Annotated in this window: 48 protein-coding genes and 1 riboswitch (2 of these 49 running past the window's edge); of the genes, 18 read left to right on the top strand and 30 right to left on the bottom strand. The window is 69.5% G+C overall.

Annotated elements, in window-relative coordinates:
- From cobW to D3H34_RS09665, 5 genes are all read right to left on the bottom strand, one after another.
- Positions 1–418 carry the beginning of a cobalamin biosynthesis protein CobW gene (gene cobW, locus D3H34_RS09685; RefSeq protein ID WP_119553236.1) on the bottom strand. The gene continues 647 nt to the left of window position 1, outside the view, so 418 of the gene's 1065 nt are visible here — the first part of the coding sequence; its start codon is at positions 416–418; its stop codon lies beyond the left edge, outside the window.
- Between the two features lie 123 nt (positions 419–541).
- On the bottom strand, positions 542–1219 hold the full coding sequence (locus tag D3H34_RS09680; protein WP_119553235.1) for an energy-coupling factor ABC transporter permease: 678 nt from the start codon (positions 1217–1219) through the stop codon (positions 542–544).
- Between the two features lie 73 nt (positions 1220–1292).
- On the bottom strand, positions 1293–2831 hold the full coding sequence (locus tag D3H34_RS09675; RefSeq protein ID WP_119553234.1) for a PepSY domain-containing protein: 1539 nt from the start codon (positions 2829–2831) through the stop codon (positions 1293–1295).
- Between the two features lie 7 nt (positions 2832–2838).
- On the bottom strand, positions 2839–5037 hold the full coding sequence (locus D3H34_RS09670) for a TonB-dependent receptor (RefSeq protein ID WP_119553233.1): 2199 nt from the start codon (positions 5035–5037) through the stop codon (positions 2839–2841).
- 140 nt (positions 5038–5177) lie between these two features.
- Positions 5178–5465: riboswitch (cobalamin riboswitch) on the bottom strand.
- Positions 5466–5546: 81 nt separating this feature from the next.
- Entirely contained in the window at positions 5547–5768 is a 222-nt protein-coding gene (locus tag D3H34_RS09665; RefSeq protein ID WP_119553232.1) for a hypothetical protein, read from the bottom strand.
- 153 nt (positions 5769–5921) lie between these two features.
- On the opposite strand from D3H34_RS09665, the gene D3H34_RS09660 reads away from it, so the two are divergent.
- Complete coding sequence (locus D3H34_RS09660) at positions 5922–6329, top strand: hypothetical protein (RefSeq protein ID WP_119553231.1); 408 nt, start codon at positions 5922–5924, stop codon at positions 6327–6329.
- Here D3H34_RS09660 and D3H34_RS09655 read toward each other — a convergent pair.
- Together D3H34_RS09655 and D3H34_RS09650 are read right to left on the bottom strand one after the other, a co-directional pair.
- Positions 6326–7192, bottom strand: a complete 867-nt coding sequence (locus D3H34_RS09655) for an EI24 domain-containing protein (RefSeq protein ID WP_119553230.1) — start codon at positions 7190–7192, stop codon at positions 6326–6328. The genes D3H34_RS09660 and D3H34_RS09655 overlap by 4 nt on opposite strands.
- A gap of 122 nt (positions 7193–7314) precedes the next feature.
- Positions 7315–9018: a cation:proton antiporter domain-containing protein gene (locus tag D3H34_RS09650; RefSeq protein WP_119553229.1), complete on the bottom strand. Its 1704-nt coding sequence runs from the start codon at positions 9016–9018 to the stop codon at positions 7315–7317.
- Between the two features lie 203 nt (positions 9019–9221).
- On the opposite strand from D3H34_RS09650, the gene katG reads away from it, so the two are divergent.
- Entirely contained in the window at positions 9222–11480 is a 2259-nt protein-coding gene (gene katG, locus D3H34_RS09645) for a catalase/peroxidase HPI (protein WP_119553228.1), read from the top strand.
- Between the two features lie 319 nt (positions 11481–11799).
- Here the strand turns inward: katG and phbB are convergent, their stop codons facing one another.
- A complete protein-coding gene (phbB, locus tag D3H34_RS09640) occupies positions 11800–12537 on the bottom strand; it encodes an acetoacetyl-CoA reductase (protein ID WP_119553227.1) in 738 nt (245 codons plus the stop codon).
- A gap of 219 nt (positions 12538–12756) precedes the next feature.
- Here phbB and D3H34_RS09635 point away from each other — a divergent pair, with 219 nt between their 5' ends.
- From D3H34_RS09635 to D3H34_RS09625, 3 genes are all read left to right on the top strand, one after another.
- Entirely contained in the window at positions 12757–13404 is a 648-nt protein-coding gene (locus tag D3H34_RS09635) for a DJ-1/PfpI family protein (protein WP_119553226.1), read from the top strand.
- Between the two features lie 61 nt (positions 13405–13465).
- Entirely contained in the window at positions 13466–14008 is a 543-nt protein-coding gene (locus D3H34_RS09630) for a CinA family protein (protein WP_119553225.1), read from the top strand.
- Positions 14005–14427, top strand: a complete 423-nt coding sequence (locus tag D3H34_RS09625; RefSeq protein ID WP_119553224.1) for a GNAT family N-acetyltransferase — start codon at positions 14005–14007, stop codon at positions 14425–14427. The genes D3H34_RS09630 and D3H34_RS09625 overlap by 4 nt, the downstream gene beginning before the upstream one ends.
- Positions 14428–14475: 48 nt before the next feature.
- On the opposite strand, the gene D3H34_RS09620 is transcribed toward D3H34_RS09625, so the two are convergent.
- From D3H34_RS09620 to D3H34_RS09600, 5 genes are read right to left on the bottom strand one after another with little or no spacing between them, the layout of a single operon-like run.
- Entirely contained in the window at positions 14476–15486 is a 1011-nt protein-coding gene (locus D3H34_RS09620; RefSeq protein WP_119553223.1) for a tripartite tricarboxylate transporter substrate binding protein BugD, read from the bottom strand.
- 30 nt (positions 15487–15516) lie between these two features.
- The gene (locus D3H34_RS09615) at positions 15517–16407 is read right to left on the bottom strand and encodes an HpcH/HpaI aldolase/citrate lyase family protein (protein WP_119553222.1); all 891 of its coding nucleotides are present in this window, start codon (positions 16405–16407) and stop codon (positions 15517–15519) included.
- Positions 16404–17585: a CaiB/BaiF CoA transferase family protein gene (locus D3H34_RS09610; protein WP_119553221.1), complete on the bottom strand. Its 1182-nt coding sequence runs from the start codon at positions 17583–17585 to the stop codon at positions 16404–16406. Before D3H34_RS09610 ends, D3H34_RS09615 begins: the two co-directional genes overlap by 4 nt.
- A gap of 20 nt (positions 17586–17605) precedes the next feature.
- On the bottom strand, positions 17606–18496 hold the full coding sequence (locus D3H34_RS09605) for an HTD2 family dehydratase (RefSeq protein WP_119553220.1): 891 nt from the start codon (positions 18494–18496) through the stop codon (positions 17606–17608).
- A gap of 34 nt (positions 18497–18530) precedes the next feature.
- A complete protein-coding gene (locus tag D3H34_RS09600) occupies positions 18531–19538 on the bottom strand; it encodes a Bug family tripartite tricarboxylate transporter substrate binding protein (protein ID WP_434057683.1) in 1008 nt (335 codons plus the stop codon).
- A gap of 92 nt (positions 19539–19630) precedes the next feature.
- Here D3H34_RS09600 and D3H34_RS09595 point away from each other — a divergent pair, with 92 nt between their 5' ends.
- The 3 genes from D3H34_RS09595 (at position 19631) to D3H34_RS09590 (ending at position 21291) form a co-directional block, all read left to right on the top strand.
- Entirely contained in the window at positions 19631–20554 is a 924-nt protein-coding gene (locus D3H34_RS09595) for a LysR family transcriptional regulator (protein ID WP_119553219.1), read from the top strand.
- 301 nt (positions 20555–20855) lie between these two features.
- Positions 20856–21104 (top strand): hypothetical protein, encoded by a 249-nt coding sequence (locus D3H34_RS33915; protein ID WP_147400416.1) that lies wholly within the window; start codon positions 20856–20858, stop codon positions 21102–21104.
- Between the two features lies 1 nt (position 21105).
- Positions 21106–21291: a hypothetical protein gene (locus D3H34_RS09590; protein WP_119553218.1), complete on the top strand. Its 186-nt coding sequence runs from the start codon at positions 21106–21108 to the stop codon at positions 21289–21291.
- A gap of 39 nt (positions 21292–21330) precedes the next feature.
- Here D3H34_RS09590 and D3H34_RS09585 read toward each other — a convergent pair whose 3' ends face one another.
- The 3 genes from D3H34_RS09585 to phaC form a co-directional block, all read right to left on the bottom strand.
- Complete coding sequence (locus D3H34_RS09585) at positions 21331–22350, bottom strand: ABC transporter substrate-binding protein (protein WP_119553217.1); 1020 nt, start codon at positions 22348–22350, stop codon at positions 21331–21333.
- Positions 22351–22550: 200 nt separating this feature from the next.
- Positions 22551–23729, bottom strand: a complete 1179-nt coding sequence (locus D3H34_RS09580) for an acetyl-CoA C-acetyltransferase (protein WP_062480264.1) — start codon at positions 23727–23729, stop codon at positions 22551–22553.
- Positions 23730–23790: 61 nt separating this feature from the next.
- A complete protein-coding gene (phaC, locus tag D3H34_RS09575) occupies positions 23791–25560 on the bottom strand; it encodes a class I poly(R)-hydroxyalkanoic acid synthase (RefSeq protein ID WP_119553281.1) in 1770 nt (589 codons plus the stop codon).
- Between the two features lie 126 nt (positions 25561–25686).
- Between phaC and D3H34_RS09570 the strand changes: the two genes are divergently transcribed.
- Positions 25687–26004: a hypothetical protein gene (locus D3H34_RS09570; protein ID WP_119553216.1), complete on the top strand. Its 318-nt coding sequence runs from the start codon at positions 25687–25689 to the stop codon at positions 26002–26004.
- Here the strand turns inward: D3H34_RS09570 and pgeF are convergent.
- The 3 genes from pgeF to D3H34_RS09555 are packed head-to-tail and all read right to left on the bottom strand — an operon-like array spanning position 25936 to position 28288.
- Entirely contained in the window at positions 25936–26694 is a 759-nt protein-coding gene (gene pgeF / locus D3H34_RS09565; protein ID WP_119553215.1) for a peptidoglycan editing factor PgeF, read from the bottom strand. The genes D3H34_RS09570 and pgeF overlap by 69 nt on opposite strands.
- A gap of 14 nt (positions 26695–26708) precedes the next feature.
- Positions 26709–27347, bottom strand: coding sequence for a maleylacetoacetate isomerase (gene maiA / locus D3H34_RS09560; protein WP_119553214.1), 639 nt, complete (start codon positions 27345–27347; stop codon positions 26709–26711).
- A gap of 23 nt (positions 27348–27370) precedes the next feature.
- Positions 27371–28288 (bottom strand): tetratricopeptide repeat protein, encoded by a 918-nt coding sequence (locus tag D3H34_RS09555; protein ID WP_119553213.1) that lies wholly within the window; start codon positions 28286–28288, stop codon positions 27371–27373.
- A gap of 166 nt (positions 28289–28454) precedes the next feature.
- Here D3H34_RS09555 and D3H34_RS09550 point away from each other — a divergent pair, with 166 nt between their 5' ends.
- From D3H34_RS09550 to D3H34_RS09535, 4 genes are all read left to right on the top strand, one after another.
- Positions 28455–29156, top strand: a complete 702-nt coding sequence (locus tag D3H34_RS09550) for a fumarylacetoacetate hydrolase family protein (protein ID WP_119553212.1) — start codon at positions 28455–28457, stop codon at positions 29154–29156.
- A 19-nt stretch (positions 29157–29175) separates the two neighbouring features.
- Positions 29176–29727: an NUDIX hydrolase gene (locus D3H34_RS09545; protein ID WP_119553211.1), complete on the top strand. Its 552-nt coding sequence runs from the start codon at positions 29176–29178 to the stop codon at positions 29725–29727.
- A gap of 149 nt (positions 29728–29876) precedes the next feature.
- Complete coding sequence (locus D3H34_RS09540; RefSeq protein ID WP_119553210.1) at positions 29877–30365, top strand: CreA family protein; 489 nt, start codon at positions 29877–29879, stop codon at positions 30363–30365.
- 110 nt (positions 30366–30475) lie between these two features.
- Positions 30476–30994, top strand: coding sequence for a murein hydrolase activator EnvC family protein (locus tag D3H34_RS09535; protein ID WP_119553209.1), 519 nt, complete (start codon positions 30476–30478; stop codon positions 30992–30994).
- A gap of 24 nt (positions 30995–31018) precedes the next feature.
- Here D3H34_RS09535 and D3H34_RS09530 read toward each other — a convergent pair whose 3' ends face one another.
- The 9 genes from D3H34_RS09530 to D3H34_RS09490 all read right to left on the bottom strand — a co-directional run bounded on the left by D3H34_RS09530 (position 31019) and on the right by D3H34_RS09490 (position 50701).
- Positions 31019–32644, bottom strand: coding sequence for a phospholipase D family protein (locus D3H34_RS09530; RefSeq protein WP_119553208.1), 1626 nt, complete (start codon positions 32642–32644; stop codon positions 31019–31021).
- 158 nt (positions 32645–32802) lie between these two features.
- Entirely contained in the window at positions 32803–33033 is a 231-nt protein-coding gene (locus tag D3H34_RS09525) for a hypothetical protein (protein ID WP_119553207.1), read from the bottom strand.
- A 74-nt stretch (positions 33034–33107) separates the two neighbouring features.
- Entirely contained in the window at positions 33108–34412 is a 1305-nt protein-coding gene (locus D3H34_RS09520; protein WP_286185578.1) for a trypsin-like peptidase domain-containing protein, read from the bottom strand.
- A gap of 52 nt (positions 34413–34464) precedes the next feature.
- Complete coding sequence (locus D3H34_RS09515; protein WP_119553205.1) at positions 34465–34929, bottom strand: hypothetical protein; 465 nt, start codon at positions 34927–34929, stop codon at positions 34465–34467.
- A gap of 31 nt (positions 34930–34960) precedes the next feature.
- The gene (locus tag D3H34_RS09510; RefSeq protein WP_167481162.1) at positions 34961–35692 is read right to left on the bottom strand and encodes a S1 family peptidase; all 732 of its coding nucleotides are present in this window, start codon (positions 35690–35692) and stop codon (positions 34961–34963) included.
- Between the two features lie 100 nt (positions 35693–35792).
- Entirely contained in the window at positions 35793–48311 is a 12519-nt protein-coding gene (locus D3H34_RS09505) for a filamentous hemagglutinin family protein (RefSeq protein ID WP_119553203.1), read from the bottom strand.
- 140 nt (positions 48312–48451) lie between these two features.
- On the bottom strand, positions 48452–49468 hold the full coding sequence (locus tag D3H34_RS09500) for a FecR family protein (RefSeq protein WP_119553202.1): 1017 nt from the start codon (positions 49466–49468) through the stop codon (positions 48452–48454).
- On the bottom strand, positions 49465–50019 hold the full coding sequence (locus D3H34_RS09495) for an RNA polymerase sigma factor (RefSeq protein ID WP_119553201.1): 555 nt from the start codon (positions 50017–50019) through the stop codon (positions 49465–49467). The genes D3H34_RS09500 and D3H34_RS09495 overlap by 4 nt, the downstream gene beginning before the upstream one ends.
- A 7-nt stretch (positions 50020–50026) precedes the next feature.
- The gene (locus D3H34_RS09490; protein ID WP_167481161.1) at positions 50027–50701 is read right to left on the bottom strand and encodes an STN domain-containing protein; all 675 of its coding nucleotides are present in this window, start codon (positions 50699–50701) and stop codon (positions 50027–50029) included.
- A 190-nt stretch (positions 50702–50891) separates the two neighbouring features.
- Here D3H34_RS09490 and alkB point away from each other — a divergent pair, with 190 nt between their 5' ends.
- The 5 genes from alkB (at position 50892) to D3H34_RS09465 (ending at position 56025) form a co-directional block, all read left to right on the top strand.
- Positions 50892–51548, top strand: a complete 657-nt coding sequence (gene alkB, locus D3H34_RS09485; RefSeq protein ID WP_119553199.1) for a DNA oxidative demethylase AlkB — start codon at positions 50892–50894, stop codon at positions 51546–51548.
- 9 nt (positions 51549–51557) lie between these two features.
- On the top strand, positions 51558–53372 hold the full coding sequence (locus D3H34_RS09480; protein ID WP_119553198.1) for an ABC transporter ATP-binding protein: 1815 nt from the start codon (positions 51558–51560) through the stop codon (positions 53370–53372).
- 172 nt (positions 53373–53544) lie between these two features.
- On the top strand, positions 53545–55239 hold the full coding sequence (locus D3H34_RS09475; RefSeq protein WP_119553197.1) for an alpha/beta hydrolase: 1695 nt from the start codon (positions 53545–53547) through the stop codon (positions 55237–55239).
- A 30-nt stretch (positions 55240–55269) separates the two neighbouring features.
- Positions 55270–55605, top strand: a complete 336-nt coding sequence (locus tag D3H34_RS09470; RefSeq protein WP_119553280.1) for a YnfA family protein — start codon at positions 55270–55272, stop codon at positions 55603–55605.
- Between the two features lie 42 nt (positions 55606–55647).
- Positions 55648–56025 (top strand): YkvA family protein, encoded by a 378-nt coding sequence (locus D3H34_RS09465; protein ID WP_119553279.1) that lies wholly within the window; start codon positions 55648–55650, stop codon positions 56023–56025.
- A gap of 7 nt (positions 56026–56032) precedes the next feature.
- Here the strand turns inward: D3H34_RS09465 and D3H34_RS09460 are convergent, their stop codons facing one another.
- Positions 56033–56707: a DUF2894 domain-containing protein gene (locus D3H34_RS09460; protein WP_286185577.1), complete on the bottom strand. Its 675-nt coding sequence runs from the start codon at positions 56705–56707 to the stop codon at positions 56033–56035.
- Positions 56700–57193 carry the 3' portion of an OmpA family protein gene (locus D3H34_RS09455; RefSeq protein WP_119553196.1) on the bottom strand. It continues 169 nt past the right edge of the window, so 494 of the gene's 663 nt are visible here — the last part of the coding sequence; its start codon lies beyond the right edge, outside the window — the gene reads right to left on this strand; the stop codon is at positions 56700–56702. The genes D3H34_RS09460 and D3H34_RS09455 overlap by 8 nt, the downstream gene beginning before the upstream one ends.

The following is a 57193-nucleotide window of genomic DNA, read 5'->3' as shown; positions in this document are numbered from 1 at the left end:
CCACCGTGACAACCGAATCGACGGTGAAGATGTTCGCGATGTCCGGCCACTGAAAGGCCTGCACCAGCGGCTTGGGCAATGCGAGGCCCGAGGTCTCGATGAGCACGGCGTCGAGCTGGTCGCGCCGCTCGGCCAGTTGCAGCATCACGGGCAGGAACTCTTCCTGCACCGTGCAGCAGACGCAGCCGTTTGCGAGTTCGTAGAGCGCGCCTTCGCGCTCGTTGCCCTCGTCGTCGCAGCCGATGCCGCAACCGCGCAGGATGTCGCCGTCGATGCCGAGTTCGCCGAACTCGTTGACCACCACCGCGATGCGGCGGCCCTCGGCATTGCCGAGGATGTGGCGCAGCAGCGTGGTCTTGCCGCTGCCGAGGAAGCCCGTGACGATGGTGACGGGAATCTTGGCGTTGCTTTGTGTCATGGAATGGATGCTTTCAGGCGCCGACGGCGCTCAGGGAATCAAGCGTCCGGCGCGTGCGTTGCGCACGCGCCGGCGAGAGGCTCGCCCTCTTCAACAGGACAGGAAGGGGGCGGCTGGCGCGAATCAGGTCGCGCTGTACAGGCGGCGCTCGACCAGGGCCGTGCCCTGCAGGCGGCGCCATGCCTTGGCGGCAGCCAGCACGCCCAGGTCGACCAGCGGCTCGACCAGCACGACGGTCATGTAGGCGGCGCCGAAGCTGGCGATCTGGCCCAGGTTTTCGAGCCCCGTACCGCGGCCGTAGAGCGCCCAGAAGCCGACCCAGACCACGATGCCGCCCTGGTAGGCCACGGACAGCTTGAAGGCCTGCTGGTAGCTGATGTCCACATAGGCCATGTTCGCGGGAATGATGCGGCGTGCCAGCGCGGCCGTGGCGAACAGCGGCACGAGCAAGGTCGTGACGTTCATGCCGTACTGCGGCAGGTCGGGCGGTGCGAAGAACAGGCTCTGAATGAGCAGGCCGCCGGCCAGGCCGATGGCCGCGGGCGCGAGCCCGAAGAGGAGCATCAGCGTGGTGCCCAGGATCAGGTGCACCTCGGACACGCCCACGGGATGGTGCGGGAACACCTCGAAGAAGCAGAACACGAGCATCACGGTGAAGACCGAACGCAGCAGGAGGCCGACGGGGCCGTCCTTCAGCAAGGTGTCGAAGGCGAGCTTGCCCGTGTAGGCCAGCGCGGCTGCCCCCGTGGCATAGCTGAGGAAGATCTTGGATCCGTCGACGAGACCGGGTTCGATGTGCATCGCGCACCTCCTGAATTGCACCGAAGTGCGAAAGTTGATTGTTGGGGGATGGACCGGCTTGCGCAAGTCCCCGTCATGAAACCCGGGAGCCTTGCAGCCCCCGCTGAACAGGCGACGGCTTCGGCTTGCGCCGCAACCGCCGCCAGCCGATCACCACGCCGCTCGCCGAAGCGACGGCGCCGATGATCGACAGGCACCACACCACGAGATCCCAGGCCGGTCGGTACTGGATGAGCCAGGGAAAGTCGAGGCTGTGCGCCGCATTGAAGAGCCAGCGTCGCAGCCGCGCATTGCGGTCGTTGCCGCCGGCCACCTGGCCGCTGGCCGGATCGATGTAGAGCCAGCTGCGCGCGGCATCGTCGAATTCGAGCCGCCACACGGGCAGCACGCGCGTGCGGTGGTGGCCGTACCAGTGGAAGTCCTCGCGCGTCTGCAGCGTAGCCTGCATGATGGCGGCGCCGGGGCGCAACCGCGCGGCGGCGTGCACGATGTCGTCGCGAGAGATCGATGCGGGCGCGCCGGTGGCCGCATCGATCACACGCCCGCGAGCCTGCGCGTCGCGCAGTTGCAGCAAGGGTTTGCCGTCGAACCATATCAGCAGTGCCTCGCGCGGCGCGGCGGTGTCCTCGCCTGCCGGCAATACAGTCGGCGGCCAAGGGAACGGCGACGCGCCAGCACCGGTGTAGCGCGCCATCGCGGCCGCATCGGCCGGTGCGCGCTGGAACCAGCCGTTGGGGTTCATCGAGAGCCAGCCGCTCACGATCCAGGTCAGCACGAAGAAGCCGCCGATCAGCCCCGCGATGTGGTGCCAGGCCATCCAGCCCGTGTACGGCGTGACCGCGCCGTTGCGAAAGCGCCGCCGCAGCCGGATGCGCAGGATGCCGATGACGATGCCCGTCACGGCCGAGACGATGCAGGCGGCCGACAACCACACGACCACGTCGTGCCACAGCGGCGGATCGGCGCGCAGCGGCGTGAAGTAGATCCAGTGCGGCACCGCGCCCAGCCAGTTCCAGAAGCGCTCGCTGCGCGTGGTGTCGCGCACCACCTCGCCGGTGCGCGAGGACACGTACAGCTCGGTGCCCGCCGCGTCGCCGACTTCGATGCGGTGCAACGGTCGCAGCGGGTTCAGCCCTTGCGGCACGGTCCACTGGTCGCGTTCCAGCGTTTCCACCCAACGCGCGCCGGGCTGTGCGGAGAAGCCGCGGGCGATGGCCTCGGCCTGCGACGCATCGACCGGCCCGAGCACACGGCCGTCACGCGCGGACACGGCATGCCGCCCACCACGCGCATCGACGATGCGCCACACGGGCAGCGGATCGGCGCCGCCCTGCATCTCCAGCGCCATGCGCCTGGGCTGCTGCGCGCGCACGGCCTGCGGCAGCGCATCGAGCGCGGCCGACGGCGTGACCGTCGCTTGCTCGAAACGCACCGGGCCGAGCCCCGCGAGCCGCTCCTCGTCCGTGAGGTTCGGATACCCCACGTACATCATGACCACGCCCGAGACGAACCACATGACGAATAGCAGGCAGCCGCCGATGCCCAGCCACCGGTGCGTCCAGTAGAGGGCGTGTCGGATGCGCGGCCAGGCGCGGCGCCATGCGAAGGTCATGACGTCCTCAGAAGGTCACGAATGCCGACAGCTCGAACGAGCGTGGCCGGCCCAGCAGCCACTGGTTGCCGCCGTTCGAGAACGAGACCGGGTACTTGCGGTCCGCGAGGTTGAAGGCGCGCAGCGCGAGCTTGAGCGACGGGTTCGCCTGCCAGCTCACGCCTGCATCGGCCACGGTGTAGGAACCGATCTGCCGCGTGTTGGCCGCATCGACCTGCCGCGCACCGACGTGGCGCACGCCGAACTCGGCCTCCCACTGCGGCTGGAAGCGCCAGTGCAGCCACAGGTTGGCCGCCACCTCGGGCACGCCGGCCGGCGTGTTGCCCGCGCGCGAGATCAGCGACTTGCCGACCGCTTCGTTGAAGTCGTCATAGCGCGCGCGCAGCCGCGCGGCGTTGGCTTCGAGGCGCAGCGTGGAAGTCAGCGCGAGGTCGAGCGTGGCCTCGATGCCTTCGGACGACTGCTTGCCGATCTGCTGCGTGATGGTCGGGTCGTTCGCGTCGCGCGAGAGCAGCTTGGTCTTCTCGATGCGGTAGGCGGCCACGCTCCAGGCACCCCGGCCTTCGGCCAGCTGGCGCTTGTAGCCCACCTCGACCTGCTTGCCGACGCTGAGCTCGAACGGCACCTGCGCGGTCGACGTGCTGATGAGCCCGGTGAGCGGATCGGCCGCGCGCGCCACCTGCGCATAGAACGACTGCGCGGCATCGGGCGCATAGACCACGCCGAGGCGGCCGGTGGCGTACTCGAAGGTCTTGTCCAGGCGCGGGGCGCGGTTCTGCGGATCGGTGCGCACGATCTTCGCGCGGTCCCAGCGCAGGCTGCCGACCACCGACCATTGCTCGTTGAAGGCCAGCTTGTCTTCCGCGAAGAACGAGTAGGCGCTGGTCTTCGTCTTGTAGCGCGGCAGGTAGGCCGAGGGCGAGGCGTAGTAGCCCGGGTTGAAGACGAAAGCATCGACCACCGAACGCCCGCCGTAGGGCGTGTCGCTCGAATGGAGGAAGTCGATGCGGTTGACGTCGAAGCCCACCAGCACCTGGTTCTTCAGGCCGAACAGCGCGTGCTTGAAGGTCGCGTCGGTGCGGTTGCCGATCTGCTCCTGGTCGTGGCCGATCTCCAGGTAGTCGCCGCGCGTCACGCGGTTCGTGGTGGCGCTGTAGGTGTAGCTTTCGCTGTTGCGCCAGTGGCGCTTGCTGTCCAGGCGGTAGAGCTGGTTGCGCACGGTGACGGCGCTGTTGGGCGTCCATTGCGCATCGAGGCGGGTCCAGCGGTCACGGTACTTGTCTTCGGCGTCGTCGAGGTTGTAGTTCTGCTCGCGGTTGAGGCTGCTCACGCGGCCGTTGATGAGCGGCACGCCGAAGTAGCGCTGCGGCGTCTGTCGGCCCTCGTCGTGCGAGAGCGTGAACTGCAGCTGCGGCGACACGTCGAGCCGCACCGCGGCGCCCACCGCCAGGCTCTCGGCTTCGCCGCGCAGCATGAAGCCGTCGGTCTTGCGGTGGCTGATGTCGAAACGGTACGAGAGCATGTCGTTGATTGCGCCGCCGCTGCCGAAGGCGACCTGGCGTGTGGCGTCGGAGCCCACGCGCACGAGCGCTTCGTTCTGGATCGGGCCGCGCGTGGGCTTCTTGGGCACCACGTTGATCGCGCCGCCGATGGCGCCTTCGCCGAACATCACCGAAGCGGCGCCGCGCAGCACTTCGATGCGGTCCGTCGACCAGGTATCGAACGGGAAGGTCACGGTGCCTGCGCCCACGTACAGGCGCGTGCCGTCGTACAGCTGCATCACCGAGCCGTGGCCGTTGAAACCACGCGCCGACAGCGACGAGCCGCCGTTGCCCGGCGCGGGCGAGCCGGTGATGCCGGTGGCGCGACTCGCGGCCTCGACCACCGACACATCGCCGCGCGCGCGGATGGTGTCGCCGGTGAGCACTTCGATGCTGGCCGGCGTTTCGAGCGGCGTGAGGCCGAGGCGGCTGCCGGTCTGCGTGGGCTCGTCCATGGCCAGCGGCGTGTGGCGGCTGGCCTCGACCTGCACGGGGGCGAGGCTGGGGCGGCCGGCGGCCGCATCGCCGGACTGGGCCAGGGCCAGTGTCGGCCCGCATGCGAGGCCGAGCCCCAACGAAATACCTGAAAGACCCGAAAGACTCGAAAGTCGTGCCCGTTGCGGGGGCTGGTCCGCGCGATCGCGCAGCGGCGATGCCTGATTCATCTGGTTTCTCCTCCGGCCTGCGTCCCCGCAGGCTCCTGACCGATCGAGGACGCCGAAGGAGAAGAGAACCGGGGCGGTGCCGTTTCGCGCCAGGAACGCGTGGGGAAAACGGCAGGCCCGGACACGCACTCCCGCAACGTCCGAAGGCGGTTGCGAAGGCCGGTATCCGGGCTCGCGGAGTGCGTCGGGGTGCAGACCAAGTGAATGCATCCCGGCGCCGAAACCCTCGCCTTCCCACGCCGAAGCGCAGTGGCTGCCCTGCAAGAAAAACGCAGGGGCGTGAGGGTGTCGAAATCCGCTGACCGTTGCGGGGGCAGCGCAGGAATGGAGGCGTCGATCAAGAGACGACGCCTCGCACCTGCTTCCCGTTTAACCCCGCAGCCAGTCCAGCGACTGGTCGTGCAGGGCACCTTCGAACCGTGGGGTGTTGGATGGCATCGGTGTGAACCAATGTTTCCAACCGGCGGGATTATAGGGAGCGCCTTGCCGCGACGCCCCTGCAGGCGGTGTCAGACGGGCTTGCCGTCGGGTCCGAAGAGCCGCCGCAGCACCGCCACGCCCGCCACCAGCGCGTTCGAATAGGTGGCGTAGGGCTCGTGCGCAGCCTCGAGCGGCGCGTACACATGGGTGATGTCGCCGGGCGCGCCGTCCACGGCCTCCATGAGCACCCAATAGAACTCCCCCTCCTCCAGTTCATGGACGGTGAGTGCGATGTCTCTGGGTAAAGGCATGACGGTAAGAGGTGAAACAGGGAATGAACCCGCCTTTGAACGGGCAAGGAGCCAGCGCGGTGGGCTGTCAGTACTAGGGGTTTTCCTACAGAGCATGTACGCCGCACGGCCTAATGTTAGGGGCGGGGAGCTGCATCAGAACAAGGAGTCAGCATGAAACATTTCACGCTTGAACCCAACATGCGCGCCAGCTTCGGTGGCGCGTTCTACCCGACCGGCTACTCCCTGGTGATGTTTCCGAGCATCGAAGACGCCAGCCGCATCGGCCACGGGCTGATCGAGAAAGGCATCGTGAGCGGCGACGAGGTCTACCTGATACCGGCCGAAACCGTCCTGGCGGAAATCGCACCGACCGTGCATGCCTCGCACAGTCCCCTGCCCTCCGCCGGCACCGACGGCGCCACGGTGCGCGCCTTCATCGAGCTGGCCCAGGAAGGCCACACGGGCCTCCTGATCCGCACCAAGGACGGCGCCATCACCGAGCGCGTGATGGAACTGGTACGTACCGTGCCGTACTCGATCGCCGAGCGCTACCGCACGCTGGTGATCGAGGACCTTTAGCCACCGGGTTGGGCGCCGGCCTGGGCACCAGCCAGGGCGTCGGCACCGACCCGACGCTCTGCTTCCACACCTCGGCAGCCGAGGTGGCAGGCGCCTGCGCCCAGCAAGGCCGGCAACAGCAGATTCACCACAGGCACCAGCGCCAGCAGCAGGATCAGTACGCCGAACGCCACCATCGCACCGCGCTGGCGGCGCACAACCCGCATGCGCTCCTCGCCATTCGCGATGCCGGCGAGCGCGGGCCCCACCAGAAAGCGGACGTTGAGGTAAGCCAGCAGCAGGAACAGCAACACGCCATTGATGACCGGCACCAGCAGGCACAGCAGCATTCCGAGGCTCGCGCCCAGCCAGGGGCCCAGTTGCTCGCGCACGCCGATCAGCCAGCCCGAGGACTCGACCTGCGACGGCTCGAGCGTCGGGTAGCGCGCCTGCACACGCTCGCGCACCTTGCCAAAGAGCACCCAGCGCAACGCCAGCCGGATGGTGGCGACGATGACGCCCGCATACCCCACCACCAACACCGCGCCCGTGAGCACCACCACATAGACCACCAGCATCGCCAATGCGGGCGCGATGCCCGCCATGCCCGTGATGCTCGCTGCACCGCCTCCTGCCATGCCGGGTATCAGACCGAGCGCCGCGCCGCCCAGAACGACGAAAGCCGACAGGATGCCGGCTGTCGTGCCAATCGGTTGGAAGTAGCGGTAGAACACCCAGCTCCACACAGCGAAGACCAGCAGGCACAGGCCTGCGGAACGCATGGCGATGCCGGGACGCAAACTGGAGCGGAAGGCCAGCGCAAGACAGACCAGGGACTCGCGCAACGCGCCGAGCAACGAATGCCATCGGGCTTTCAGAGACATGGGATGAGAAAAAAAGAAATCAGTGAAGGGTGCAGGCGAACGCCGCCCCCCCGGAAGATGGGCCTTTGGCCTGCGCAAACAGTGACAGGGGTGGTCGGCCAGCCAGTCGCTGGCGCCACCCCTCAGGCGGGCACGGCCATGGCGGCGGCGCGCTGCACCACATCCCGGGCCATGGCCTGGGCGAGTTCCTGTTCGCCCAGGAACACCTTCACATCCGTTTCGTCCGACAGCAGGCGGGCTTCCTGCTCGTTGTGGCTGCGCACCACGGTCTGGATCGTGGGGTTCAGCGTGCGGGCGGTCTCGATCATCTGGCGCACGTTCATGGCGTCAGGCGTGGCCACCACGAGCACGCGGGCGCGCGCGACGTGCGCCTGGATCAGCACCGCCGGGTCGGCCGCGTCGCCCCACACGGCCGGAATGCCCGCCTCGCGCAGCTTCTCGACCAGCTCCCGGTTCTGCTCGGCCACCACGTAGGGAATGTCGTGGGTCTCGAGTTCGGCCGCGATGCGGCGGCCCACCCGGCCGTAGCCGACCAGCACCACCTGCCGCGACAGGTACTTGGCCTCGGTGGTCATCGGCAGCTCGGCGAGCGGGTCGCTGCGCATGTCGAGCTCGCGCGCGAATTTCGAATGCGCGAGCAGCCATTTCTGCATCGGCGCAATGAGGCTGAACCACAGCGGGTTGGTGGCGATGGAGATCAGCGCGCCGGCCAGCACCAGGCTCTGCCCTTCCACCGGCAGCAGGCCGAGCGACACGCCCAGCCCGGCCAGGATGAACGAGAACTCGCCGATCTGCGCCAGGCTCGCACTCACCGTGAGCGCGGTGGCCAGCGGGTAACGGAACACCAGCACCAGCGCGCAGGCCGCAAGCGACTTGCCCAGCACGATCACGAGCACCACGGCCAGCACCTGCAACGGGCGATCCAGCAGCACCGACGGGTCGAACAGCATGCCGACCGACACGAAGAACAGCACGGCGAACGCATCGCGCAGCGGCAGCGACTCCTGCGCCGCTCGATGGCTGAACTGCGATTCGCGCATCACCATGCCGGCAAAGAAAGCGCCGAGCGCGAACGACACGCCGAACAACGCCGCCGAGGCAAAGGCGATGCTCACGGCCGCCGCCACCACGCACAGCGTGAACAGCTCGCGCGAGCCGGTGCGCGTGACCTGCCAGAGGATCCACGGGAACACGCGCCGCCCCACCACCAGCATCAGCAGCACGAAGCCGCCGACCTGCAGCAGCGTGAGGCCCAGCGTCTGCCAGACCGGCGCGCCGGTGGTGTCGGCGTTGGTGCCGCCCAACGCGCCGGCCAGCGGCGGCAGCAGCACGAGCACCAGCACCATCGCGAGGTCTTCGACCACCAGCCAGCCGACGGCGATGCGGCCGGTGAAGGAATCGAGGATGCCCAGGCTCTCGAGCGCGCGCAGCAGCACCACCGTGCTCGCCACCGACAGCGCCAGCCCGAACACCAGCGCCGCGCCCCAGCTCCAGCCCCACCACATCGCCAGGCCACCGCCGAGCAGCGTGGCGACCGCGATCTGTGCAATGGCGCCGGGCAGCGCGATCTTGCGCACCGCGAGCAAGTCGGCCAACGAAAAATGCAGGCCCACGCCGAACATCAGGAGCATCACGCCGATCTCGGCCAGCTGGGCGGCAATGCCCGCATCGGCCACGAAGCCCGGTGTGAACGGGCCGATGATCACGCCCGCCAGCAGGTAACCGACCAGCGCCGGCAATCGCAGCCGCGCCGCCAGGAAACCGAACACCAACGCCAACCCCAGGCCGGCGGCAATCGTATTGATGAGTGAGACGCTGTGGGGCATCGGTCCATTTTGCAGGAACGGGCGCCAACCTTTGAAGCCCACAGGCTTCTGCGGGCCCTCGAAACCTGTCGCGCGCCCTCGCATCTACACCCCTTCAGGCGCCACGCGAACTATCGTAGGCATAAAGCACTTCTATTCGCATCGACACCTTTCTCACTGAGAATTTGAGCGGTCCCCCCGTCCCTCACAACAGGAGCCTCCCCATGAGCAATGAGAAGACAGAAGCGAAGTGTCCGTTCAGCCAGGCCACCGGCGCCGGCACCACGAGCCGCGATTGGTGGCCCCAGCAGCTGCGCCTGGACCTGCTGCACCAGCACTCCTCCAAATCCGATCCCCTGGGCATCGGTTTCGACTACGCCAAGGCCTTCCAGAGCCTCGACCTGGCCGCGGTGAAGAAAGACCTCGCCGCACTCATGACCGATTCGCAGGACTGGTGGCCGGCCGACTTCGGCCACTACGGTCCGCTCTTCATCCGCATGGCCTGGCACAGCGCCGGCACCTACCGCATCGGCGACGGCCGAGGCGGCGCCGGTCGCGGCCAGCAGCGCTTTGCGCCGCTCAACAGCTGGCCCGACAACGTGAGCCTGGACAAGGCCCGCCGCCTGCTCTGGCCGATCAAGCAGAAGTACGGCCAGAAGATCTCCTGGGCCGACCTGCTCATCCTTACCGGCAACGTCGCGCTCGAAACCATGGGCTTCAAGACCTTCGGCTTCGCCGGCGGCCGCGCCGACGTGTGGGAACCCGACCAGGACGTGTACTGGGGCCGCGAGAAAACCTGGCTCGGCGGCGACGTGCGCTATGCACAGGGCTCGCCCGGCGTCGAGAAAGACCGCGGCGTGCTCGTGAAGGACGACGACAGCAAGGTGCCGCACACCCGCAACCTCGAGAACCCGCTGGGCGCCGTGCAGATGGGCCTGATCTACGTGAATCCCGAAGGCCCGGACGGCAACCCCGACCCGATCGCCGCAGCGCACGACATCCGCGACACCTTCGGCCGCATGGCCATGGACGACGAGGAAACCGTGGCGCTCATCGCCGGCGGCCACACCTTCGGCAAGACCCACGGCGCCGCACCGGCCTCGCACGTCGGGCCCGAAGCGGAAGCTGCGGGCCTCGAAGACCAGGGCTTCGGCTGGAAGAACAGCTTCGGCACCGGCAAGGGCGGCGACACCATCACCAGCGGCCTCGAAGTGACCTGGACCACCACACCGACGAAGTGGAGCAACAACTTCTTCGAGAACCTGTTCGGCTACGAATGGGAGCTGACCAAGAGCCCCGCCGGCGCGCACCAGTGGGTGGCCAAGGGCGGCGCCGGTGCCGGCACCATCCCCGACGCGCACGACAGTAGCAAGCGCCACGCGCCGACCATGCTCACCACCGACCTGTCGCTGCGACTGGACCCGGCCTACGAAAAGATCTCGCGCCGCTTCCTGGCCCACCCCGACCAGTTCGCCGACGCCTTCGCCCGCGCCTGGTTCAAGCTCACGCACCGCGACATGGGCCCGCGCGCCCGCTACCTCGGGCCCGAGGTGCCGGCCGAAGAGCTGGTCTGGCAAGACCCGATCCCGGCCGTCGACCACCCGCTGGTCGATGCAGCGGATGTCGCGGCGCTCACGAAGAAGGTGCTGGCCTCGGGTCTCACGCCCGCGCAGCTGGTGTCGACGGCGTGGGCCTCCGCTTCCACCTTCCGCGGCTCCGACATGCGCGGCGGTGCGAACGGCGCCCGCGTGCGGCTCGCGCCCCAGAAGGACTGGGCCGTCAACCAGCCCGCGCAACTGGCCCAGGTGCTGAAGGTGCTCGAAGGCATTCGCGGCGAGTTCAACGCGGCGCAGACCGGCGGCAAGCAGATTTCACTGGCCGACCTGATCGTGCTGGCCGGCGGCGCAGGCGTGGAACAGGCTGCGCGCAACGGCGGCCGCGAAGTGAAGGTGCCCTTCTCGCCAGGCCGCGCCGACGCCTCGCAAGAACAGACCGATGTGCCGTCGTTCGAACCGCTGGAGCCCGTGGCGGACGGCTTCCGCAACTACCTGAAGGGCCGCTACAGCGTAGCCGGCGAAGCGCTGTTGATCGACAAGGCCCAGTTGCTCACGCTCACCGCGCCCGAGATGACCGTGCTGGTCGGCGGCCTGCGCGTGCTCGACACCAACGTCGGCCAGACGCGCCACGGCGTCTTCACGAAGACGCCCGGCACGCTGAGCAACGACTACTTCGTCAACCTGCTCGACATGGGCACGGAATGGAAGGCCGTCTCGGACACCAAGGAGCAGTACGAAGGGCGCGACCGCAAGACCGGCGAACTCAAGTGGACCGGCACGCGCGTCGACCTGGTGTTCGGCTCCAACGCGCAGCTGCGCGCCATCGCCGAGGTCTACGGCAGCGCCGACAGCCAGCAGAAGTTCATCGACGATTTCGTGGCCGCCTGGACCAAGGTGATGAACCTGGACAGGTTCGATCTGGCCTGAGAAGGGGCGAACGAACCCGCCATGCCCGCTCATCCCACCCAGGCACGCCCCCTCGGCGTTGCAAATGCTCGCCATAGCCCGAGCTATGGCTGCGCTTTGCGCCTTGAGGGGACGCGCCTGCGCGGGCTGCTCGGCCACGCCGGATTCATTCACCCCTTCTGAGGCCGGCGCCTTCGGGCGCTTTCCTGCGCTTCACGGCGGTCGGGGACGTTGGCTCCCGACCGCCGTTTCGCTTGCTGCGCCAGCTTCGACCCGCGCGCCTGCCGAAATGAAAAAACCCGCCGAAGCGGGTTTCATGTTCAGTTCGTGGTCCGCATGCTCAGTGCATGTGGAGGCCACCGTTGACCGAGAAGTCGGCGCCGGTGCTGTAGCCGCCTTCGTCGGTGGCGAGCCACGCGATGATGGAGGCGATCTCGCTCGGTTCGCCCAGACGCTTGACCGGGATCGTGGCCACGATCTTGTCGAGCACTTCCTGGCGGATGGCCTTGACCATGTCGGTGCCGATGTAGCCCGGGCTCACGGTATTGACCGTGACACCCTTGTTGGCCAGCTCCTGCGCCAGCGCCATCGTGAAGCCGTGCATGCCGGCCTTGGCCGCCGAGTAGTTGGTCTGGCCCGCCTGGCCCTTGGCGCCATTCACCGAGCTGATGTTGATGATGCGGCCCCAGCCCTTTTCGACCATGTCGCCCACCACCTGCTTGGTGACGTTGAACATGCTGTTGAGGTTGGTCTCGATCACCGCGCTCCAGTCTTCCGGCGTCATCTTGAGGAACATGCGGTCCCGCGTGATGCCGGCGTTGTTGACGAGCACGTCAATCGGCCCGTGGGCCGCCTTCGCGGCGGAAAAGGCTTCGACGGTGGATTGCCAGTCGCCGACATTGCCGACCGACGCGTGGAACTCGAAGCCTTCGGCTTTCTGTTCGGCCAGCCACTTGGCGTAGTCCCGCGTGGGGCCGCAACCTGCGACCACGGTGAACCCGTCCTTGTAGAGACGCTGGCAGATGGCTGTTCCGATGCCACCCATGCCTCCGGTGACATATGCAACTTTCTTGCTCATGAGATTTCCTTGATTGAAGCTAGCAAAAAGCCTGAACGGCCGCCTTCACTCTAGCCATTTTCAGGCCACACAACTCTGAGGGAGAACACTGAGCCAAGCTTGCAACCAGCTGTCACGGACATCGCCTCGGCGGCACTCTATATGCTTGCGGCTGCGCGCCCGTGACAGACCGCCAGGCCGCTGCCGGCATACCCACCCCGCCCCACCAGGAGTTCACGCATGAATTTCGGAATCATCGTCTTCCCCGAGGTCGAGGAACTCGATTTCGTCGGTCCGTGGGAAATGCTCACCATGTGGAGCAAGCTCGCCGGCGGCCCCGCCCACTGCATGGTCGTGGCGCAGACGCGCGAGCCGGTGGTCTGCGCCAAGGGCTTGTCGGTGAATCCGCACGTGTCGTTTGCCGACTGCCCGCCGCTCGATTTCCTGCTCGTGCCCGGCGGCATGGGCACGCGGCGCGAGGTCGACAACCCCGCGATGGTGCAGTTTCTCGCCGCCCAGGCGCCCGGCTGCAAGGCGCTGCTGTCGGTGTGCACCGGCGCCTTCGTGCTGCACGCGGCCGGCCAGCTCTCGGGCCGCACCGCGACCACGCACTGGGGATCGCTCGACCGCCTGCGCGCGCTCGGCGACGTGAAGGTGGTCGAGCAACGCTTCGTGCAGGACGGCCATGTCTGGACCTCGGCCGGCGTGTCGGCAGGCACCGATCTGATGCTCGCCTTCATCGCGCATGTCGCGGGCGAGGAAGCCGCGGCCAAGGTGCAATTGCAAGCCGAGTACTACCCGGCCGACACGGTGTACGGCCACACGTCGAGCCACGAGCGCGCGCCGTCGTATGTGCGGCGACCCGGTTCGCGTGCGGGCATGGCCTGATCGCTCACTCGTTCGATCGACCGGTCGGTCATCTCTCTTTTCTTACTTCTTTCGACCTTTCATGCTCCCGCCTGATCTCACCGACCTCACCCAACTCGAACCGCTTTCCGTGCTCGCCGCACGCGTGGGCGCGACATTGCGCGAGCGGCGCCAGACGGTGGCGGTCGCCGAGTCATCGGCCGGCGGTCTGGTCTCGGCCGCCCTGCTCGCCGTGCCGGGTGCGTCGGCCTACTTCCTGGGCGGCGCGGTCATCTACTCGCGCCGCGCCGGCAAGGCCCTGCTCGGCCTCACGCCCGAGGACATGGGCGACATGCGCGGCGAGACAGAGCCCTATGCCCGCTTCATCTCCGGCCGCATCCGCGACGCGCACCGTGCGAAGTGGGGCATCTGCGAGAGCGGCGCCGCGGGTCCTTCGGGCAGCCCGTACGGCGATGCGCCCGGTCATGTCTGCATCGCAGTGACCGGCGCGGACGGCCTCGTGGTCAGCCGCACCATCGAAACCGGCGCGACCGACCGGCCATGGAACATGGATGTGTTCGCGCGGCTGTTGCTGAAGCTGTTCGAAGAAACCTTGCAGGCGTCCGGCAACGGCGGCGAAGCATGACCGACGCTGTGATCTCGACGGCCTCCGAAGAAGAGGTCCGCTCCGGCGCCCTGGGCCGCAGGTTGCGCGAGTTCAACTACGGCTTCGTCGGCGAGTACCCGGAGATGCAACCCGTTCGGCTGAACGCCAAGGATGCGCAGGGTCGCCTGATGGGCGGGCTGCGCGGCTTCGTCTTCCTCGAGTGGCTGCGCATCGACGTGCTGTTCGTCGAAGAGGAAGCACGAGGCACCGGCCTGGGTCGTCGCCTTCTCGCGGAGGCGGAGGCACGCGGCAAGGCGCTGGGCGCCGGGAACGCCGCGCTCGAAACCTTCGAATGGCAGGCGCGGGGCTTCTACCTGAAGCAAGGCTACGAAGAGTTCGCCCGCATCGACAACTACGCCCGCGGCAACTACCTCGCCTACATGAAGAAGAAGTTGTGAGCCCGGGGCATTGCAGCCCCTGACTCAGAACCCGTCACACGGCTGCTATCAATCCGCCTGCACGCCCGCGGCCTTGATCACTTTCCCCCACTTCTCGATCTCCGCTGCCAGGTGGGTGCGCAGTGCTTCGGGCGTGACCTTCTCCATCGGCACGGCTTCGGTGCTCAGTTCGGCAAAGCGCTTCTTCACGTTCTCGTCCTGCAGCGCGACGCGCAGGGCCACGTTGAGCTTCTCGATCACGGCCGGCGGCGTGCCCTTGGGCGCGTACACGCCGTGCCACACCTTCACGTCGAAGCCCTTGAGGCCCTGCTCGTCGAGCGTGGGAATGTCGGGCATGCTCGACAGCCGCTTGGGCGTGGTCACGCCGAACACCTTCACGCGCTGACCGTCCTTGATGACCGGCGCGGTCTGCGTGGTCTGGTCGCACAGCAGGTCGACCTGCCCGCCCATGAGGTCGTTGAGCGCCGGGCCCGCGCCCTTGTAGGGCACGGTCGTGAGCTGCACACCGATCTGGTGCGCGAAGAGCATGCCGCACAGCTGCGAGACCGCGCCGACACCGGCGTTGGCGAGCGACACCTTGTCCTTGTTGGCCTTCACGTAGGCCAGCAGCTCCTTGAAGTTGTTGGCCGGGAAGTCCTTGCGCGACAGCAGGGTCATCGGCACGTCCATGACCTGGCCGATGTACTCGAAGTCCTTCAGCGGGTCGTAGTTGAGCTTCTTGTACAGCGCGGGCGCAGTGGCCATGCCCATGTGGTGGATGAGGATGGTGTAGCCGTTGGGCGCCGCCTTGGCCACGCGGGTCGGTGCGATGGTGCCGCCCGCACCCACGGTGTTCTCGACCACCACGGTCTGCCCGAGCGACTTGCCCATGGGCACGGCGAGCATGCGTGCCACCACGTCGGTCGGGCCGCCGGCCGAATACGGCACGACCATCACCACGGGCTTGTCGGGCCAAGCGGCTTGCGCGGCGGCCGGCGATGCGACGGCGAGCAGGCAGGCGCCCGCCGAGGCGGCGATGAGCGCCTTCAATTTCCAGGTCTTCGTTGTCGCTGCGTTCACTTCTTTGTCTCCTTTTGGTTTGTCTGTAAATCAGTGCGTCACGGATGAACCGCCCGAACCCTGCGGTGCCGCCAGCGCGAGCCAACGCTCGGCCAGCTTCACCACGGGCCCGTCGACCATGCGGCCGTCGAGGCTCACGACACCCCCGCCGGCCGCGCGCACGGCTTCGGTGACGCGGTGCGCCCACGCCACCTCGTCGGCCGAGGGACCGAGCGCGGCCTGCACCGGCGCGACCTGCTCGGGATGGATGCACAGCTTGGCGCCGAAGCCGCCGCGCTGGGCGCGCGCGGTGTCGGCGACGAGCCGCTGCACATTGCGCCAGTCGGGCGTGACCCCGTCGATGGGCGTGGCCAGCCCGGCGCGGCGCGAAGCCAGCACGAGCGCAAGACGCACGGGCACCAGCTCGGCCTCGTCGGCGTCGCAGGCCATGCCGAGGTCGGCCTGGAAATCGAGGTGACCGAAGGCCAGCCGCAGCACCTGCGGCGCAGCCGCGATCGCATCGACGGCAGCGAGCCCTGCGGCCGATTCGATCAACGGCAGCAGCGCCGCCTTCGGCCCGACCGTGGCAGCGAGCCGGTGCAGCTCGTCAGCGTGCTCGGCCTTGGGCAGCACGATGCCGGCGATGAGGCCATCGGCGATCCACCCCGCCGCGCGCGTGCAGTCGTCGTCATGCCACGGCGTGCCGCTGGCATTCACGCGCACCAGCAAGCGCCCTCGCCCGTCGGCGGGCAACGTGGCCAGCGAGGCGCCGAGCGCGTCGCGCGCCTCGGCCTTGCGCGCGGGCGCCACGGCATCTTCGAGATCGATGATCACGCCGCCCGCGCCCGTTGCCAGTGCGCGCGCATGGCGCTCGGGGCGGTCGGCCGGCACGAAGAGAAAGGCCCGTGCAAGCGCGAGCGCGGAATTCGCAGGCCCGCTCATACGGCCCCGGCCGCGCGCAGCGTCGCGATCGCTTCGTCGCCGCGGCCCAGGCTGCGCAGGATGGCATCGGTGTGCTGGCCTACGGCGGGCACCGGGTCCATGCGGTAGTCGAATGCGCTCTGGCGACCGGCGGGCAGCAGCGCCGGGATGTCGCCGGCTGGCGAGCCCACCTGGCGCCAGCGGTCGCGCGCCTGCAGTTGCGGGTGCGCCCACAGCCCGGCCATGTCGTTCATGCGCGCGTTGGCGATCTGCGCGGTGTCGAGCCGTTCGAGCACCTGCGCCGCACTGAGCGCGCCGAAGGTCTCGACGATGAGCGCACGCAGCGCCTCGCGGTGTTCGTTGCGGCGCGCGTTGCTGTCGAAGCGCGGATCGGTCGCGAGCGCCGGCTGCAGCAGCACCTTGTCGCAGAAGGCGCGCCACTCGCGTTCGTTCTGCAAGCCCAGCATCACGGTGCCGCCGTCGCCCGCGGGGAACGGGCCGTAGGGGTAGATGGTCGCGTGCGATGCAGCGCTGCGCGGCGGCGGCGGCGCGCCGTCGTAGGCGTAGTACATCGGGTAGCTCATCCACTCGGCGAGCGATTCGAGCATCGACACGTCGATGTGCGAGCCCTTGCCGGTCTTGCCGCGCTGGAGCAGCGCCGCGAGGATGCCGGTGTAGGCGTACATGCCCGCCGCGATGTCGGCGATGGAGTTGCCCGACTTGCACGGGTCGTCGGGCGTGCCTGTCACCGAGAGAAAACCGGCCTCGCTCTGGATCAGCAGGTCGTAAGCCTTCTTGTCGCGGTACGGCCCGTCTTCGCCGTAGCCCGAGATGTCGCAGACGATGAGCGCGGGGTGTTTCTCCTGCAGCACCTGCGCGCCCAGGCCCATGCGCGCGGCAGCGCCGGGCGCGAGGTTCTGCACCAGCACGTCGGCGCCGGCCACGAGCTCCTGCAGCACGGCGAGCGCGGCGGGCTGCTTCAGGTCGAGCGTGAGGCTTTCCTTCGAGCGGTTGACCCACACGAAGTGCGAGGCCTCGCCGTTCACGCGTTCGTCGTAGGCGCGCGCAAAGTCGCCGCCGCCGGGGCGCTCGACCTTGATGACGCGCGCGCCGAGGTCGGCGAGCTGACGGGTGCAGAACGGCGCCGCAATGGCGTGCTCGAGCGAGATGACGGTGATGCCGTCCAGGGGTCGTGTCATGTGCGTCTTTCTTCCTTGCTTCAGGCGAGCACGGCCGTGGCCTGCATCGTGAGCCAGCCGTCGGCGTCTTCGCCCCACAGGCTGAATGTCTTGCCGTCGGCGCTGCCTTCGGCGGGCTTGCCGTGCACGCGGAACGGCGCGATGTCGAAGGTCGGGCGCACGGCGCGGAACTCGAAGCGCGCGAGCTGCGCATCGGCCGGCGCGTGGCGGCGCAGCAGGTCGATCAGCAGCGTCGCGATCAGCGGCCCGTGCACGATCAGACCCGGATAGCCCTCGACCTGCGTGACGTAGCGGCGGTCGTAGTGGATGCGGTGGCCGTTGAAGGTGAGCGCCGAGTAACGGAACAGCAGCACGTCGTCGGGCACGATGTCGCGGCTGAAGGTGGCGTCCTTCGGTGCCGGCGTCGGTGCGGGGGCCTGCTCGCCGGGCGTGGCGGCAGCGCGGTAGACGATGTCGTGCAGCTCGGTCAGCGCCAGGCCGCGTTCGTTGCGCACCTCGTGGCGCACCACCACGAACACCAGCTCGCCACTGCGCCCCGCCTTGTGCGTGACCGACTCGATGGTCGAGGTGCGCTCGATGCGGTCGCCCACCCGCAGCGGATTGCCCGGCACCCAGGTCAGCCGGTCGCCGGCCCACATGCGGCGCGGCAGCGGCACGGGCGGCAGGAAGCCGCCGCGCCTGGCGTGACCGTCTTCACCGATCTCCGACTGGCGGTGATGCGGCAGGAAATAGAGCCAATGCCACAGCGCCGGCACGATCGTGCCTGCAGCGGGCAGCGGATCGTCGCGGTCGAGCGTGGCGGACATGGCGCGCACCGGTGCGGCGGTGATGTCGTCGCTCAGCGTTTCGGTGCGGCCCTGCCAGGTCTGCAGGTGTGCGAGGGCGTCGGCGTCGATCAGTGGAGAAGTCATGGTGTGCGTGGCGAGAAGAAAAAGAAAGGCGGCGTTAATCGACCGCGGCGCCCGAGGCCTTGACGATGCGCGCCCACTTGGCGAGGTCGTTGTGCAGCAGCGTCGCAAACTGCTCGGGCGAGGTGGGCGCGGCGATCTCGACGCCTTGCTGGTCGAGCTTGTCGCGCAGGTCCTTGGCGTCCAGCGCCTTGCGGGTCGCGCCTTGCAGCGTGGCGAGCACATCGGCGGGCACCCCGGCCGGTGCGAACAGGCCGATCCACAGCGTGCCGTTGTAGCCCGGCACCTGCTCGGCAATGGCGGGCACGTCGGGCAGCACGGGCGAGCGCTTCTCGCCGCTCACGGCCAGCGCGCGCAGCTTGCCGGCCTTGATGTGCGCGAGCGCCGAAGGCAGGCTCGCGAACACGATCGGCAGCTGGCTGCCCAGCACATCGTTGATCGCCGGTGCCACGCCCTTGTACGGCACGTGCTGCATCGAGATGCCGCCCATGCTGTTGAGCATTTCGCCCAGCAGGTGGTTGAGCGTGCCGTTGCCGGCCGAGGCGTACTGGTAGTTCGCGCCCTTCTCGCGCGCCAGCTTGAGGAACTCGGCAAGGTTCTTCGCGGGGAACGACGGGTTCACCAGCAGCACGTTGGGCACGGCGCCGATCAGGCCGACGGGCTTGAAGTCTTTCTCGGGATCGAAACCCGGGTTCTTGTAGAGCGTGGGGTTGATGGCCTGGCTGCTGCTGATCGTCATGAGCAGCGTGTAGCCGTCCTTCGGGCCCTTGGCGACCAGCTGCGTGCCGATGTTGCCACCCGCGCCGGGACGGTTGTCGACCACCACGCTGGCGTTGTTCATCACCTCGCCGAGCTTCTGGCCGATGAGGCGACCGACGATGTCGTTGGTGCCGCCTGCGGCTTGCGGCACGACGAGGGTGACGGGGCGCGACGGATAGGTTTGGGCGGTCGCGGGGGTGGTCAGCAGTGCAGTGGCGGCAAGGCCGAAAGCGAGCAGTGCCCTGGCGCGAAACCGCAGGACGGGGGTGATGTTGTGTGTCTCCATCGCCGCATGGTCTTCTGCCCGCCCCTTGCGCGCAATCTGCGATTTCGGAACCCAGGCTTTTGAAATTCCGAAGGCTTGACTACCATCGCCCCATGCTCTTCGACCTGACCGACCTGCGCCTGTACGTGGCCACGGCCGAGCTCGGCAACCTCACGCGGGCGGCCGAGCGCCAGCACCTGTCGCTGGCCGCGGCCAGCGCGCGCATCAAGGCGCTCGAAAACCAGGCCGGCCTGCAGCTGCTGCAGCGCGAGGCCCGCGGCGTGCGCTTGCTGCCGCCGGGGGAGGCCTTCCTGCACCACGCCCGGCTGGTGCTGCACCAGGCCGACCAGTTGCGCGCCGACCTGCTCGAGTACGGCGGCGGCCTGCGCGGCCACCTGCGCGTGTTCGCCAACACCACGGCGGTGACCGATTTCCTGCCCGAGATCCTGCCCGGCTTCCTGGCAAGCAACCCGCGCATCAACGTCGACCTTCAGGAAAAACCGAATGCTCAGATCCCGCGCGGCGTGCGCGACGGGCGCGCCGACATCGGCATCGTCGCGGGCCAGATGGACACGCTGGGCCTGGACACCATCCACTTCAGCACCGACCGGCTGGTGCTTGTCACCTCGCGCCAGCACCGCTTTGCGCGGCGCCGCCGCATCTCGTTCGCCGAGACGCTCGACGAAGACGCCATCGGCATGCAGCAAGGCAGCACGCTGCAGGCCTTCTTGGGGCAGATCACCGACCACCTGGGCAAGCGCCAGAAGCTGCGCATCCAGCTCGGCAGCTTCGACGCCATGTGCCGGATGATCGGCAGCGGCGTGGGCATCGGCGTGGTGCCGGAGTCGGCCGCGCGGCGCAACCGGGACAGCATGCGGCTGGCGCTGGTCGAGCTCAGCGACCCGTGGTGCGTGCGCGAACGCTACCTGCTCGTGCGCGACCGCGCCGCCCTGCCCGTCTACGCCCAGGCGCTGGTCGACACGCTGTGCCGGCACTACGCCGACACCCGGGTCGACGCACAGGCCGAAACCGACTGACAGCCGGATTTCCGGCCAAAAACAGGCACTTGCACGCAGCTTGTGAGAAACCCGATGTCTTCCCCATTTTCTGTGCACAACTTTGGGGGTAAGTCAGGGGCAGCGTTGTAAAGCGAACGCAAGTTGTTGTTTTACAAAGTGAATAGTTAGTCTGCTTAAAAATTTTGCAGTGCACAAGTCAGGCCGCCGATGGGCCCCAAAATCGCTCGAAAACAGGAAAGTCAAGCGAAAAAACAGGGTGCTCCCTGTGCTAGGCCTCTCTTTAAAACCAACAACTTGGCGCCGGATATGAAGAAGTCCGATGCAATCCCCACTTTCTGTGGGCAACTTTGGGGGTAACTCTGCTGGAGCTTTGGAAAACCAATTTAAGTTGTTGTTTTACAAAGGGATTCCACACTTTGCTCAATTTTTGAGCGGTGAACAAAGCGTCCGGCGGCAAAAGCTGAGCGAGGCTGCAGGCGTGAAAATGAATTCAAAGGTTCTCAGCCGCGTGAATCGGCCAGCACACGGCCCGAAAGATGGCCGCAGATGGCCACTACAGTCGGCTTGAAATGCTCGAAGCCCTTAGCTCCCCGTGGTCCGTCATCGGCGCCGTCGCCGGGTTGCTGATTGCGCTGCTGGTCCATTGGCTGGCACCGGCCGACATCGACACGATGCATGCCGGCGTGTGGCTGGTGGGCATCGGCTGGCTCGCGGGCCTCGCCTGGGACCTCGTGGACTCGGACCGCGTCAAGTGATGAGGTACGCGCCTGAACCAACGAGCCGGCAGCAAGGCGCTACCGGTCGAGTCCGGTGACCGGCACGCCGGTGGGCGTGTCGCCCACCACCGGGCCGATCCACTGTTCGAAGATGCCCTTGAGCCGCTCCACCCGGCCACGGTCACCCATGAAACCGCTGAAGCCGACGGGCGACGTGTTCGCGTATTCGAGCGGATGGCGCCAACCGGCCGTCGACTCGACATCGAGGCGCGCGGGCCACTGGGGCACCTGCCGCTGGAATTCCTCGGACAGCAGGAAGCTCACATAGAGCCTCGCGGCGGCCGGATGGGGTGCCGCCTTCAGGATGGCGCCGAGCTGGTACCAGCTTTGGAAGAAGTCGTTGCGCGGCAGCAGGAAGCGCACGCTGCTCCCGGCCTCCGGCTTCAGGTAATAGAAGGACGTGAACGTGGCAGCCTTCTTGCCCGACGCCACGATTTCCAGCGGCGCCTGCGTGCCGCGCACCCACTGCGGGTTCTGGCGCAACAGCCCTTCGAGCCACGGCCAGCCGTGCATGCGGATGATCTGCTCGAACTGGAACAGCACCGCGTCGTCGTCGTGCGGATAGGTGAAGACGAGGCGGTCCTTCAGTTCGGGCTTCAGGTAGTCCGTGGCTTCGCGCGGCGCCTGGTCCTCCGGGATCTGCGCCGTGTCGACCACGTTGCTGAACCCGTAGGCCAGGACCGGGTAGTAATGGCCGTCGGGGTCGCGCAGTTCGCCGGGCAGGTGCTCGAACCCGGGCGCCTTGAACGGCGCCAGCCAGCCTTGCGCCTTCCAATGGGGAAAGTCGTGCAGCGTCTGCAGGTGCACCACGTCGACGCGCACGTCGCCCCGCAGGTGCTGCTGGTCGATGCGGGCATCGTGGTACTTGCTCAGGTCGACGGTGACGCGCAGGTCGATGTCCGGAAAGCGGCGCGAGAACGCGGTGGCGTAAATGCCGGCCTGCGACGGCGCATCGCCGCCGGCATAGACGACGAGCTTGCCGCCTTCGGCGCGGGCGTCGCTGTAGAGCGCGTCAAGGGACGCGGAGGGGATGGTCATGACAGTTCTCCTCTTCGAAGGCAGGCAACGATCGGATGGCGCGACGCAAAGCCAGCGTAGGCGCCGCCGGAGGGAGCGTCAATGACGCACCGTCACGGCCGAAGGGAAGAACAGGTGGCAGGAGGAACAGGCCAGGAACGAAAAAGGGAGCGCATGCGCTCCCTTTTCATGCCCTCGCCGAGGATGGCGAGTTGTGGCGATCAGCGCTCGATCGTCAGCGCCACGCCCATGCCGCCGCCGATGCACAGCGAGGCGATGCCCTTCTTGGCGTTCTGGCGTTGCATTTCGTGCAGCAGCGTCACCAGGATGCGGCAGCCCGATGCACCGATGGGGTGGCCGATGGCGATGGCGCCGCCGTTCACGTTGACCTTGTTCACGTCCCAGCCCATTTCGCGGTTCACGGCGCAAGCCTGTGCGGCGAAGGCTTCGTTGATCTCGAGCAGGTCGAGGTCTGCGGCCTTCCAGCCGGCGCGCTGCAGCGCCTTCTGCGACGCGGGCACGGGGCCCATGCCCATGATCGTCGGGTCGAGGCCGGCGGTGGCGTAGCTGGCGATGCGGCCCAGCGGCTTCAGGCCCAGGGCGGCGGCCTTCTTGGCCGTCATCACCATCACAGCGGCAGCGCCGTCGTTCAGGCCCGAGGCGTTGCCCGCGGTCACGCCGCCGGCCTTGTCGAAGGCGGGCCGCAGGCCGGCCAGCACTTCGGCGTTGGTCTTGCGGTTGATGAACTCGTCCTGGTTGAAGACGATGGGGTCGCCCTTCTTCTGCGGAATGCTCACGCCGACGATCTCGTCCTTGAACTTGCCGGCGTCCTGCGCGGCGGCGGCCTTGGTCTGGCTGGCCAGGGCCAGTTCGTCCTGCGAGGCGCGGTCGATGTTGTACTTCTTGGCCACGTTCTCGGCCGTGATGCCCATGTGGTACTGGTTGTAGACGTCCCACAGGCCGTCGACGATCATGGTGTCGACCAGCTTCCAGTCGCCCATGCGCTGGCCGTTGCGCGAGTTGGGCAGCACGTGCGGCGCCATGCTCATGTTTTCCTGGCCGCCGGCGATGACGATCTCGGAGTCACCCGTGGCCACGGCCTGCGCCGCCAGCATCACGGCCTTCAGGCCCGAGCCGCACACGGCGTTGATGGTGAGCGCCGGCGTTTCCTTGGTGCCGCCGCCCTTGAGCCACGCCTGGCGAGCGGGGTTCTGGCCGGCGCCGGCCGCGAGCACCTGGCCCATGATGGCCTCGCCCACCTGGTCGGCCGTGAGGTTGGCACGTGCGATCACTTCCTTGATCACGAGGGCGCCCAGCTCGGTGGCGGGAATGCCGGCCAGCGAGCCGCCGAACTTGCCGACCGCCGTGCGCGCAGCCGAAACGATGACGATGTCTTCCATGAGGTTCTCTCCGTTGAGGTGATTTGAAATCGGTTGCGATCTTGGGGAAGCTGGCGCCCGTTCAGGCCTTGGCCTTCACGTAGCGTCCCGGCGCCGGTTCGATGGCCTTGTAGGCCTTGCCGTTGCCGTAGCCCTTGGGTGCGGGGATCTGCTTGCCCGCGTGACCCTTGAGCCATTGTGCCCAGTCGGTCCACCAGCTGCCCGGCTGTTCCTGTGCGCCGGCCAGCCAGTCGGCCTGGGTCTTGGGAAACTTGCCGTCCTCGCGCAGCCAGTGGCTGCGCTTTTTCTTGGCGGGCGGGTTGATCACGCCGGCGATGTGGCCCGAGGCGCCCATCACGAAGCGCTTCTTGCCCGTGAGCAATTGCGTGGAGGCGTAGGCGCCGCCGATCGGCACGATGTGGTCTTCGCGCGAGCCGTAGATGTAGGTCGGGATGTCGATCTTGCCCAGGTCGATCTTCTGGCCGCACACCGTGAGCGCGCCGGGCTTGGCCAGCTTGTTCTCGTGGTACGTGTTGCGCAGGTACCAGGCGTAGAACGGGCCCGGCAGGTTGGTGGCGTCACTGTTCCAGTACAGCAGGTCGAAGGCCGGCGGGGTCTCGCCCTTGAGGTAGTTGCCGACCACGTAGTTCCACACGAGGTCGTTCGGACGCAGGAAGCTGAAGGTCGAGGCCAGGTCGCCGCCGGGCAGCAGGCCGCCCTTGCCCAGCTGCATCTCGCGGTACTGCACCATCTGCTCGTCCACGAAGATGTCCAGGATGCCGGTGTCGCTGAAATCGAGGAAGGTCGTGAGCAGCGTGACCGAGGCGGCCGGCTTCTCGCCACGCGCCGCGAGCACGGCCAGCGCGGTGCTCAGGATGGTGCCGCCCACGCAGAAGCCCAGCGTGTTGATCTGCTTGCTCCCGCTGATCTCCTGCACCGTGTGGATCGCCTTGATGGCGGCGTTCTCGATGTAGTCGTCCCAGGTGGCCTGGGCCAGCGACTCGTCGGGGTTGCGCCAGCTCACCACGAACACGCGATGGCCCTGCTCGTTCGCATAGCGGATGAGCGAGTTGTCGGGCTGCAGGTCGAGGATGTAGAACTTGTTGATGCACGGCGGCACCAGCAGGAACGGCCGCTCGTACACCTTGGCGGTGAGCGGCTTGTATTCGAGCAGCTGGAAGAACTCGTTCTCGAACACCACGGCGCCTTCGGTGGTGGCCACATTGCGCCCCACTTCGAAGGCGCTTTCGTCGGTCATGCTGACGTGGCCCTGCTTCATGTCGTGCAGCAGGTTCTGGATGCCCTTGGCGATGCTCTCGCCCTGCGTGTCGATGGCTTTCTTCTGCGCCTCGGCGTTGAAGGCGAGCGAGTTGCTGGGCGAAGCCGCCGCCATCCACTGCTCGACCGCGAAGCGCAGGCGCGCCTTGGTCTTGTCGTCGGCGTCGATGGCCTCGGCCATGTGCATCATGGTGCGGCCGTTCAGCAGGTACACGGCGGCCGAGAAGCCCGCCAGCGGATTGCTGCCCCAGGCCTCGGCGGCAAAGCGCTTGTCGCCCTGCGTCTGGGAGCCGAAGCCGCGGCGCCAGAGGTCGGTGGCATCTTCCAGGTACTGCTGCTGGATGGACTTGAGCTTGTCGGGATCGATGGAGAACTTCGGCAACTCGGGCATGCGGCCCGAGCCAGGGAATTGCGACATTTGCGGCAATTGCCATAGCGGCGTGCCGCCGACGTCGAAAGCGGCGGCACCCGGACCTGCAGCTTTCTGGAAAGCCTCCATGGCCTGGGTCCAGCCCTGCGTGAGGGCTTTTTGAAAGGGCGCGAACGCATCGGCCCCCGTGTCTTGTTGCTTCATCATGTCTCCTGGCTTTCGCCTGGGTCGATACGAACGGATGGCTTGCGTCTTTTGAGTATGCTGCATTCGCAAGGCACCTACAACGCCGCGCTTTCACTAATCCCTTGAAACCAAACGTCTCTGCCCGTGTTCATTCATCTGATCGTGATCGGCTGGCTCTATGTGGCCGTGATGATGGCGGTGGCCGAAGCCACCAACACCACGGGCACGGTGCTGGGCGCCATCTTCACATTTCTTCTTTACGGCTTGGCGCCGGTGGCCCTGGTGGTCTACCTGATGGCCACGCCGGCGCGCCGGCGGGCGATCAAGGAACGCGAGGCGCAGGCCCAGGAGGCCGCACGCCGCGCTGCTGCAGAGAGTGCGAAAGCCGCAGCCTCAGACCTTCCAGACCAGCGCGGCGAAACGCCCGCTGACGCCGTCGCGCCGGTGCGAAAAGAACCGTGACGGCTGCGCGACGGTGCACCATGCATCGCCGCTGTCGTTGCCATGAAGCGACTCGACACCCACCGCGCGCAGCCGTTGCCGTGCGAGCGCGGGCAGGTCGGCCAGCCATTTGCCCTCGGACGGTGCGGGGCTGAAGCACGATGCCGCCTCGGGCGATTGCGCCTCGAAGGCGGCCTTGACCTCGGGCCCGACTTCGAACGCCTTCGGGCCGATGCAGGGCCCGAGCCAGGCCATGAGGCGCGGTGCGCCGCCGTCATCCTGCGCGAAGGCGCGCACGGTCTGCTCCAGTACGCCGCCGGCCAGCCCGCGCCAGCCCGCATGCGCGGCGGCCACGCGGTGGCCGCGTTCGTCGGTGAAGAGCACGGGCAGGCAGTCGGCCACCATGATGGTGCAGGCACGCGCTGCAGTGGTTGATGTGCAGGCATCGGCGGCGGTGCCATCGCGCACTGCGCCGTCTTCGAGCGACACGACACCCGTGCCATGCACCTGTTGCAGGAACACCGGCTGCGTACCGATCGCCTGCTGCAGCCGCCGACGGTTCTCGGCGACGTGCGCGGCATCGTCGGCGACGTGGTCGCCCAGGTTCAGGCTGTCATAACGCCCGGCCGACACCCCGCCGTCGCGCGTGGTGCACAGTGCGCGCACGTTCGGCGGCGCGGGCCACTCGGGCAGCAGCCATCGTGTGTCCATGGCGGGAGAAATGCTCAGGCTTCCGCGTCGGGCGCCTGCGAGGGCTGCGCGCGCTGGAAGGCATCGAGCTTCATGCAGGCGTCGAAGGCGGCCATGGTGCGCGGCAGGCCTGTGAAGTCGCAGTCGAAGCGGCGGCCGTTGAAGATCTGCGGCACGAGGCAGCAGTCGGCCAGCGTCGGCGTGTCGCCCCAGCAGTAGGTGCCGCCCGGGTGCTGCGCGAGCTGGCGCTCGAACGACAGCAGGCCTTCGCGCACCCAGTGGCGGTACCAGGCGTTCTTGGCGGCGTCATCGAGCTTCAGTTCCTTCACGAGGTACTTGAGCACGCGCAGGTTGTTCAGCGGATGGATCTCGCACGCGATCGACTGCGCCAGCGCGCGCACATGGGCGCGGCCCACCGGGTCGCTCGGCAGCAGCGCCGGCTCGGGGTGCGTTTCGTCCAGGTATTCGATGATGGCCATCGACTGCGAGAAGCGCTCGCCCTCGTCTTCCAGCATCGGCACGAGCATGTCGGCCGAGATCGCCGAGAACGGGCCGGTGCGGTGATCGCCGCGCGCGATGTGCACGGGGATGTAGTCGAAGTCCAGGCCCTTGAGGTTCAGGGCGATGCGCACGCGGAACGAGGCGGAGGAGCGGAAATAGTTATGCAGCTTCATGATGTTTCGAGGATAGCGCCCTCTCAGGAGCGTGGTGTGGCCGGCAGCACGCAGCGGAAGTCGCGCAGCCGGGCGTCGGGGTTCTCTTCTTGCCAGGTGTCGAGCAGACCGCGCGCGGCGGCCTCTTCGCGCGCGGCGATGCCCAGGTGCCACGGCCCTTCGGCTGCGGGCGGCTCGCCGGGGGCGTGGTTGTGCTGGTCGTCGGGGCGGCCTTCGGAGCAGGCCTTGCACAGCACCTGCATGCTGCTGGTCCAGTTCTCGGCGCTGAGGCCGGCCTCTTCGAAGCGGCGCACCAGGGCATCGATGGCATCCGCCTCCACGTCCTCGACGAAGACTTCGTAGGTGGCGTGGTCCGACGGCGCGATCAGCGCGAGCGCGTCGAACACCGGCACCTCGCGCTCGCCGCGCCAACGGTAGCCGTTGGCGGCGCCGTCGTGCAGCACCAGGTCACCGTAGCGGTGGCCGCTGGCGGGTGACGGCACATTGCGCAGGATGGCGCGCGCCGGATCGATGCGGTCGGCCCAGACCACTTCGCTGGCTTCGTCGCCGTGCACGCGGATCGGCGTCAGGCCGATGAAGAAATCGACCGGCGCGGTCTCGTCGCCGCCCTCGGGAATGCCGATGCCGTACTGGCGCCATGCGCGCCGCGCCGTGGGCCAGTCGCCCAGCGCGGTGGCTGCGATGCCCAGGTTCCACAGCGCGCCTTCGTTGCGCGGCTCGCATTGCGCCGCGCGGGCATTGGCCTCGCGCGAGGCGGCCCAGTCGCCGCGGTACTTGTGGATGAGCCCGGCGTTGTACCAGGGCGCCGACCAGTACGGGTGGATGGCGCTGGCCTGCGCATAGGCAGCCAGGGCGCCATCCTGGTCGCCGGCATCGTCGCGCTCGCGACCGAGTTCGTTGAAGGCGGTGGCCTTGCCGGCTTTGCCGAGTCGGATGGGCATGGTGAAGCGAGGGGAGAAAGGATCGGGAAAACGGATCGGGAAAACGCGCGAAGGCGCCTATTGTGGGCCGCCGCAGAATCCCGACTCCGGCGTGCCGGCAAGCGCGTGCCGCCTCTGGCACACTGCCGGTCTCCCCTCCCGTTTCGCTGAAAAAGGACACCTTCCCATGGCTTCCGAGTTTGTTTTCGCCCCGCCGGCCACCGTTTCGGTGCCTGTGGCCGGTCAGCCGGCCCGCTTTCCGGTGCATCGCATCTACTGCGTGGGCCGCAACTACGAAGATCACGCCAAGGAAATGGGTTTCACCGGCCGCGAGCCGCCCTTCTTCTTCATGAAGCCGGCCGACGCGCTGGTGACGGTCGATGCCGGCCAGACCGGCACCATGGCCTACCCCACGCTCACGAAGAACCTGCACCACGAGATCGAGCTCGTGGTGGCCATCGGCACCGGCGGCAAGAACATCAAGGCCGCCGACGCCCACAAGCACATCTACGGCTACGCCGTCGGCCTGGACATGACGCGCCGCGACCTGCAGAACGACATGAAGAAGCAGGGCCGTCCCTGGGACATCGGCAAGAGCTTCGAGCAGAGCGCACCCATCGGCCCGATCGTGCCGGTCGCCCAGGCCGGCAACGCCGAGCAGGCCGAAATCTCGCTGCAGGTGAACGGCACCGACCGCCAGCGCAGCACCGTGGGCAAGCTGATCTGGAACGTGGCCGAGACCATCGAGCACCTGTCGGCCGCGTGGGAGCTGCAGCCCGGCGACCTGATCTTCACGGGCACGCCCGAAGGCGTCGCGGCCGTGGTGGCCGGCGACACGCTGGTGGGTCAGGTGGCCGGCCTGCCCGCGCTGACCGTGAAGATCGTCTGACACCAGGCGGCCCCGCTTCATGTTTCTTCGCGTACCCATCAAGCATTGCAAGAACTGCGGCACGACCGTGGTCTACCGCGTGCCGGACGACGGCGACACCAAAGAGCGCGCCGTCTGCCCGGCCTGCCACACGATCCACTACGAGAACCCGCTGAACGTGGTCGGCACCATCCCCGTGCTGGGCGACAAGGTGCTGCTGTGCAAGCGCAACATCGAGCCGCGTTGGGGCAAGTGGACGCTGCCCGCGGGCTTCATGGAGCTCGAGGAAACCACCGCCGAAGGCGCGGCCCGCGAGACCGACGAGGAGGCCGGCGCGAACTTCGAGATCGAAGGCCTGTTCGCCGTGATCAGCGTGGTGCGCGTGGGCCAGGTCCACATGTTCTACCGCGCCCGCCTGCTCGACGACCGCTTCGACCCGGGCCACGAGACCATCGAGGCGCGCCTGTTCACCGAGGAAGAGATTCCCTGGGACGAGATCGCCTTTCGCACCGTGCGCCAGGCACTCGAGCACTACTTCGAAGATCGCCGACGCGGCAGCTTCGACCGTGTGCACGAACTCAGCATCGTCTAGATGAAACTCGCCCCCAGGCTTCGCGCACTTCGTGTCGCTCCTCCTTCCCCCTACCGGGGGCGACACCTGCAGCCCGGCAAAGCCGGTTCTGCGGTGTCTCGCGACTGAAGCGCGTCAGTCTTATGCGCCTTGGAAAAACTGATTTCTTCATGATCAAGACACTTCGCGCCGCCCTGCTGTGCGGCGCCGGCCTCGGCTTCGCCCTTGCCGCCAGCGCGGCCAAGGCCGACACGGTCGGCGAGGTCGACACGGCCTTCAAGCTCATCGGCCCTGACCACAAGATCGTGGTCGAGGCCTACGACGACCCCAAGGTCAGCGGCGTGACCTGCTATGTCTCGCGCGCCAGGACGGGCGGTATTGCGGGCGCCTTCGGCGTGGCCGAGGACAAGGCCGAGGCCTCCATCGCCTGCCGCCAGGTCGGCCCGGTCAGCATCACGCAGCCGCTGCCCAAGCGCGAAGAGGTTTACACCGAACGCCTGTCGGTGCTCTTCAAGCGCCTGCGCGTGGTGCGCATGGTCGACCCCAAGCGCAACACGCTGGTCTACCTGACCTACTCCGACCTGCTGATCGACGGCTCGCCCAAGAACAGCGTGACCGCCGTGCCGGTCGATCGCGGCACGCCGATCCCCCTCAAGTGAAGGGCTGCTGAGGGGCGCGGCGCGCGAGTTTGCTAGCATGGGCCGGCCGGTCCGCCCTCGGAATCGGCCTTCGACGGAACCCTCCGCAACGAATCCGTTCCAACAGCGTCATGCACCTTCAGACTTTTGTTTTCCGCACCGCCGCCACGCTTCTCGTGGTCGGGGGCATTGCCGCCTGCACCACGACCAGCCTGGGGCCACAGCAGCCCGTTCCAGGGCCAGGCGCCACGCCGCAACCGCCGCGCCCGGCTGCCCTGTTCATCCGCCCCGCCGCCGGCACCACCATCGGCCGTTTCGATGGCGTGCGCAACAAGGGCCTGGACATCGCCGGCAACCTGGGCGACCCCATCGTGGCCTCGGCCGACGGCCGCGTGGTGTACGTGGGCGGCGAACTGCCCGCCTACGGCAACATGGTCATCGTGAAGCACAACGAGACCTTCCTCACGGCCTACGCCCACGCCAAGACCATCCTCGTGAAGGAAGGCGCCGTGGTCCGCCAAGGCCAGAAGATCGCCGAAGTGGGCAACAGCAACAGCGAAGCCGGCCGCGTGAAGCTGCACTTCGAGATCCGCAAGAACGGCACCCCGGTCGATCCCGAGCCGTACCTCAACGGCCGTTTGCAGCAGTAGACACGGCAGCAAACGTAAGAGCCGTTACAGCAGGCTTTCGGGCACCAGCGGCGCCAGCAGCTCCAGCCGCCAGCGGGCCCAGAAATGGGTTTCGGGCTCGGTGTGCAGGATGGTGTCCGCCCCGTCGCCCGACGCCGGGCTCACCCACTCGATGCCGCCGCGCGGCCCCAGCTGCAGTTGGTAGGCGCCGTCCAGCCGCATGAAGCCGATCAGGCTGGTGAGCTGCTGCGCGATCTGCGGGCTGAAGATGAAGATGCCGATCTCGGTGTTGTGCAGCGCCGAGCGCGGGTCGAAGTTCATCGAGCCGACGAACACCACATTGCGATCGATCACGGCCGACTTGCCGTGCAGCCGCCCGCTGGCCGAACCGTAGATGCCGAAGCGCCGCGTCTGCTCCACGCGCTTGGGACTCAGCTCGTACAGCTCCACACCCAGCCGCAGCATCCGCGCGCGGTAGCGCCGGTAGCCGATGTGCACCAGCGACTCGTCGGTGGCCGCCAGCGAGTTGGTGACGATGGTGTAGCCCACGCCGTTGCCGCGCACGATCTGGATGGTCTCCATGCCGCCGCGCCCGGGGATCAGGTAGGGCGTGGTCAGCAACACCTCGTGCTGCGCGCCGCGCAGGTAGCGCTGGACGTTGTAGAGCACGCTGTCGGTCGCCTGGTCGGCCGGCAGGCCGCGCCCTTCTTCCGTGGGCGCCAGCGCCTTGGCGGGCGCATCGGCATAGGCCTCGGCGCGCGCCCAGTTGAGCGAAAGCTTGCCGGCGTTCAGGTCCTTGGCGAGCGGGTTGTTGCCCAGCAGGTCGGTGGATTCGGGCTCTTCGGGGTGCAGTGTCTCGGGGCCGGTCGTGAGCCGGTCGAAGCGCTCGCGCAGCGCCTGCGCCGACTCCCCGCCGCGCGGCACCAGCGACTCGATCGGGTACACGTACATGCTGTTCCAGTACATGTCGAACAGCGACGACAGCCGGGGCACCACGGCGCCGGCCACCAGCGTGTCGATGTCGATGAAGTTGGAGCCGCCGTCGCGCAGGAAGTACTCGTTGGCGATGTTGCGCCCGCCCATGACCGCCATCGTGTTGTCGACCACGAACAGCTTGTTGTGCATGCGCCGGTGCACGCGGTCGAAGTCCAGGATCGACCACGCCCAGCGCGTGCCGAAGCGCGAGCGTCCGGCCGGGAACGGGTTGAACAGGCGCACCTCGACATTCGGGTGGGAGGCGAAGCTGGTGAACAGCGGGTCGGCGCCCGCCGTGTACAGGTCGTCCACCAGCAGCCGCACGCGCACGCCGCGGTCGGCCGCGTCGCGCAGGGTGCGCAGCAGGTAACGCCCGGTCTCGTCGTTCTGCACGAGGTAGTACTGCACGTCGATGGAGCGCTGCGCGCGGCGCGCCAGTTCGATGCGCGCATGCAGCGAGAACTCGGCCATCGGCAGCAGGCGAAAGCCGCTGAGCGGCTCGCCCGGCGGTGCGGCGGCGCGCACCAGTTGGCCCAGCGCGGTGTCGGCGCCGTCGGTGATGGCGCTCGAGGGCTTGCGCACCACCTCGGTCGGCAGGCCGGCGCAACCGACGAGCGCCAACATCGCCAGGCTGCACAGCAGCCAGGCGAACCACCGGGCGCGCGGCACGTCAGCCCGGGGTGACAGGTTCTGCATGAACGACAGGAAATGGGGAGAGCAAGGGCACGGGAGCGAAGGTGAAAAAACGCCGCTGCCGCGCGACGCGGTGCATGACCGCGCCCACGGGTGGCGGTTTCTACCACGCGCGGTGCCGCCGCGCTTTCAATGGCCCGTCAGGGCCTCGTCAATGCCGGTCAGTGCTCGCGCTCGGACGACCACTGCCGCACGAAATGCTCAGCGCGCACGTTCGCGCGCGCCACGGCAGAGTCCCACGACAGCTGCTGCGTGATGACCAGCGCGCAGCGCGGAACACCGTCCAGGCTCAGCGCCGCAATGCCGGCATAAGTGCCCTTGGGCGTGCGCGTGAGCTCGAACCATCCCGTCCAGCCCCCTGGAATGTGGAGATCGAGGCGGGCGGTGTCCATGATGAATTCATCATAGGCCTTTAGTTTTCAATTGCAAACATTGAATACAAAAGTGACGTACAAGAGCGGCCTGTTCAGCACTTCGGCGACCCGGCCTGCGCGCAGATCGGCACGAAGATCCGCGCCCCTGCCCGCTGCACCAGCAGCGCCGCCGAACCGTCGGCTCCATCGAGCGCCTGGGCCAGGGCCTCGGCGCTGTCGATGGGCTGGCCGTTGAGCGCCAGGATCAGGTCGCCCGGCTGCACGCCCGCGCGCGACGCCGCCGCGTTCACCCGCTGCACCAGCAGCCCGCCCTCCACGCGCAGGTACTGCCGCTCGGCCGGCGCCAGCGGACGCACCGCGAAGCCCAGGCGCGAGGGCACCGAGGCGGCGCCGGCATCGCCCGGCAGGCGCGGCGTGTCGTAGCCCTGCACCTTCACCTCGACCACGTGCTCGGCGCGGTCGCGCCACACCATCAGGCGCGCGGTCTGCGCCGGCGCCAGCTCGGCGATGAAGCCGAGCGCATCGGCCGCCTGCACCACCTCGCGGCCCTGCACCGACAGGATCACGTCGCCGGTCCGCAGCCCGCCGCGGGCGGCCGCGCCGCGCGGCTCCACGTCGGTGACCAGCGCGCCGGCCGGGCGCGGCAGGCGGAAGGTGTCGGCCAGCGCCTGCCCCACCTCCTGCACGGCCACGCCGATGCGCCCGCGCGTGACGGTGCCGGTGGCCAGCAACTGCTCCTTGATGCGCATCGCCGCGTCGATGGGAATGGCGAACGACAGCCCCTGGTAGCCGCCGCTGCGGCTGTAGATGCGCGAGTTGATGCCGATCACCTCGCCGTTCAGGTTGAACAGCGGCCCTCCCGAATTGCCGGGGTTGATCGGCACGTCGGTCTGCAGGAACTGCATCGACTCGGCGCCCGGCAGCAGCCGGCCCTTGGCGCTGACGATGCCGGCCGTCACCGAGTTGCCGAAGCCGTAGGGTGAACCGATGGCTGCGACGCCGTCGCCGGGCTCCACGGTCGCCGGATCGCCGATGCGCACGGTGGGCAGGCCCGTGGCGTCGATCTTCAGCAGCGCCACGTCGGCCAGCGCGTCCAGGCCGATCAGCCGCGCCCGGAACTCGCGCCGGTCGGGCAGCTTCACGCGGATCTGCGTGCCGTGCGCGACCACGTGCGCGTTGGTCAGGATGAGCCCGTCGGCGCTCACCAGGAAGCCGCTGCCCAGGCTGCTCTCGTCGGCTTCGGCCGGCGATGCGCGCAGCAGCCAGCGGTCGCTGAAGCGGCGCGCGGGCACCGACGGCCGCTCCACGCCGATGTGGACCACGGCCGGTCCGCTGGCCTTGACCATCGCCGCGAGCCCCGGCGCCGGCCACGGCATGGCGGCGTGCAGCGGTACCACGGCCGCAAGGCCGATCAGCGCCGCGCAGATCAGACGACGGCAGCGCGATCGATCAGCTGCGGGTGACAAAGCTCAGCGTGAGTTGCAGCACCATCGGCTGGCGCATGTCGCGCGGCGGCGGCTCGGCCAAAGGCTGCGCGGTGAGCAGCGCGCGCAGGTCGGTGTCGGCCTGCGCGTCGCCCAGCGAATCGAAGGCCACGCGCTCGACCTGGCCGCCGGCCGCGACCCACACGCGCACCACCACCGGCGCGGGCGGCACGGGCTGGCCTTCCTTCAGCATGCGGTCCTGCATCCAGGTGTGCAGGCGCACCACGGTCTCGCTGGCCGGGTCGCTGAGCGACGACTGCAGCTGGTTGCTGGCAAGGTTGGCGTAACTGATCCAGTGCTGCGGCACCTGCGGCTGAGTTTGTGCCGAGGCGGCCAGCGGCGCGGCGGCGGCCGACAGCCCGAGGCCCAGCCCGCCGAGCGCCAGGCGCAGGCGGCGCCAGCCGAAGGCCTTGGCAGAAGAAAAGGTCATGTGGATTCCAGGGAAAGTCGAAGAAGGACGCTCAACCGCACAGCACGCCGACCGACAAGGTCGAGGCACGCGCGGCGGGCGACTGCATGGGGCCGAGCTGTGGCTCACGGCTCTGCGTGAACTCGATGCCGTGGGCGGCCAGAAAGTCACTCAGGCGCGCCGCCGGCACAGCGCGCACCCGCGTCACGCCAGCCGCCACGCCCGCAGCCGAGGCCGCGCGGCTGAGCACCATGCCCGACGCATGCGGCGCGGCGGCGACCCGCTCGACCACCACGCCGAGCAGCAAGCCGTCGGCGCCCAACACCGCGCCGCCGCTGGCGCCCGGCTTCACACCCGACAGCAGTTGCAGGCCTTCCGCGCCGGGCACGGTCATGGCGTTGCTCAGCAACGAGGCGCGATCAGGCATGCGCTGCAGCACCGCGTAGGCCTCGGTGAACACACCCACGCTGACCGATGGCCGCGCAGGCTCGGTCACGGCGAGCGTGGCGTGCAAGGCGGGCTTGAGGGTGGTGCGAAGCACCGCGACGTCGAGCTCGGCACTCTCGGCGATCACCCGGGCCTGCGCCACCTGCGCGTCCTTGAGGGCGAACAGCGAACGGCAATCCGCCACCGCATGGCGCGCGGTCAGCACATCGCCGGCGGCGTTGAGGAACACGCCGCTGGCATTGGCCTCGGGCGGCGCGCCATGCGCCGCGCCGGCCAGAACCAGCAGGAACAACGCCCACAGGCGCGGGCCGACAGAGGGCAACAACAGAAGGGGCATCGGGCAGTCACGAAAGCTCTGAGACAAAGACGGAACTGCGCGCCCCGGAATGTCGTTTGTCACAAAAATTTCATCAGTCGCCGTCTGCTGCCCTTCCCGTTCACTGCCCCAGCAAACGCCGCTCCTGCGCCGTGAGCTTCGTCTTCTGCGCATCGCCCAGCAGCCCGCGCCCCAGCACCTGCACCGGACTGTGCTCGTCGTAGCCCACCGGGCGCGCCGTGGCGCGGCCTGCGTCGGCCGGCGCCGCCGCACCGTCTGCGGCCTCGTTGCCGAAGCCCAGCACGCGCACGGAGAACACCGACGGCAGCGCCTGGCGCGCCGCCGCGCGTTCGCGCTGCATCGCCTCCTGCGCCGCGCCCACGGCCTGCGAGGCCGCCGCGCTGGCGTTGGTGAGCGCGCCCACGTTCACCGACGCCACCACCGGCAGCCCGGCCGACTCGCCCTTGACCTGGATGTTGGCCGCGTTCACCACCTGCAGGGCCGCGAGGTTCACGCTGCCCGACACGCGGATGCCCGCCTCGCCTGCGTCGATGGTGCCCAGCGGCGCGATCAGGTCCATGTCGCCCGCCGGCACTTCGGCGATGGGCGCCAGCGTGGCCAGGCCGGCACCCGAGCTCGGCACCTGCGACGACAGCTTCACGTTGCCCACGTTGTCGTACACGCGCTTGGGCGGCGTGTAGACCAGCGTGGTCTGGGAACCCCGGCCGGCGTTGATGTCGCCCTGCTCCGACCAGGCCAGCACGTCGCCGCCGAAGGTGGTCATCACGCGCGACAGCCCCAGCAGCAGGCTGCCTTCGCTGAACAGCTGGATGTGGCCCATGCCCTGCGTGATGACGCCCGCGCTGCCCGGCGGCACCGCGCCCTGCACGCCCACCACGATCTGTCCGCCCGGCGCGAGCATCTGGATGTCGCCGCCGAAATCGGTGTGCACGCCCGAGGGGCCGTACAGCACGATGTCGCCCTCGCGCACGATCTCGCGCCCGGCGGCGTCCAGGTCGGGGAACAGCGTGGCGATCATGCCGCGCCCGCGCAGGTAGCTGCCGTAGCGCGGGCCGTCCGCGTCGTTATATTCGCGGCCGCCGGCGCGCAGCTCGGCGAAGTACACGCTGCGCAGGAACACGCGCTGTTGCTCGGGCGCCAGCGCCTTGAAGTACGCGAGCGCGCTGCCCGGGTCCTTCGCGTCGGCGCTGGTGGCCACGAAGCCGTAGCGCGCCTGGAGCCATGCGGCGAGTTCGGTGTCGTAGGTTTTCACCACGCGGCCGGGCTGGCTGGCCAGCGACTGGCCCGGGCCGGACTCGGCGCGCTTCGCGGGATCGAGGTAGCGATCTGCAATGGCCGAGAAGTCGGGGCCACCCGCCCCCATCGGGCCCATGCCGGCCATCATCGCGATGCTCGCGCCGGGGCGGGTGTCGCCCTCGGCGAGTGCGCCGTGGCTGACCACGCTCGCGCGGTCGTCCTGCGTGATGTGGCGGCCCGCCGAAACCTCCAGCGTGCCGGGGCCCGCGACCTGCAGGTTCGCATACAGGATGTCGCGCCCGGCCTGCACCAGCGACACGTCGCGCGCATCGTTGTTCACGATCAGCGCCTCGGTGCCGACGATGTCGCGTCCGGCGCGGATGCGTGCCGGCGCGGCCGAGCGATACCAGGTCTCGGACGCGGGAAGTCCGTTGCCTTGCATCCTGCGGGCCGTGCCGCTATCCAGGCCCAGGATGTCGCCGCGCGTGGCGTAGAACAGCGCGGGCGGTGCATCGGCCGCGTGCAGCGAACGGCTGCCCAGCGTGTCCGGCCCGAAGGCGAACAGCGGATAGCTGTCGACCATCCCGTAGTTCGGCACGCCGGGCGACCCGACCAGCGAGCCCTCCGCGCCGGTGTTGTAGACCACCGGCCGCTGCAGCCCGTCGTAGCCGACGAACGCAGGCGCCCACGGCGTGGGCAGCGGCGTGATCGCGCCCGACATGCTGACCGGATAGCCGCCGCCGAACAGCGAGTTGCCCGCCAGGAACTCGAGCGCGCCCGAAGGCGACGGTGCCAGCACCAGCGCGGTGATGATCGCCTGCGCGGCCGGTGCCGCCGAGAAGCCGTAGTACAGGCTGCCCGAAGCCGCCGTCGCGCGCAGGATCGACGGATAGACCGTGACGTTGTCGCTCGCGTTGGTGCTGCCGTAGTACCTGCCGGACGGTTGCGGCGCGGCGAGGTCGGTGCCAGGCGTGAGGTTGCCGCCGGCGCTGAACAGGTTGATCGCGGTGCGGTCGGTCCACAGCGTGAACCAGCCCTGTCCGATGTTGTAGTCGGCGCCGCCGAACCTGAAGCCCTGGCTGTTCGGTACCTTCGCGCGGCCGGCGTCGACCACGCTCGTGAGCACCAGGTCGCCCGGCGTGTCCAGGTACATCGCCGAGTCGCCGGGCACGAGCACGATGCCCGCGTTGCCCACGCCGATGGTCGAGACGAACGGGTTGATCGGGCGCGTGTCCCTGGCATCGCCTTCCTGGCCCGGGATCGGACGCTCGGCCTTGCGGTATTTCAGCTCGATGCCGCCGATGGCGCTGGCGGACACGGCCGTCAGGCCGCGCAGGTTGATCAGCGCGCCGTTGAGGTCCTGCAGTTGCGCGTTGCTGCCATAAGAGCCCGCGTACTGCGCCGCGGCGAGGTTCGGGTTGACGACGCCGCCGATGCGCAGTTGCAGGTCGCCGCCGCCGGTGAGCGTCAGCTGGCCGTTCGCGTCGACGCGGCCGGTGCTGCCGACCGCCGCCACGATGGCTTCGCTGCGCGTCCAGTCCGCGCCCTTGCCCATCCGCGTGGTGAGGCCCGCGTCGCCACCCGCGCGCAGCGTCAGGTTGCCGCCGCCCAGCGTGCCCATGCCGGTGAAGCCGACGAGGTAGGGCTCCGGGCTGACGCTGGTGCTGAACTGCTGGGCGGTCGGCAGCGCGTACGTGCCGAAGTTGATCCACCACGACGTGGCGATGCGGTCGCTGCCGGCCAGGGCCGTGCCCGAGCCCTGGCGCCACAGCCAGTTGCCCACCGCGGCGCTCGGCACCTGCGCGCGCTCACCCGAGAAGTTGCCCCAGACATCGCCGACGACGCTGCCGCCCACACTGATGTCCAGGTTGCCGCCGTGCTCGGGGTACCAGGCCTGGTAGGCGGCCAGTGCGCCGTCGTAGTTCGCCGTCTGCGGGCCGATCACCGAGCCCTGGATGGTCTTGCCGCGCGCCAGGTTGAAGGGGTCCAGCCCGTTGGCGTCGAGCAGCGGCGCGGAGCGCGTGCCGGCCGTGTAGACGCCGAACGCCGACTCCATGACGAGGTTGCCCGCCGCCGCCAGGCCCAGGTCACCGGTGCCGGTGCGCAGCACGCTGAACATCGGCGACAGCGGCGTGTACTTGGTGATGTCCTTGACGGGGCTGATCACCGTCGTGCAGATGCCCGGCCCCCACTCGCAGATGGTGAGGTATTCCGGCGGGATCGGCTGCCCTTCGATGAAGCTCGGGTCCCAGTCGATGCCGTTGGGCCCCCAGAAATACGACAGGCGCACCGGATCGACCACGCAGGTGCCCGCGCCGCCCCAGTCGCAGTAGCCCGCATCGAAATCGAGGGGGTCCACCGGCGTTCCCTCCACGAATCCGTAGATGGCCCCGTTCGGTCCCCACAGGTAGCCGGTGCCGCCCGGCGTGAGCTTGACGCTCGTCATCGCGTGGCTGTCGGCCAGGATGAGCGAGCCGTGCTTCGCGGGATCGACCGCGCGGCGGTCGGCCGAGTCCAGGTCGGCGCCGGCCGTGAGCTGCAGGCTCCAGCTCGTCGCGCCCTGCCCCAGCATCGGCGCCACGGCCCAGTTGCGGCCCTGCACGCCATCGACCTCGGGCCGCAGGTTCACGGCCGCATCGTTCGGCAGCTGCACGTCGGTCATCGACGGAATCAGCGCGCCGCGCGCCAGCGCGATGGTGCCGTCCGTCTTCATCGCGACCGGCATGCGCACGCCCTTGGGCCACACCAGCGCCTGCACGCTGGCTTCGCCGCGCAGCGAAGTGCCGGCCCCCAGCTTCATGCCGATGTCCAACGCCACGGCCTCGGCCAGCACCGTGCCCGCTTTCAGGCGGATGCTGCCGTCGGCGTTGTAGACGTTGGCGCGCAGCACCGTGCCGGCCGGCAGCGTGTAGGCCGCGCCCAGGGTCACGGTCACCGGCAGCACCGTGCCGGCGGGCAGCACCATGGCTTCGGCGGGCACGTCGTAGTTCAGCAGCGCGTCCTTGGGGAACACGGTGCCCTTGTCGAGCACCACGCCGTCGATCGGTACGACGATGTCGGCGGCATCGGGCGTGAACGGCGTGCCGAATTTCGTGCGCTGCTCGGTGAGGTACCAGCCCTTGTCGTCGGGCGTGGCGGGCGGCGGCGCAAAGCCGTCGTTGATGCTGCCGTACACGTTGAGGTTGCCGCCCGCGCGGATCACCAGCACGCCGGGCTCGCCGAAGCCGCGCCGCGCCGGGTCGTTGCGGTCGGCGCCCGGGCCGTAGCGGTAGCCCGAGAGGTCGATGTCGCCGACCACGCTGAGGTCGCCGTCGGCCGTTTTGCTGACGATCTCCACGCCGGGGCGCAGGTGATAGCTGCCCAGGCCGGCCAGGCGTGCCGACAGCGATGCATTGCCCAGCGCCTTGTTCATGAAGGCGCTGTTGTCCGGGTCGACGACCTCATCGAAGAACTTCTGCGTGATGAGCTGCGGCGTGCGGCCGGTCACGTCAGGCGCAGAGGCGTACGGCAAGTCGCTGTAGGTGCGGAAAGCGTTGACCGCGATGCTTTTCGCGCCCTGGATCGCGGGCGTGCCGTTGACGTTCACCGCCACGTCGTCCTCGCCCCGTCGCGGCGCATTCAGCGCGAGCGTGCCGCGCGCTGCGCCGTCGTTGCCCTGTGCCGCACTCACGCCGGTGCCCGCGCGCAGGTCGATGACCGCGCCGCCGCCCAGCGTCAGCGTGCCCTGGATGCTGGTGAGGTCGACGAGAGCCCGGTTCGGGCTGTCGATGATCTTGCCGTAGCTGTCCACGCGCAGGCCGGTGGCGTGCGCGTCGAGCGTGCCGTTGACCGTGAGGTCGCCCTTGGCCGCCAGGCGGATCGCGCCTACCTGGAAGCCGCTCGCATCGATGCGGCCGTTCACCGTGAGGCTGCCGCCGTCCACCGTCACCTCGACCTGGCGCGCCTTCACTTCGTCGCCGATGGCCAGGTCGCCCTGCTTGATCTGGAAGCGCCGCGCGCCGGTCACGCCGCCGTCGTTCAGGCGCGTGTTCAGGCCCGCGAAGTCGGCCACGGTCTGGCCGCGCACGTTGATCTCGGCCGCGTCGTAGGGCACCACGGTGCCGCCCGCGTCGTAGGCACCGCTGGCCGTGCCGAGGATGCGCCCGCCCAGGTCGATGCGACCCGCGCCGGCGCCCAGCGCCGTCGCCTGCATCGTGCCGCCGCGATTGTGCGTGGCCGACAGGTCGATCACCGAGCCCGCGGCCTGCACGATGTTGCCCGCCGTGCTCGTCACCTCCAGGTCGCCGCCGCGGCTGTAGCGCGTCTGCTCGAAGAACTGCACCGCGCGTCCCGCCAGGTCGATGCGCGAGTTGGCGCCCAGCGTCACGTCACCGCTGGCCGTGAGTTGCAGCTTGCCCGAGGGCAGGCCGACGGTGCCGTCGATGGTGATGTTGCGGCCCGTGAGCGCCAGTTGCGCGCCCAGTGCCGCGTCGCCCGCTGGCGTTGCGCCACCGGCGGGTGCGCTGACGACGAGGTCACCGCCCGCCGCGATGCGGTGGTTCGAGCCGGCCTCGCCGGTGAGCAGCGGCGTGCGCAGGTTCAGCTGACCGCCGCTGAAGTCGTAGCCCTTGCCGCTCACGTACTCGCCCTGCCGGTGGTACACGTCCAGCGTGCCCTTCGCGTTCGAGGTGATGCGCTCGCTCGCGTTCAGGTTGACGGTGGCGAAGCCCAGCGCGAGGCGGTCCGCCGAGAAGCCCGCGTTGGGCTGCGTGTTGGGTGCATGGCCGAGCACGATGCGCGCGGCCGACACGTCGAGCGTGCCGTCGCCCAGCAGGCTGCCGATGGCACCGCCCGGTGCATTCGGGCCGGGGAAGCTCTCTCCGGCTGCGGGCGGGCGCGGCGTCAGCCCGGTCCAGATGAATTCGCCAGTCGTGATCTTCGCGGTGTCGCCCGCGCCGCCGTAGCCGTAGATGGCCGGCGTGCCCAGCACCAGCCGCTCGATGGACGACTGTCCGGTGGCCGGATCGAGCGTGTCCAGCGCGACCGCACCGAAGATGTTCACCGACTCGCGCGCGTTCAGCACCAGCGTCTCGACCGCCGGCACACCTTCGCCCTTGTTGCCGGCCAGCAGGTTCGACAGGATGCCCTGGTTCATCGACAGGCCCGAGGGCAACTGGCCGTTGGCGGCTGCCTGCTGCAGCGCCGCGTCGCTGCCCAGGTTGACCGACGACACCGCCAGCACCAGGTTCTTCGCGCCGTAGCGCACGTTGTCGGCGAGCGTGAACGAGCGGGTCGTGGCCACGGCCAGCGTGCCTTCGCCGTACAGCGTGGTGTGTCCGCTGCACGCGCCGCCCGCGCACCCGCCGACCTCGATCGCGGCGGGCGCGGCCTCGGCGATGGGCGGCAGCAGGTTGATCCAGCCGTTGGACAGCCCCAGCACCGAGCCCCGGCCGGCCGAGAACACCACGCCGTCGGTGGAGTCGTAGGCCGGCGCACCGGCGCCGAGCGTGTTCAGCGACGCGCCCTGCTCCACCTGGATACCCTCGCCGTAGCCGCCGGCCACGAGGAAGATTTCCGCGCCGCGCAGCGTGGCGCCGCTGCGCACCACGACGTGGCCGGCGTCCGACTTGAAGGTCGCGAAGTTGTCGGCGTAGCCCAGGTCGATCCGGCCGCCCACAATCATCCGTGGCGCGCCGAAGGCATTGAGTTGGTCGGCCGGCAGCGACGCGTTCTCGAACCCGGCGGTGCGCCCGGCGCCCGGTGCCGTGACCTCGATGGCGATGGCCTTCGTCGAGAGCGTGCCGCCGAAGCCCGTGCTGCCGGCGGCGGGGTTGAACAGCGCCTTGCCGTCGAACTGCAGCATCGACACGCCGTCCTGCGGCTTCGAATAGAAATAGTCGAGCAGCAGGTTGCGGGCGTCGGCCGCGATCTCGCCGCGCACGCCGCCGCGGCGCGCCGCATCGGCCGCCACGAAGGCGTCGTAGCCCATCTCGTTGTAGGTGGCGTGCTGCTTCACCACTGCCGCTGGCGTGACGACCAGCTGGCTCGCCAGCGACGACTTCACCGCCGTGTTCGCCACGCCCAGGTAGCCGCTCGCCACGTACGAGCCATAGCCTGCCGGCAGCGGCGCCGCGGACAGCGCACTCGATGCGCCCACTTCCACGCGGAAGGCACCGGGCAGCAGCGCATAGGTGGACGGCAGCAGCGTGTAGGTGCCCGCCTTGAGCCCGGCCACGTCGTGGTCGAGCGTGATCTGCCGGCCGGCGGCCGGCTCCCCCGCGCCCGCGTCCGGCGACACCGGGGCGTAACCGCCCTGGAAGCCCGGCACGATGGCGTACACGCCGTTGCCGGCGTTGCTGAAGGTGTTGGCCGGGTTGGCATTGGCCAGCGGCGTGCGCAGCACGTCCACCGAACCGCCGCGGCCCGAGACGAAGCCCGCGCCCGTGAGTTCGCCGCCGCCCGACAGGTCGAGCAGCGCGCCCGCGCGCCCGACCACGCTGTCGCCCGTGAGCAGGATGCCGCTGGTGCCGACGGCGCGCTTGTCGACGGCCTTCCCCGCGACGCTGTAGCTGATGCCGTCGGTCGTGCCGCCGTAGGGCATGCGCAGGCCGGCGCCGCTGACCGAGGTGATGCTGCCCGGCAGTAGCTCGACCAGGCTGGCGCGCGCCTCGAAGGTGCTGCGCCCGTCCTGCCCCACGATCAGGTTGCCCAGTGGAGCGCGCACGATGCCGCCCTGGCGCACCGTGCCGCCGCCGAGCGACAGGATGCCGAAAGCCGACTGCGGCATGGCCACGTCGCCCTCGACCTGGCGGCGGATGTCCAGCACGCGGTCCTTGTCGTAGCCCGCGAGGATCTGCGCGTAGGCACCGGTGGCGGGGTAGATCTGCGCGGCGGTAAGCGTCAGGTCGCCCTTCGTGGCCAGTTCGGTCGTGGTGGCGCCGAGCAGCCCGAGCGCGGGCGAGCCGCCGAGCAGCCGCAGGTCGCCACGGCTGGTCATGTTCACCGCGTCGAAGCCGCGACGGTCCACCACCAGCGCGGGGCCGGTCTTCATGGCGATCTCGCCGTGCGCGCCGAAGCCCACGCGGTCACGGATGTCGATCTGGTCGGCTTCGGCCTTGAACACCGCGTCGCTCGTGCGGGTCGATGCGCCGTGGCGCCAGGTCGTGGTGTAGATCACCTCGCTGTCCTGCCTGGGCGCACCGGTCACGCCGGCCAGCCGCAGGTAGGACGAGGCGATCCGCACATTGGCGTCGGGCGCCGCACTGTCGGCCAGCGCGAAGCTGCCGGCGTACAGACGCATGCTCTGCGCGGTCGTGAGGTCGACGTTGCCCTCGAAGCTCAGCAGGCCGTTGACCAGCAGCGACAGGTTGCCGAAGCCGCCGCCCTGCACCTGGTCCACGCTCAACCGCCCCTTGCCGTAGGCCAGCGCCGCATCGGCATGGCCCGGCTTGAGCGTCGCGGGCAGTCCGCTGGGCTGCTGCGTCTGCGACAGCACCAGCTCGCGCGGCCGCCGCACGGCGTCGTCGACGACGTAGAACTTCGAGAACACCGGCGCTTCGAGCGCCACCGCGAGCGTGCCGCCCGCCGCATTCACGCCGCCCGCGTGGGCGCGCAGGGTGCCGTCGAGGTAGAGGCTGTGTGCCGACTTGAGCACGATGCTGCCGCCGTCGCTGGCCACGTCGAGTTCGCGCCACAGGTTGCCGACCGCCGGCACGTCGATGCGCGCATGGCTGCCCGAGGCATCGAGCACCGCGCCGGGGCGGATCACGATCGCCACGTCGGGCGCGCTGGCCGCGCCCTTGGCTTCCCAGTCGAGCCCGCCGCCGATGGAGATGGTGCCGCCGTTGCGCACCGTGCCGTAGCGGCGGCCGTCGTCGTCGATGCCGGTCTGCGCGCGCGCCGCCACGTCGAGCACCGCGCCCTCACCGATCCACACCGAGCGGTTGTGCGGCTGCAGCGAGGTGCTCAGCGGCGAATTGAAAGGCGGTGCCTCGATGCCGATGGCGATGCGCCCGCCCCAGGCGTTGAGCCGGCCGTCGACCACGACGCTGCTCTGTCCGCCGCCGAGCAGCTGGATCGAGCGGCTCGGATCGACCGTCACCACCGCGCCCGCACCGATGGCGAGGTTGCCGCCTTCGTTGATGCGGCGCTGCGCGCGCAGCACGAGGTCGGCGCCCTGTCGCTGCACGCCCTGGCGGTGGGGCACATCCTGCTGCAGCAGCGGCGGCGTCCACAGCTGCAATGCGATGCCGCCCTCGTGGTCCGCGCCGGCCTCGGGCGCGATGCGGTAGACCGGCATCGCCACCTCGAGTTGCGCGCCCGGCGCGACCGTCAGCCCCGCGTGACCGTTGAGGTCGTACACCGAGAAGCCCGATTGCAGGCGCGACGCATCGAGCACGAGCTGCGAGGCATCCGACAGCGCGGGGTCCGGGCCGACGAGCAGTGCGTGGCCCGTTTCGATCTTCAGCGTACCGCCACCGTTCACGCCGTGGCCGCGGATTTCGCCGCCCAGCGCCAAGCGGCCCTTCGCATCGGTGCCCGTGGCGGCCGAGTCGGCCATCAGCGCCACGTTGCCGCCCTTGCCGCCCTTCTGCTTGCCCTTGGCCAGCAGCGCCGCGCCGGACGACACATCGATCAGGCTGCCCTGCCCGATCGTCACGCCGTGCGTCGATTCGATGCGCACCGTGCCGCCGTCGATGGCGGCCAGCGTGGCCGTTTCGTCGGGCGCGGTGCCGACATCGACGCGGCGCCCGCGCAGGTCGAGCGTGACGCCGTCGCGCACCGTGATCGACGAGGCGGCCTCCTTCACCAGCGCGCGCGGCTGGGCGCCGTCCACCGGCGACTGGAAGACATTGCCGGCCTCCAGCGTGCCGCCGCGCACGGTGACGTTCGCGCCGATGTCGATGAACGCGCCCAGCAGGTTCAGGCGGCCGCCGTCGGCGAGCGCGAGCGCCTTCTCGACGGTCGCGCTGCCGAGCGTGCCGATGTCCAGCACGGACAGGTTCTGTGCGTTCAGGTGCGCGCTGTCGAGCCACAGCGTGCCGATGCGGTCGGCGGCCAGCGCATCGGCCGCGGCCATCTGCTGCGTGACCGGTGCCACGTCGCCGAAGCGCACGTCGGTGTCGAACAGGTCGATGCGACCCAGCGCGCCGTAGCGCCCCACCGCCAGCGCACCGCCGCGCGCCACCGCGTTCTGCGATTGCCGGTAGCCGTCGTCCAGTGCGGCGTCGCGAGCCCGCGTCTGCTGCGCGCCGTTGAACACCTCGGCCACGATGTCGCCTTCGAGCACCGCCGTGGGCGCGCTCACCACCAGCCGGCCCGCATCACGCCCCACCGTGTAGCCGTTCTCCAGCAGGCGCTGCGGCGCGATCAGCGGGTTGTAGAAGTAGTCGGTGTTCTTCTTGCCCCAGCGCACGTGCTCGGCCTCGAAGCCCTTGTAGACGCCGTCGAACAGCATGTCCGAGGGGGCCTTGTCCAGGCTGTACAGACGCCCGTCGCTGCCCTTGAGCCAGGTCTGGTGGATGAAGCCGGTCTGCACGTTCAGCGAACCGCCCGACAGGTTGACGCTGGAGCCCGCCTGCGTGACCACCTGTGCGCCGCCGAGCACCACCGTGCCGCCCTGCGCCGCCCACTCGCCGATGCCGTGGCCCTGGTTGCCCAGGTAGCCGCCGACTTCCAGCAGACCGCCCGCCGCATACCAGCGCTCGCCCTCGTAGCCGCCCACGCCGGGCGCCACGCGCACGAGCTTGCGACGGTCGATCCACACGTCGCTGTTGAAAAGCTTGCCGCTCTCGCGGTTGCGCGGCGCGTCGCGTGTCTCGTTGCCCTGCACGCTGACCTTGACGTTGTTCGACTCCATCGCCACGTTCACGCCGACCGCGCCCGACACGTCGAGGCGTGCCTTGTCGGCCACGAAGCTGCGGCGCGCGGCGCTGGCCGCGATCTGCCCGCCGGTGGCGAGCGTGAGGGACTCGCCCTCGAAATGGATGTCGCCGCCCGAGACGATCTCGATGCGCGACTGGTCGCGGCGGTCCGACAGCCGCGAGAGGTTGTCGAACAGGCCCTGCGGCACGAGGGCGCGCGCGGCGTCCTGCGCGGCCGATTCCTTGATGAGCGCGTCGCGTTGGCTGTCGAGCGCGCTGGCCTTGCCGTCGTCCTCGACGAGCACCGCCGTGACCGCGCCCGTGCCCAGCGCCACGTGGCCGCGCGTGTCGGCGGCCGAGTTCAGCAGGTGCACCGTGCCGCGCGCGGCCACGGTGGACGTGGCGAGCGCCACGCCGTCCTGACGCACGTCGCGGCCGGCCAGCGTGATGTCGCCTTCGCGCGCGACGATGAGGCCTGTGTTGCTCACCTTGCCCGACGTGCTGTCGGGTACGAACTGCGGCGCGACCTCGTTGCCGCGCGTGGTCGAGAAGGCGTTGGCGTCGGTACCCACGCCCTTGCGGATCACGAAGCTGTCGCCCGCCGCGAGTTGCGCCTGGCCCTTGCGCGCGGCGATCTCGCCGGCGTTCGCGACTTCCTTGCCGAGCAGCAGCACGTAGCCCCCGCCCTGCGTGACGGAGCCGGGTTCCTTCGTCGCCAGCCGCGCACCGGCCTGCACCGAGACCTTGCCCGCGTCTTCCTTCGCCGTGGTGAAGCTCGGTGCGGTGTCGTTCGAATAGATGCCGCGTGCCTTGAACTGCTCGTCGCCGATGTGCGCGGCGGCCGCCACCAGGTTGCGCGTGTCGGTCTGGCTGGTGCCGCTGAACACCACGCCGTTGCGGTTGGCGATGAGCACCGTGCCGTCGGCCTTGATCTGCCCCTGGATCTGCGAAGGCCGCGCCTTCGGGTCGTTCACGCGATTGAGCACGGCCCAGTCGGCCTGCTGCTTGAAATCGACCGTGGTGTTGCGCCCGACGTTGAAGGTCTCCCAGTTCAGGATGGCCTTGTCGGCCGTCTGCTCCACGGTGACGACCGTGCGGCCGTCGACCTGCTTCTGCGAGTCGCGGTTCAGCGCGCGGGCGTTGAGCCAGCCGGCGCTGAGCGAGTTCGTGTCGACCTTCAGGCCGCCGTCGGCCAGGCCGTCGGGCACCGAGGGATCGTTCCGCGCGGCGGCGCGCGCCGCGGCTTGTGCGGCCTGCTGCGCGGCAATCGCCTGCGCTGCCAGGCCCAGGTTGCCGAGCGACTGGCGCAGCTGCTCGTTCGCCTTCTGCTGCTGCGCCAGAGGGTTCGTCAGCATCGAGGCCGGCGTGCCGTTCGGCAGGTAGCCCGTGGCGGCTGCGGTGCCCTGCGTCACGTTCTTCTGCGCCATCCATGCGGCGCTGAAGGCGCGCTGCGCCTGTGCATTGCCCGCCAGGCCCGCCATGGCCAGCGCGAGGGCGGCGGCGTGCGCGACGGGCGCGCGGCGGAATGTCTTGTTGCTCATGTCATACCCCAGAGAAAAACCGTTCTGGAGAAGAGACCGGGCTCATCGGATGCGACCGACACGTGCGCTGCAAAAGTTCGGGAATATTTGCGGGCGCGAAGGGACGGGCTTCTTTTTCACAGCCGCGTCACACGACGCAGCTACCCGAGCAGCACGATGCCCGCGGGCAACGACGTGAGCTTCGCGCCGTAGCTCACGGCGATCAGCGTCTCGACGTGCGGCAGCTCGTCCAGCCGCAGCCGTGCCTGCACCTTGCGGCGGCCGAGTTCGGCACGCGTGACGATGAGGCGGCCCGGGCGATAGCGGTTGATCTCGTCGACCACGGCCGCGAGCGGCGTGTCGTCGAACACCAGCACGCGCTCGCGCCACGCGCTCACCGCCGCGAGATCGGGCGCACGCGCCACCTCGGCCTCGCCCGACCCCCGGCTGCCGTAGCGGATCTGCTGCGCCTGGCCGGCCACCAGCACGCGCTCGCCGTCGCGCAACTCCACCGAGCCCGCGAAACAGGTCACGCACACCTCGCCGCCGGTCGCGCGCACGTTGAAGCGGCTGGCCGCCGCGGCCACGAGGCGCGCGCCGCCCACCGTCATGGTGAAGGGCGTGCGCCGCGCCGCATCGAGCAGCACCTGCGCCTCGCCGCCGAGCATGTCGAGCGCGGGCGGCTCGCCCTCGGCGCCGCGTGCGAGGTTGAGGCTGGTCTGCGTGTTCATCTCGACCACCGCCGCGTCGGCCAGCACCACGCGGCGCTGTTCGCCGGTGCCGGTACGGTAGTCGGCCGTCATGTCGGACAGCGCGGGCCACAGGCCGGCGGGCGGTCGCACCACCACGAAGGCGGCGGCGCCGGCCGCGAGCGCGGCACCGAGGAAATGGCGGCGGCCGAATGCAGGTGGGCGCGACGCGGCGATGGCCGTTGCCGCGCGCGGCGCAGCGTCCGCGACGGGCACGCGTCGCGCGACAGCTTCGGCAGCAGGCCGGGTCAGGTCCCACAGTCGCGTCGCCTCGGTCATGGCTTGCGCGTGCTCCGGGCTGCGGGCGCACCAGCGGCGGAAGTCCTGCGCGTCGCCCGTGGTGGCGCGGCCGGAGGTCAGGCGCACGAGCCAGTCGTGGGCCTGGGCGTCCAGCGCCGCGCGGTCGGTCGGGGTGTGAGCAGCCTTCATGTCTTCTCAGACTGTTTTCCGGCCCCGGGACCGAACCTCTGGATCACATCGCGCCCCAAACGACCCGCGCAATGCACCAGCGCGGCCTTCACTTCGCGCTCGACGATGCGCACCGACACGCCGTAGCGCCGGGCAAGGTCGGCATGCGGCGTCTCGTCCACGCGCGAGGCGATGAAGATGTCGCGGCGGCGGCGCGGCAGCTCCTCCAGCGCACGCTCCAGCGCCTGCACCTCGCTGCGCGCCTCCGAGACACGGGCCGGATCGTGGCTGTCGTCGGAAAAGTGCAGCAGTTCCTCGACCTCCACGAAGTCGAGCAGGCGCCCGTGCGAGATGCGCCGGTCTTCCGCCACATTGGACGCGATGCGCAGCAGGTAGGCCACGGGGCTTTGCACCGGGCCGGGGTCGCTCATGCGCTGCACGCGCAGCCAGGTTTCGTGCAGCACGTCGTCGGCCTGCTCCTCGGAGCCCAGGCGGCGACGCAGCCGGTTGCGGAAGTCGATGTAGCGGCTGGTCAGCAGGCTGCGCAGAAAGCCGGGGGTGTCCTGTTCCACGGCGTGCTCAGGAAACGGGAGACGCCACCGCGTCGCAGACGTCGGGGCGGTTGCCCGTGCGCGGCAGCAGCAGCACGGCCAGGGGTTGGTCGGCCTCGCCTTCGGGCGGGCGATCGAGCACCAGCGTGTTCATTGCGGCCTCGAGCGCGGCGTCGCGTTGCGCCAGGCCGGTGGAACTGAGCAGCCGCGTGCGCCGCACATGGCCATCCCGTCCGACCCACAGCTGCACGAGCGCGCGGTAGGTACCGGGGCGCGCATGCGGCCAGCGGCACAGCGTGCGTTCCAGCGCCTGCTGCACCACACGCGCGTCGCGTGGAGACATCGCAGGAGCGGCGGGCGCGGTCGGTGCTGAGGCGATCTCAGACGTGGATGTCTCGGCCTCGACCAGCGTGAAGGTGCGCGCATCGGTGTGGCGCGCGGCCAGCCGTGTGCCGGCCAGCAGGCGCTGCAATGCGTCGCGCGGCGTGAACGCGCCGTGCAGCGGCGCGGACTCCAGGCCGGCGGTGAGCTGCCCGTCGAAGAACACGGACTGCCCCGTCGCCTGCGCATAGACCTGCAGGGCCGTGGCCAGCGGCTGGGCCGGCAGGTCGAACACCACGCGCCCCGCCGCATCGGGCGATGGCACGGGTTCGCCGGCATGCGACACGGCCGCGAGGGACAGAATTCCGAGGATCAGGGTCAAGACACACACCCACCGTGACCGAGCAACGCGAGACATGCCGGGTCCTGTGACGAAGGAGGAATCGCAGATGCGGGCGGTGCCGGGTACTGCTTTGGTGCTCGGAATGCTAGTGACGCTTTGTGACAGCTTGAATGCATTGCAGGCGCGGACAACACGCCAGACCGCCCCCGTCGCTGGCGACAATGCCCCCATGACGTTCGACCTCTTCGACGCCCCGCCACGCGCCGCGCGCGAGCCGATCGGCCCGGCCGCCTTCGTGCTGCCGGGCTTCGCGCTGCCGCGCGTCGATGCGCTGCTCGATGCCATCGGCGACGTGGCCGCGCGTGCGCCGTTCCGTCACCTGGTCACGCCGGGCGGCTTCACCATGTCGGTCGCGCTCACCAACTGCGGCGCGCTCGGCTGGACCAGCGACCGGCGCGGCTACCGCTACAGCGCGGTCGATCCCGACAGCGGCGCGCCCTGGCCCGCGATGCCCGAGGCCTTCGCGCTGCTCGCGCGCGACGCGGCGGCACTGGCAGGCTTCGACGGCTTTGCACCCGACGCCTGCCTGGTCAACCGCTACCAGCCGGGCAGCCGGCTCTCGCTGCACCAGGACCGCGACGAGCGCGACCATGGCGCGCCGATCGTGTCGGTGTCGCTGGGCATGCCGGCGACGTTCCAGTTCGGCGGGCTCGCACGCAGCGACAAGACCGTGCGCATTCCGCTGGTGCACGGCGACGTGGTGGTGTGGGGCGGCGTGGACCGGCTGCGCTTTCACGGCGTGCTGCCGCTCAAGGACGCGCCGCACCTGCTGGATGCACGATGGGGTGCTCAGCGCATCAACCTCACCTTCCGCAAGGCCGGCTGAAGCGCACGCATGACAGATACGACAACGATCTCGACCACCGAATCCCCCGGCCGCGCGATCCGCGCACTCTATGCCGCGCTGTGGCATTTCGCGGCCGGCGCACGTGCCCAGTTGCTCGGCGCCACCGCGCTGCTCGCGAGTTCGCAGCTGATCCGCCTCACGCTGCCTTACCTCGCCGGCCAGGCCATCAACGCCTTGCAGCGCGGCGACCTGCCAGCGGCCGGCCGCTGGATCGCCACGCTCGCCGGCGTGTACGTCGGCGCATGGGCACTGCACGGGCCGGGGCGCATCCTGGAACGCAACGTGGGCCTGAAGGTGCGCGAGACGCTCGCCGACCAGCTCTACGCACGCATCGCCGCCGCGCCCCTCGCATGGCACGACAGCCACCACTCGGGCGAGCTGCAGCACCGCGTGCACCAGGCCAGCCGCGCGCTGGCGGACTTCGCGCAGAACCAGTTCATCTGGCTCACCAACGCGGTCAACTTCGTCGGGCCGCTGGTGGCGCTGGCGCTGCTGTCGCGCACCAGCGGCGCGACGGCGCTCGCGGGCTACGTGCTGATCGGCGTGGTGATCGTGCGCATCGACCGCGCGCTCATGAAGCTGGCGCGCGCCGAGAACGACACCGACCGGCGCTACGTGGCCGCGCTGCTCGACTTCCTGGGCAACGCCTCGACCGTGATCGGCCTGCGGCTGCAGGGCGCCTCGCGCCTGCTGCTGCGCCGGCGCATGGCGGCGATCTCGCTGCCGCTGAAGCGCACCGTGGTGCTCAACGAAGGCAAGTGGTTCGCGGTCGACCTGATGGGGTTGGCGCTGACCTGGGGCCTGGTGGTGATCTACGTGTGGCAAGCCCGCGCGCCGGGCCAGGCCGTGATGCTGGGCGCGGTGTTCATGATCTACCAGTACGCCCAGCAGGCGGCCGGCGTCGTGACGTCGGTGGCGGCGAACTTCAGCTTCTTCGCGCGCATGCACACCGACTACAGCAGCGCCGAACCGATCTGGCACGCGCCCACGAGTGCCACGCTCCAAGCACCGCCCGAGGAAGTGCCCGCGCATGAACGCATCGACGCCGAGGCGCCGTGGACGCAACTTCAGGTCGGGCAGCTGCAATGGCGCTACGCCCCGCGCGGCGCTGTTGCAGACGACCCCGCCGCACCCGCGCGCAGCGGCCTGCACGACGTGGCGCTCGCGCTGCGCCGGGGCCAGCGTGTCGCACTGGTCGGCCCCAGCGGCGGCGGCAAGAGCACGCTGCTGCGCGTGCTGGCCGGCCTGTATGCACCGCACGGCGGCACGCTCACGCTCGACGGCGTGCGAACCGACTGGCCCCGGCTGCGCCAGCTCGCCACGCTGATCCCGCAGGAGACCGAGCTGTTCGAAGCCAGCGTGCGCGAGAACCTGGCCTTCGGGCGCCCTTGCCACGACGAACGCCTGCGCGCCGCCTTGCATGTGAGCACCTTCGACGAGGTGCTGCAGGCCACGCGCGGCGACCTCGACAGCGCGATCTCGGAACGCGGTTTCAACCTGTCGGGCGGACAGCGCCAGCGGCTGTGCCTGGCGCGCGGCGTGCTCGCGGCCGAAGGCAGTTCGCTGCTGCTGCTCGACGAGCCCACCAGCGCGCTGGACGCCGCCACCGAGGCGCGCGTGCTGGGGCGCATCGCGGCGGCGTTTCCGCAGGCCTGCGTGATCGCCTCGGTGCACCGGCTGAGCCTGCTCGACCGCTTCGACACCGTGATCCTCATGGAAGCCGGCCACGTGCGCGACCACGGCCCGCGCGACGAGGTGCTGGCGCGCCAGCCCCAGCTTCGGGACACGCCGCCCCGGTCGTGACCAGTAGGATCCCTCCTGCGCCAGAAGGCGGCTTTCGCACCCGCCGCGCTGGCACGTCTTCTGCAAGAGTATCGACACCCATTTGTTCACGTTGGCCGGAGCGAGTCGCCGTTTTGCGCTCAGGCTGCGTTCCAATCACATGGTTCTTCATTCCGCGAGCGTTTCCCGCCCCATGCGCCCTTCTTGCGTCCGTCGCGCCATTCTTCCGCTCGCCCTGCTCGGCACCCTGATGGGCCTGTCGGCCTGCACACCCGGCACCACCGCCGCCCAGCGCCAGGCCGCTGCCAGCAAGCCGCCGCCGACCGACTGCGTCGCCTGGGTCGGCGCCGACCGCAACGCGATGGTGGGCGGGTACCTGCTGCCGCAAGCCGGCACCGCCGTGAACGCAGGCGGCCCGCGCGTGTGCGTGCCGGTGCTCATGAGCGCCTACCCCGCGCCCGCCGGCTACGCGGGCGGCGACTACCACGTGGGCGAGTTCACCGACGACCGGCTCAAGGCGCGCTGGCGCACCTGCAAGGCCGAGCCGGCCTGCTTCGCGCGTGTGAACGCACAGATGCAGCGCTGGCTGCCACCCAACAAGGCACGCGCCACGCGCGTGACCGGCGCGGTCGATCCGGCCGGACGCATCGATGCCGACAGCCCGACGGTCGACCTGAAGCAGATCCGCCGCCCCGCCTTCTTCGCGAAGGCGCCCTACCGTGAAGGCATTGCCGAGGCCGACGCACGCACGTCCATCGTCGAGTTCACCGTGCCGCGCGACGCCTTCGAGCGCTTCGACCTGAAGCTCGCCGATCCGATCAAGCTGCGCGGCTGGTACATCGAAGGCGCGGGCGTGGACGACGGGCGTGGCCGCAAGGTGCGCGCCCTCGCCGTCATGGCAGCGGGCGGTGGCGGCCAGCTCACGGCCATCCAGCACCCGGACGAGGTGGCCTACCGCGTCGACGCAGCCAGTGGCAAGGCCGTGCCGGTGTCGTTCCCCAACGGCACCACCGAGGCCATGGGCCAGCGCTGGTGGCGCGAGAACCTGCACGCGCTGAACCAGGCCGGCTTCGACGTGCTGGCCTACGACCGGCGCGGCGAAGGCTTGTCGGGCGGCGTGAGCGACACCAACACCCTCGAACAGGGCGAAGACGTGTTCCGCGCGCTCGCCCAACTCGAGAACGGCCAGGGCCTGCGACTGCTCACACCCTCGGGCCAACTGCTCGAAGGCCAGGCCGCGCGCGGGCGCCTGCTCGCGGGCCAGAAGGCCAGCGAGATCCCGCTGCTGCTGGGCGGCTACTCGCGCGGCTCGATGTCGACCGCCTGGGCCATGACGCGCAACTACGTCGCCGCCTGCAGCTTCGACATGCCCGTGCCCAACTGCACGCCGGCGCGCGGCTGGCGCAACATCCGCGGCGCGATCCTGCTGTCGTCGTTCGCCAGCGGCGCGGGCTACCTGCCCGATGCGCCCGACCTGGCCGACCGCAACCTGTTCCTGGGCGGCATGGCGGCGGACCACCACATCCTTTTCTATCCGAACTCGGCCACGCTCGCGGGCATGGACCGCTGGCCCGCCGCCTTCTTCGGCAAGGGCCTGTGGGACCGCGCCGAATCGCTCGAAGGCACCGTGGCCGCCTACAACCGCATCCGCGGCGTGAAGGAGATCGTGCTGTCGCGCGGCCCGCACGCCATCGAGACCTGGCCCGAATCCGAGCGCCGCTACCTGCGCGAGCGCATGGTGGCCTACGCCAAGGGGGTGATCGTCGGCGGGCGCGCGGTGCCCGGCGCGCGGCCGTGGAAAGACTTCAAGTCGCTCGTCGCGACCACGCCCGATGTGTGGGAGCCGTCGTCGCGCCCGGGCACGGGCCCCGGCCGACCACAACCCTGACCTTCGCAGCCGGCCGCCACAATGGCGGCCATGGACCTGCTCAAGACCCTGGGACTCTTCATCGCGACCGCACTCGCGGAAATCGTCGGCTGCTACCTGCCCTACCTGTGGCTCAAGCAGGACCGCTCGGCGTGGTTGCTCGTGCCCGCCGCGCTGAGCCTGGCGCTCTTCGCATGGCTGCTCTCGCTGCACCCGACCGCTGCAGGCCGCGTGTATGCGGCTTACGGCGGCGTCTACATCGGCGTGGCCGTGCTGTGGCTCTGGGCCGTGGACAAGGTGACGCCCTCGACCAGCGACTGGGTCGGCGTGGCCGTGTGCTTCGTCGGCATGGGCATCATCATGTTCGGGCCGCGCAGTGCCGGCTGAAGCTTTCGATAGAAGCTTTCGGTGGAGGCTTTCTTGCGCGCGATGAACCTCCGGGATTGGGCACGCCGCATCAAGCGCGACGCCGTCACCCTCTGGTTCGCCTGCCGCGACCCCGCAACGCCGTGGCTGCCGAAGGCACTGTGCTGGTTCACCGTGGCCTATGCACTGAGCCCGATCGACCTGATCCCCGACTTCATTCCCGTGCTCGGCTACCTCGACGACGTGCTGCTGCTGCCCGCGCTGCTCTGGCTCACGGTGCATCTGCTGCCACCCGAGGTCATCGCCCGCAGCCGCGAGCGCGCCGAGGACTGGATGGCCCGCACCGGCAGCCGGCCTGCGAGCAGAGCCGGCATGGCCCTGGTCATCGGCATCTGGCTGGCGGTGGCGGCCGGGCTGGCCTGGTGGCTCTGGCCGCGCTGAGCCTTGCTCAGCTGGCGCGGCTGCGCGAACCCTTGCGCGGGCTCTCGGTGCGCGCCACGCGCGCGGCCTCGGCGGCGGCATTCGCCTGCTCGATCCACAGCAGCGCATCGACGTGCACCATGAAGCGCTGCAGGTACTGCGGCGACAGGTCGCGCATCAGCGTGAGCGCGCGCTGCACGAGGTGCTGCGTGTTGAGCGGGCCGGCGTTCTTCGGCACCTGGGCGAGCGATTGCGTCACGCGCTGGTCGGCGGCGAGCTTCGACCAGGTGCCGCGGAAATAGCTCAGGGTCTTGAGCTCGGGCGCGGTGGACAGGCTGGGCACGGTGTCGCCATCCGTTGCCGCCGCGTCGGACGGGGGCGGCAGCGGGGCGAGCCGGGCGATGTGCGCCACCAGTTCCGCGAGTGCGTTGTCCGGCTGCGCGGTTTCCGGTGCCTGCGTCTCGGACGCAGCCTTGTCGAGGTCGGCGCGGTAGGACGCCATCAGGCTTGCCAGCCGCGCATCCAGCAGGCGCCGCGCCTCGCCCTCGTGCGCCGCGGCGCGCTGCACCATCGCCTCGATGAAGCGAAAGCGCACCGGGTCGAAGCGGTCGTCACCGTGCGCGCGCCAGGCGTCGAGCGCGGCCATCGCGTCGATCACGTCGACGGCGTGGGCCTGTTCGTCGGGCGCTGCGTCGTTACTCACGGGGCTTCGCAGGTGCGGGCGCGTTCGAAGGCCGGGGCGTCGGCGCCATCTCCACGCGCCGGTTCTTCGCGCGGCCTTCGGCATCGCCGTTCGAGGCCACGGCCTGCTCGGCGCCGAATGCGGCGGCGAACACCGACGACGAGGGCACGCCCTCTTCGATCAGCGCGCGCGTCACGGTGAGCGCGCGCTGGGCGGACAGTTCCCAGTTGTCGGCGAACAGGCGCGCGCCGTCGCGCATCTGGCGGTCGTCGGTGAAGCCGCTCACCATCAGGATCTCGTCGCGTGCCTTCAGGTAGGCACCCAGCGGGCCGGCCAGGCTCTTGAGCAACTGCCGGCCGCCCGGTTGCAGATCGGCGGAGTTGAAGGCGAACAGCACGCTGCCGCTGATGCCGATGCGGCCGTTGTTGAGCGTCACGCGGCCCGCGGCGAGCGGGCCGGCCAGTGCCTGTTCGAGCGCTTCGCGGCGCTGCGACTCGGCGCGGCGCT

The organism is Acidovorax cavernicola (genome assembly GCF_003581445.1).
Note: the sequence above shows the minus strand (reverse complement) of the source record. Positions and strands in the feature narration are given on the sequence as shown.

Excerpts from the sequence above, each read along its gene's own strand:
- D3H34_RS09680 (WP_119553235.1), bottom strand. The coding sequence starts at position 1,219 with ATGCACATCGAACCCGGTCTCGTCGACGGATCCAAGATCTTCCTCAGC.
- D3H34_RS09675 (WP_119553234.1), bottom strand. The coding sequence starts at position 2,831 with ATGACCTTCGCATGGCGCCGCGCCTGGCCGCGCATCCGACACGCCCTC.
- D3H34_RS09670 (WP_119553233.1), bottom strand. The coding sequence starts at position 5,037 with ATGAATCAGGCATCGCCGCTGCGCGATCGCGCGGACCAGCCCCCGCAA.
- D3H34_RS09665 (WP_119553232.1), bottom strand. The coding sequence starts at position 5,768 with ATGCCTTTACCCAGAGACATCGCACTCACCGTCCATGAACTGGAGGAG.
- D3H34_RS09660 (WP_119553231.1), top strand. The coding sequence starts at position 5,922 with ATGAAACATTTCACGCTTGAACCCAACATGCGCGCCAGCTTCGGTGGC.
- D3H34_RS09655 (WP_119553230.1), bottom strand. The coding sequence starts at position 7,192 with ATGTCTCTGAAAGCCCGATGGCATTCGTTGCTCGGCGCGTTGCGCGAG.
- D3H34_RS09650 (WP_119553229.1), bottom strand. The coding sequence starts at position 9,018 with ATGCCCCACAGCGTCTCACTCATCAATACGATTGCCGCCGGCCTGGGG.
- katG (WP_119553228.1), top strand. The coding sequence starts at position 9,222 with ATGAGCAATGAGAAGACAGAAGCGAAGTGTCCGTTCAGCCAGGCCACC.
- phbB (WP_119553227.1), bottom strand. The coding sequence starts at position 12,537 with ATGAGCAAGAAAGTTGCATATGTCACCGGAGGCATGGGTGGCATCGGA.
- D3H34_RS09635 (WP_119553226.1), top strand. The coding sequence starts at position 12,757 with ATGAATTTCGGAATCATCGTCTTCCCCGAGGTCGAGGAACTCGATTTC.
- D3H34_RS09630 (WP_119553225.1), top strand. The coding sequence starts at position 13,466 with ATGCTCCCGCCTGATCTCACCGACCTCACCCAACTCGAACCGCTTTCC.
- D3H34_RS09625 (WP_119553224.1), top strand. The coding sequence starts at position 14,005 with ATGACCGACGCTGTGATCTCGACGGCCTCCGAAGAAGAGGTCCGCTCC.
- D3H34_RS09615 (WP_119553222.1), bottom strand. The coding sequence starts at position 16,407 with ATGAGCGGGCCTGCGAATTCCGCGCTCGCGCTTGCACGGGCCTTTCTC.
- D3H34_RS09610 (WP_119553221.1), bottom strand. The coding sequence starts at position 17,585 with ATGACACGACCCCTGGACGGCATCACCGTCATCTCGCTCGAGCACGCC.
- D3H34_RS09605 (WP_119553220.1), bottom strand. The coding sequence starts at position 18,496 with ATGACTTCTCCACTGATCGACGCCGACGCCCTCGCACACCTGCAGACC.
- D3H34_RS09600 (WP_434057683.1), bottom strand. The coding sequence starts at position 19,538 with ATGGAGACACACAACATCACCCCCGTCCTGCGGTTTCGCGCCAGGGCA.
- D3H34_RS09595 (WP_119553219.1), top strand. The coding sequence starts at position 19,631 with ATGCTCTTCGACCTGACCGACCTGCGCCTGTACGTGGCCACGGCCGAG.
- D3H34_RS33915 (WP_147400416.1), top strand. The coding sequence starts at position 20,856 with ATGCAATCCCCACTTTCTGTGGGCAACTTTGGGGGTAACTCTGCTGGA.
- D3H34_RS09590 (WP_119553218.1), top strand. The coding sequence starts at position 21,106 with ATGCTCGAAGCCCTTAGCTCCCCGTGGTCCGTCATCGGCGCCGTCGCC.
- D3H34_RS09585 (WP_119553217.1), bottom strand. The coding sequence starts at position 22,350 with ATGACCATCCCCTCCGCGTCCCTTGACGCGCTCTACAGCGACGCCCGC.
- D3H34_RS09580 (WP_062480264.1), bottom strand. The coding sequence starts at position 23,729 with ATGGAAGACATCGTCATCGTTTCGGCTGCGCGCACGGCGGTCGGCAAG.
- phaC (WP_119553281.1), bottom strand. The coding sequence starts at position 25,560 with ATGAAGCAACAAGACACGGGGGCCGATGCGTTCGCGCCCTTTCAAAAA.
- pgeF (WP_119553215.1), bottom strand. The coding sequence starts at position 26,694 with ATGGACACACGATGGCTGCTGCCCGAGTGGCCCGCGCCGCCGAACGTG.
- maiA (WP_119553214.1), bottom strand. The coding sequence starts at position 27,347 with ATGAAGCTGCATAACTATTTCCGCTCCTCCGCCTCGTTCCGCGTGCGC.
- D3H34_RS09555 (WP_119553213.1), bottom strand. The coding sequence starts at position 28,288 with ATGCCCATCCGACTCGGCAAAGCCGGCAAGGCCACCGCCTTCAACGAA.
- D3H34_RS09550 (WP_119553212.1), top strand. The coding sequence starts at position 28,455 with ATGGCTTCCGAGTTTGTTTTCGCCCCGCCGGCCACCGTTTCGGTGCCT.
- D3H34_RS09545 (WP_119553211.1), top strand. The coding sequence starts at position 29,176 with ATGTTTCTTCGCGTACCCATCAAGCATTGCAAGAACTGCGGCACGACC.
- D3H34_RS09540 (WP_119553210.1), top strand. The coding sequence starts at position 29,877 with ATGATCAAGACACTTCGCGCCGCCCTGCTGTGCGGCGCCGGCCTCGGC.
- D3H34_RS09535 (WP_119553209.1), top strand. The coding sequence starts at position 30,476 with ATGCACCTTCAGACTTTTGTTTTCCGCACCGCCGCCACGCTTCTCGTG.
- D3H34_RS09530 (WP_119553208.1), bottom strand. The coding sequence starts at position 32,644 with ATGCAGAACCTGTCACCCCGGGCTGACGTGCCGCGCGCCCGGTGGTTC.
- D3H34_RS09525 (WP_119553207.1), bottom strand. The coding sequence starts at position 33,033 with ATGGACACCGCCCGCCTCGATCTCCACATTCCAGGGGGCTGGACGGGA.
- D3H34_RS09515 (WP_119553205.1), bottom strand. The coding sequence starts at position 34,929 with ATGACCTTTTCTTCTGCCAAGGCCTTCGGCTGGCGCCGCCTGCGCCTG.
- D3H34_RS09510 (WP_167481162.1), bottom strand. The coding sequence starts at position 35,692 with ATGCCCCTTCTGTTGTTGCCCTCTGTCGGCCCGCGCCTGTGGGCGTTG.
- D3H34_RS09505 (WP_119553203.1), bottom strand. The coding sequence starts at position 48,311 with ATGAGCAACAAGACATTCCGCCGCGCGCCCGTCGCGCACGCCGCCGCC.
- D3H34_RS09500 (WP_119553202.1), bottom strand. The coding sequence starts at position 49,468 with ATGAAGGCTGCTCACACCCCGACCGACCGCGCGGCGCTGGACGCCCAG.
- alkB (WP_119553199.1), top strand. The coding sequence starts at position 50,892 with ATGACGTTCGACCTCTTCGACGCCCCGCCACGCGCCGCGCGCGAGCCG.
- D3H34_RS09480 (WP_119553198.1), top strand. The coding sequence starts at position 51,558 with ATGACAGATACGACAACGATCTCGACCACCGAATCCCCCGGCCGCGCG.
- D3H34_RS09475 (WP_119553197.1), top strand. The coding sequence starts at position 53,545 with ATGCGCCCTTCTTGCGTCCGTCGCGCCATTCTTCCGCTCGCCCTGCTC.
- D3H34_RS09470 (WP_119553280.1), top strand. The coding sequence starts at position 55,270 with ATGGACCTGCTCAAGACCCTGGGACTCTTCATCGCGACCGCACTCGCG.
- D3H34_RS09465 (WP_119553279.1), top strand. The coding sequence starts at position 55,648 with ATGAACCTCCGGGATTGGGCACGCCGCATCAAGCGCGACGCCGTCACC.